Annotated in this window: 47 protein-coding genes, 3 tRNA genes and 1 pseudogene (2 of these 51 cut by a window edge); 38 read left to right on the top strand and 13 right to left on the bottom strand. The window is 63.1% G+C overall.

Features of this window, described 5'->3' with window-relative positions:
* The 16 genes from asd to G7009_RS10380 form a co-directional block, all read left to right on the top strand.
* Positions 1-769, top strand: partial view of an aspartate-semialdehyde dehydrogenase gene (asd, locus tag G7009_RS10455; RefSeq protein ID WP_181129923.1) — the 3' portion only. It extends 344 nt beyond the left edge of the window; 769 of the gene's 1,113 nt are visible here — the last part of the coding sequence; the start codon falls outside the window, past its left edge; its stop codon occupies positions 767-769.
* 184 nt (positions 770-953) lie between these two features.
* On the top strand, positions 954-1,964 hold the full coding sequence (locus G7009_RS10450) for an aspartate-semialdehyde dehydrogenase (RefSeq protein ID WP_181129921.1): 1,011 nt from the start codon (positions 954-956) through the stop codon (positions 1,962-1,964).
* 71 nt (positions 1,965-2,035) lie between these two features.
* Positions 2,036-4,744 carry a FimV/HubP family polar landmark protein gene (locus G7009_RS10445; RefSeq protein WP_181129919.1) on the top strand — a complete coding sequence of 903 codons (2,709 nt, stop codon included), beginning with the start codon at positions 2,036-2,038 and terminating at the stop codon, positions 4,742-4,744.
* Positions 4,745-5,135: 391 nt separating this feature from the next.
* Positions 5,136-6,011 (top strand): tRNA pseudouridine(38-40) synthase TruA, encoded by an 876-nt coding sequence (truA, locus tag G7009_RS10440; protein ID WP_181129918.1) that lies wholly within the window; start codon positions 5,136-5,138, stop codon positions 6,009-6,011.
* A gap of 38 nt (positions 6,012-6,049) precedes the next feature.
* Positions 6,050-6,670, top strand: a complete 621-nt coding sequence (locus G7009_RS10435; protein ID WP_181129917.1) for a phosphoribosylanthranilate isomerase — start codon at positions 6,050-6,052, stop codon at positions 6,668-6,670.
* Positions 6,671-6,936: 266 nt separating this feature from the next.
* Entirely contained in the window at positions 6,937-7,833 is an 897-nt protein-coding gene (accD, locus tag G7009_RS10430) for an acetyl-CoA carboxylase, carboxyltransferase subunit beta (RefSeq protein WP_181129915.1), read from the top strand.
* Entirely contained in the window at positions 7,830-9,137 is a 1,308-nt protein-coding gene (gene folC, locus G7009_RS10425; RefSeq protein ID WP_181129913.1) for a bifunctional tetrahydrofolate synthase/dihydrofolate synthase, read from the top strand. Before accD ends, folC begins: the two co-directional genes overlap by 4 nt.
* Positions 9,121-9,786: an SPOR domain-containing protein gene (locus tag G7009_RS10420; RefSeq protein ID WP_181129911.1), complete on the top strand. Its 666-nt coding sequence runs from the start codon at positions 9,121-9,123 to the stop codon at positions 9,784-9,786. The genes folC and G7009_RS10420 overlap by 17 nt, the downstream gene beginning before the upstream one ends.
* Before the next feature lie 168 nt (positions 9,787-9,954).
* The gene (locus G7009_RS10415) at positions 9,955-10,509 is read left to right on the top strand and encodes a CvpA family protein (RefSeq protein WP_181129909.1); all 555 of its coding nucleotides are present in this window, start codon (positions 9,955-9,957) and stop codon (positions 10,507-10,509) included.
* A 42-nt stretch (positions 10,510-10,551) separates the two neighbouring features.
* The gene (gene purF, locus G7009_RS10410; RefSeq protein ID WP_181129907.1) at positions 10,552-12,057 is read left to right on the top strand and encodes an amidophosphoribosyltransferase; all 1,506 of its coding nucleotides are present in this window, start codon (positions 10,552-10,554) and stop codon (positions 12,055-12,057) included.
* Between the two features lie 15 nt (positions 12,058-12,072).
* Positions 12,073-13,284, top strand: a complete 1,212-nt coding sequence (locus tag G7009_RS10405; protein ID WP_181129906.1) for an O-succinylhomoserine sulfhydrylase — start codon at positions 12,073-12,075, stop codon at positions 13,282-13,284.
* The gene (locus G7009_RS10400) at positions 13,281-14,054 is read left to right on the top strand and encodes an SDR family oxidoreductase (RefSeq protein WP_181129905.1); all 774 of its coding nucleotides are present in this window, start codon (positions 13,281-13,283) and stop codon (positions 14,052-14,054) included. The genes G7009_RS10405 and G7009_RS10400 overlap by 4 nt, the downstream gene beginning before the upstream one ends.
* A 190-nt stretch (positions 14,055-14,244) precedes the next feature.
* Positions 14,245-14,320 (top strand) — tRNA-Val (locus G7009_RS10395).
* A gap of 79 nt (positions 14,321-14,399) precedes the next feature.
* Positions 14,400-14,476 (top strand) — tRNA-Asp (locus G7009_RS10390).
* 100 nt (positions 14,477-14,576) lie between these two features.
* A tRNA-Asp gene (locus tag G7009_RS10385) sits at positions 14,577-14,653 on the top strand.
* A gap of 204 nt (positions 14,654-14,857) precedes the next feature.
* Positions 14,858-15,760, top strand: coding sequence for a DUF2242 domain-containing protein (locus G7009_RS10380; RefSeq protein WP_181129904.1), 903 nt, complete (start codon positions 14,858-14,860; stop codon positions 15,758-15,760).
* A 187-nt stretch (positions 15,761-15,947) separates the two neighbouring features.
* Here G7009_RS10380 and G7009_RS10375 read toward each other — a convergent pair whose 3' ends face one another.
* Positions 15,948-17,033, bottom strand: a complete 1,086-nt coding sequence (locus G7009_RS10375; protein ID WP_181129903.1) for an AraC family transcriptional regulator — start codon at positions 17,031-17,033, stop codon at positions 15,948-15,950.
* A 4-nt stretch (positions 17,034-17,037) separates the two neighbouring features.
* A complete protein-coding gene (locus G7009_RS10370; protein WP_181129902.1) occupies positions 17,038-18,156 on the bottom strand; it encodes a carbon-nitrogen hydrolase family protein in 1,119 nt (372 codons plus the stop codon).
* 188 nt (positions 18,157-18,344) lie between these two features.
* On the opposite strand from G7009_RS10370, the gene G7009_RS10365 reads away from it, so the two are divergent.
* The 5 genes and pseudogenes from G7009_RS10365 (at position 18,345) to G7009_RS10340 (ending at position 23,879) form a co-directional block, all read left to right on the top strand.
* On the top strand, positions 18,345-20,381 hold the full coding sequence (locus G7009_RS10365; protein WP_181129901.1) for an NADPH-dependent 2,4-dienoyl-CoA reductase: 2,037 nt from the start codon (positions 18,345-18,347) through the stop codon (positions 20,379-20,381).
* Between the two features lie 693 nt (positions 20,382-21,074).
* Positions 21,075-21,620 (top strand): hypothetical protein, encoded by a 546-nt coding sequence (locus G7009_RS28205; protein WP_375139547.1) that lies wholly within the window; start codon positions 21,075-21,077, stop codon positions 21,618-21,620.
* Positions 21,593-22,589 (top strand): annotated as a pseudogene (locus tag G7009_RS28200) (S-type pyocin domain-containing protein). The gene G7009_RS28205 and the pseudogene G7009_RS28200 overlap by 28 nt, the downstream one beginning before the upstream one ends.
* Positions 22,582-22,845, top strand: coding sequence for a bacteriocin immunity protein (locus tag G7009_RS10345; protein ID WP_181129897.1), 264 nt, complete (start codon positions 22,582-22,584; stop codon positions 22,843-22,845). Before G7009_RS28200 ends, G7009_RS10345 begins: the two are co-directional and overlap by 8 nt.
* Before the next feature lie 83 nt (positions 22,846-22,928).
* On the top strand, positions 22,929-23,879 hold the full coding sequence (locus G7009_RS10340; RefSeq protein ID WP_375139546.1) for a 1-aminocyclopropane-1-carboxylate deaminase/D-cysteine desulfhydrase: 951 nt from the start codon (positions 22,929-22,931) through the stop codon (positions 23,877-23,879).
* A gap of 264 nt (positions 23,880-24,143) precedes the next feature.
* On the opposite strand, the gene G7009_RS10335 is transcribed toward G7009_RS10340, so the two are convergent.
* On the bottom strand, positions 24,144-25,088 hold the full coding sequence (locus G7009_RS10335) for a DUF1853 family protein (protein WP_181129945.1): 945 nt from the start codon (positions 25,086-25,088) through the stop codon (positions 24,144-24,146).
* A gap of 237 nt (positions 25,089-25,325) precedes the next feature.
* Here G7009_RS10335 and G7009_RS10330 point away from each other — a divergent pair, with 237 nt between their 5' ends.
* The 6 genes from G7009_RS10330 to pepN are packed head-to-tail and all read left to right on the top strand — an operon-like array spanning position 25,326 to position 31,828.
* A complete protein-coding gene (locus G7009_RS10330) occupies positions 25,326-26,216 on the top strand; it encodes an NAD(+) kinase (RefSeq protein ID WP_181129896.1) in 891 nt (296 codons plus the stop codon).
* Positions 26,216-27,187 (top strand): metallophosphoesterase, encoded by a 972-nt coding sequence (locus tag G7009_RS10325; RefSeq protein WP_181129895.1) that lies wholly within the window; start codon positions 26,216-26,218, stop codon positions 27,185-27,187. The genes G7009_RS10330 and G7009_RS10325 overlap by 1 nt, the downstream gene beginning before the upstream one ends.
* On the top strand, positions 27,184-28,056 hold the full coding sequence (locus tag G7009_RS10320; RefSeq protein WP_181129894.1) for a rhomboid family intramembrane serine protease: 873 nt from the start codon (positions 27,184-27,186) through the stop codon (positions 28,054-28,056). Before G7009_RS10325 ends, G7009_RS10320 begins: the two co-directional genes overlap by 4 nt.
* Before the next feature lie 14 nt (positions 28,057-28,070).
* On the top strand, positions 28,071-28,331 hold the full coding sequence (locus G7009_RS10315) for a YeaC family protein (RefSeq protein WP_181129893.1): 261 nt from the start codon (positions 28,071-28,073) through the stop codon (positions 28,329-28,331).
* Positions 28,328-29,158 carry a DUF2797 domain-containing protein gene (locus G7009_RS10310; RefSeq protein ID WP_181129892.1) on the top strand — a complete coding sequence of 277 codons (831 nt, stop codon included), beginning with the start codon at positions 28,328-28,330 and terminating at the stop codon, positions 29,156-29,158. Before G7009_RS10315 ends, G7009_RS10310 begins: the two co-directional genes overlap by 4 nt.
* A 12-nt stretch (positions 29,159-29,170) precedes the next feature.
* Complete coding sequence (gene pepN / locus G7009_RS10305; RefSeq protein WP_181129891.1) at positions 29,171-31,828, top strand: aminopeptidase N; 2,658 nt, start codon at positions 29,171-29,173, stop codon at positions 31,826-31,828.
* A 294-nt stretch (positions 31,829-32,122) separates the two neighbouring features.
* Here the strand turns inward: pepN and G7009_RS10300 are convergent, their stop codons facing one another.
* Complete coding sequence (locus G7009_RS10300; RefSeq protein ID WP_181129890.1) at positions 32,123-32,428, bottom strand: NIPSNAP family protein; 306 nt, start codon at positions 32,426-32,428, stop codon at positions 32,123-32,125.
* A gap of 278 nt (positions 32,429-32,706) precedes the next feature.
* On the opposite strand from G7009_RS10300, the gene G7009_RS10295 reads away from it, so the two are divergent.
* The 9 genes from G7009_RS10295 to G7009_RS10255 all read left to right on the top strand — a co-directional run bounded on the left by G7009_RS10295 (position 32,707) and on the right by G7009_RS10255 (position 41,292).
* A complete protein-coding gene (locus G7009_RS10295) occupies positions 32,707-33,135 on the top strand; it encodes a DUF2231 domain-containing protein (RefSeq protein WP_181129889.1) in 429 nt (142 codons plus the stop codon).
* Positions 33,132-34,424, top strand: a complete 1,293-nt coding sequence (locus tag G7009_RS10290; RefSeq protein ID WP_181129888.1) for a PQQ-dependent sugar dehydrogenase — start codon at positions 33,132-33,134, stop codon at positions 34,422-34,424. Before G7009_RS10295 ends, G7009_RS10290 begins: the two co-directional genes overlap by 4 nt.
* A gap of 219 nt (positions 34,425-34,643) precedes the next feature.
* Positions 34,644-35,579 carry a cation diffusion facilitator family transporter gene (locus tag G7009_RS10285; RefSeq protein ID WP_181129887.1) on the top strand — a complete coding sequence of 312 codons (936 nt, stop codon included), beginning with the start codon at positions 34,644-34,646 and terminating at the stop codon, positions 35,577-35,579.
* A gap of 69 nt (positions 35,580-35,648) precedes the next feature.
* Positions 35,649-36,020, top strand: a complete 372-nt coding sequence (locus G7009_RS10280) for a hypothetical protein (RefSeq protein WP_181129886.1) — start codon at positions 35,649-35,651, stop codon at positions 36,018-36,020.
* A gap of 3 nt (positions 36,021-36,023) precedes the next feature.
* Complete coding sequence (locus tag G7009_RS10275) at positions 36,024-36,221, top strand: DUF1289 domain-containing protein (RefSeq protein WP_181129885.1); 198 nt, start codon at positions 36,024-36,026, stop codon at positions 36,219-36,221.
* A gap of 133 nt (positions 36,222-36,354) precedes the next feature.
* Entirely contained in the window at positions 36,355-37,389 is a 1,035-nt protein-coding gene (locus G7009_RS10270) for a YCF48-related protein (RefSeq protein WP_181129884.1), read from the top strand.
* Positions 37,386-39,779, top strand: coding sequence for an efflux RND transporter permease subunit (locus tag G7009_RS10265; protein WP_181129883.1), 2,394 nt, complete (start codon positions 37,386-37,388; stop codon positions 39,777-39,779). Before G7009_RS10270 ends, G7009_RS10265 begins: the two co-directional genes overlap by 4 nt.
* Before the next feature lie 120 nt (positions 39,780-39,899).
* Positions 39,900-40,163, top strand: a complete 264-nt coding sequence (locus tag G7009_RS10260; RefSeq protein ID WP_181129882.1) for a DUF5629 family protein — start codon at positions 39,900-39,902, stop codon at positions 40,161-40,163.
* Positions 40,156-41,292, top strand: coding sequence for a lactonase family protein (locus G7009_RS10255; RefSeq protein ID WP_445677110.1), 1,137 nt, complete (start codon positions 40,156-40,158; stop codon positions 41,290-41,292). The genes G7009_RS10260 and G7009_RS10255 overlap by 8 nt, the downstream gene beginning before the upstream one ends.
* 249 nt (positions 41,293-41,541) lie before the next feature.
* Here the strand turns inward: G7009_RS10255 and G7009_RS10250 are convergent, their stop codons facing one another.
* From G7009_RS10250 to G7009_RS10215, 8 genes are read right to left on the bottom strand one after another with little or no spacing between them, the layout of a single operon-like run.
* A complete protein-coding gene (locus tag G7009_RS10250; RefSeq protein ID WP_181129881.1) occupies positions 41,542-45,189 on the bottom strand; it encodes an AAA family ATPase in 3,648 nt (1,215 codons plus the stop codon).
* On the bottom strand, positions 45,186-46,424 hold the full coding sequence (locus G7009_RS10245; protein ID WP_181129880.1) for an exonuclease SbcCD subunit D C-terminal domain-containing protein: 1,239 nt from the start codon (positions 46,422-46,424) through the stop codon (positions 45,186-45,188). The genes G7009_RS10250 and G7009_RS10245 overlap by 4 nt, the downstream gene beginning before the upstream one ends.
* A 50-nt stretch (positions 46,425-46,474) precedes the next feature.
* Positions 46,475-48,112 carry a BatD family protein gene (locus tag G7009_RS10240; RefSeq protein WP_181129879.1) on the bottom strand — a complete coding sequence of 546 codons (1,638 nt, stop codon included), beginning with the start codon at positions 48,110-48,112 and terminating at the stop codon, positions 46,475-46,477.
* Complete coding sequence (locus tag G7009_RS10235) at positions 48,109-49,818, bottom strand: vWA domain-containing protein (RefSeq protein WP_181129878.1); 1,710 nt, start codon at positions 49,816-49,818, stop codon at positions 48,109-48,111. The genes G7009_RS10240 and G7009_RS10235 overlap by 4 nt, the downstream gene beginning before the upstream one ends.
* Complete coding sequence (locus G7009_RS10230; RefSeq protein ID WP_181129877.1) at positions 49,815-50,891, bottom strand: vWA domain-containing protein; 1,077 nt, start codon at positions 50,889-50,891, stop codon at positions 49,815-49,817. Before G7009_RS10230 ends, G7009_RS10235 begins: the two co-directional genes overlap by 4 nt.
* Positions 50,884-51,378 carry a DUF4381 domain-containing protein gene (locus tag G7009_RS10225; protein WP_181129876.1) on the bottom strand — a complete coding sequence of 165 codons (495 nt, stop codon included), beginning with the start codon at positions 51,376-51,378 and terminating at the stop codon, positions 50,884-50,886. Before G7009_RS10225 ends, G7009_RS10230 begins: the two co-directional genes overlap by 8 nt.
* Positions 51,375-52,319, bottom strand: coding sequence for a DUF58 domain-containing protein (locus G7009_RS10220; RefSeq protein WP_181129875.1), 945 nt, complete (start codon positions 52,317-52,319; stop codon positions 51,375-51,377). Before G7009_RS10220 ends, G7009_RS10225 begins: the two co-directional genes overlap by 4 nt.
* A gap of 3 nt (positions 52,320-52,322) precedes the next feature.
* Positions 52,323-53,282, bottom strand: a complete 960-nt coding sequence (locus G7009_RS10215; protein WP_181129874.1) for an AAA family ATPase — start codon at positions 53,280-53,282, stop codon at positions 52,323-52,325.
* Between the two features lie 340 nt (positions 53,283-53,622).
* On the opposite strand from G7009_RS10215, the gene G7009_RS10210 reads away from it, so the two are divergent.
* On the top strand, positions 53,623-55,002 hold the full coding sequence (locus G7009_RS10210) for a T6SS phospholipase effector Tle1-like catalytic domain-containing protein (protein ID WP_181129873.1): 1,380 nt from the start codon (positions 53,623-53,625) through the stop codon (positions 55,000-55,002).
* 83 nt (positions 55,003-55,085) lie between these two features.
* On the opposite strand, the gene G7009_RS10205 is transcribed toward G7009_RS10210, so the two are convergent.
* Entirely contained in the window at positions 55,086-55,439 is a 354-nt protein-coding gene (locus G7009_RS10205) for a hypothetical protein (RefSeq protein WP_181129872.1), read from the bottom strand.
* 334 nt (positions 55,440-55,773) lie between these two features.
* On the opposite strand from G7009_RS10205, the gene G7009_RS10200 reads away from it, so the two are divergent.
* Positions 55,774-57,671 carry the 5' end (the start) of an NAD-glutamate dehydrogenase gene (locus tag G7009_RS10200; RefSeq protein WP_181129871.1) on the top strand. Its footprint extends 2,968 nt past the window's final position, so the window shows 1,898 of its 4,866 coding nt (coding positions 1-1,898); its start codon is at positions 55,774-55,776; its stop codon lies beyond the right edge, outside the window.

The raw sequence follows: 57,671 nt of genomic DNA, 5'->3' as shown, positions 1-57,671 counted from the left end.
CCGCAGGGTGATCGACCAGCAACTCGATGCCGGCACCAAGAACTACATCGGTGGCAACTGCACGGTCAGCCTGATGCTGATGGGCCTGGGTGGTCTGTTCGAAGCCGGCCTGGTCGAGTGGATGAGCGCCATGACCTACCAGGCCGCCTCCGGCGCCGGCGCCCAGAACATGCGCGAACTGATTCGGCAGATGGGCGCGACCCAGGCCGCGGTCGCCGACGAACTGGCGAACCCGGCCAGCGCCATCCTCGATATCGACCGCAAGGTTGCCGAGGCCATGCGCGGTGAAGCCTTCCCGACCGACAACTTCGGTGTTCCACTGGCTGGCAGCCTGATTCCGTGGATCGACAAGGAGCTGCCCAACGGTCAGAGCCGCGAGGAATGGAAAGCCCAGGCGGAAACCAACAAGATCCTCGGCCGCTTCAAGAGCCCTATCCCGGTCGACGGTATCTGCGTGCGCATCGGCGCCATGCGTTGCCACAGCCAGGCGCTGACCATCAAGCTCAACAAGGATGTGCCGCTGGCCGATATCGAAGGCATGATCAGCCAGCACAACCCTTGGGTGAAGCTGGTGCCGAACCAGCGCGAGATCAGCATGCAGGAACTGACCCCGACCAAGGTCACAGGCACCTTGAATGTTCCGGTCGGTCGTCTGCGCAAGATGAACATGGGTTCCCAGTACCTGGGCGCCTTCACCGTTGGCGATCAATTGCTGTGGGGCGCGGCCGAGCCGCTGCGGCGCATGCTGCGGATCCTGCTGGAGCGGTGATCGACGCTGCCTGACCCGAAAACCCGCGCTGTTACCAGCGCGGGTTTTTTTATTCTCCACGGATGCCGGAAAACCGATGGATCCAGGACGACATGCGCCTGCTCCAATTCCGAACCGCCAGCGTTGGCCTGGTCCGGCAATCCGAGTAAAGTGCGTTCCCCCTGTTCTGCCCGAGGCATCGTTCATGACCCAGACTTTCGATATCGCCGTCATTGGCGCCACCGGCACCGTGGGTGAGACCCTGGTACAGATCCTCGAGGAAGTCGCTTTCCCCATCGGCACCTTGCACCTGCTCGCCAGCCAGGCATCGGCAGGCAGTTCGGTGACCTTCAAGGGCAAGAACCTGCGCGTGCGTGCGGTCGAGGACTTCGATTTCAGCCTGGTCAGGCTGGCCTTCTTCAGTGCCGGGCCCGCCGCGACCCGCAGTTTTGCGCCAAGAGCGCAGGCCGCAGGGTGCGCGGTGATCGACCTGTCCGGTGACCTGTCGGCGCAACAGGCGCCCGCTATCGTGCCGGAAGCCAACGCACAGAGAATGGAGACGCTGGTGCCGCCGCTACAGGTGGTCAGCCCCAGCGCGGGCGCCGTGGCATTGGCTGTGGCACTTGCGCCGATCAAGCACCTTCTCGATCTGGAGCGCGTGCAGGTAACGGCATGCCTGGCCATTTCCGCGCGAGGGCGCGAAGCGGTGGGCGAACTGGCGCGACAGACCGCCGAACTGCTCAATGCGCGCCCCCTGGAGCCCCGTTTCTTTGATCGTCAGGTCGCTTTCAATGTGCTGCCGCAGGTGGGCGATTGCGACGCCCAGGGACACGGTGCGCTTGAGCGGCGCCTGGTCAGCGAGCTGCGCGAGGTGCTTGGAATGCCGACATTGAAGATTTCCGTAACCTGCATTCAAGTCCCGGTATTTTTCGGCGATAGCTACAGTGTCGCGCTGCAGAGCCGTCGGCCGGTCGATCTGGCTGCGGTGAACGCTGCCCTGGAGGCGGCCGAGAGCATCGAGTTGGTCGAGCCGGACGACTATCCGACCCCGGTCGGCGACGCAGTCGGGCAGGACGTGGTCTATGTTGGTCGTGTACGTCGTGGTATTGATGAGGACGAGCAGCTGAACCTGTGGCTGACTACCGACAACGTGCGTAAGGGCGCGGCGCTCAACGCCGTGCAAGTGGCGCAGTTGTTGATAAAACACAAGGTGTAAAAGATACTGGCCAGCAATTTTGTCCTATAGCAGTGCCTGGGTTTTGGGACGGTTCATACAAGGGAAGGGTCATGCTTCGAATTCGCAAACTGGTTCTGGCGATAGCCACGGCCTCGGCGCTGTCATCCGGCATGGCGAACGCTCTCGGGTTGGGTGAGTTGACCCTGAGGTCCGCGCAGGGCGAGCCGCTGGATGCCGAGATCGAGTTGCTCGACGTGCGTGACCTCACGGCTGCCGAAGTGGCGCCAAGCCTTGCGCCGCCCGAGGAGTTCGTCAGAGCCGGAGTGGCGCTGCCGCCCTATCTCGAGGACCTGACCTTCACGCCGGTGATCATTCCCAATGGCAAGAGCGTGCTGCGCGTGACCTCCAGCGCGCCGCTGCCAGGGCCCGTGGTCAAGTTCCTGGTCCAGGTCATGTGGCCCCAGGGTCGCCTGCTGCGCGACTATAGCGTGCCGCTCGACCAGGCCAAGGCCCAGGGCGCGCAGCCGGGCACGGGTATCGCGCCTGCCGTGAGCAACGCCGGCACCTATACCACCCAGCGCCGCGATACCTTGTGGCAGATCGCGGCACGCCACAGCCAGGGCGGATCGGTCCAGCAGACCATGGTGGCGATCCAGGCCTTGAACCCCGACGCTTTCATCGGCAACAACATCAATCAGCTCAAGGTCGGAGAGGTCCTGCGCCTGCCCGACCAGCAGCAGATCCAAAGCATTCCCCAGGGCGAGGCCGTCACCGAGGTAGCCGAGCAGTACGCCGCCTGGCGCGCGGGCCGACGTCTCGGGCCGCGGGCCAGACAGCTCGATGCTACCCGGCGCAGCACGGCCGATTCCGCGCCTGCGCAGATCGCCCAGCCCGATAACTTGCGACTGGTCGCGCCAAGCACCCAGGCAGAGGCCGGCAATGCCAAGGCCGTCAGCGACCAGTTGGCCGTGGCCCAGGAAAGCCTCGACACCACTCGGCGCGACAACGAAGAATTGAAAAGCCGCCTGGCCGACCTGCAGAGTCAGCTGGACAAGCTGCAGCGCCTGATCGAACTGAAAAACGACCAGCTCGCCCGGCTCCAGGCGCAAGACCCCGACGCGGCAGTGGCCGCCACCTTGCCCGGCGAACCGGCTATTGGCCAGCCGCTGCCCGCGGCGCCGTTGGCGACCGCCGAGCCGGTCATCGATCCGGCCCCGGCCGCTGTCGATACCGCACCGCAAGACGCAGCGCAGACTCCACCCGTAATCGTGCCCGACGCGGCGCCAGCCGATGTCGGCGCCGCGCAGGAGAAAAGTGTGCTGGACGAGCTGCTGGGCAGCCCGTTGCTGCTTTGGCTGATCGCCGGCTCGACCTTCCTGGTACTGCTGCTCCTGCTGTTGATCCTGGCCCGCAAGCGCAAGGCCCAGCAGGAAGCCGAGAAGCATCTGCGCATGGCCCGTGCCCTTGCCGAGGAGGGCGAGCCGGACTTGTCCCTGGACGTGCCGCTTGGCGGCTTCGACGAGCTCGATACGCCCTCCACCAGCGTCAAGCTGTCGCCCGCCGTGGTAGCCGCTTCCGCAGCGGCGGCGGTGGCTGCCGAAAGAGCGCAAGCGCCCGCGCCCGTGGTGGCGCCACCCGTCGTACAGGATGACAGCGAAAAGGTGCTGCTCGAGGCCGAAATCGCTATCGCTCAAGGCCGTTACAACCATGCCGCCGAATTGCTGGAGCCGGCCGTCGCGGCCGAGCCGCAGCGCAGCGACCTGCGTTTGAAGCTGATGGAGGTCAATGCCCTTCAGGGTGATCGAGATAGCTTCACGGCTCAGGAGCGCCAGTTGCAGGCCAACGGCGCCAATGCCACCGAGGTCGCGGCGCTCAAGGAGCGCTTCCCGGCGATGCTTGGTGTTGCTGCGGCCGGCGTGGGGGCCGCGGCCCTGGCTGCGGAGCTGGATGAGCAGTATGTCCAGAAACTGTTGGACGAACAGCAAGAGCAACTGGCGGCAGACGAGTCGTCCGCCGAACCGGTCGATGATCCTTTCGACGCGCTGGATTTCCCTTCCGACTTCGCCAGCCCGCAAGATGACGAGCTGGAAGGCGCATTCGACCTGAGCCTCGCAGACAACGCGCAGGTAGAGCCTGCGCCTGCGGTGGCCCCGCAGCCAGCCCCTGTGCCTGACGCGACCACGCCGATCGATCCGCCAGTGATTGCAGCTGCCGAGCCTGTGGTTGCCGAAGACGATGCCGATGCCGATTTCGAGGCCTTGCTGGCTCAGGCCCAGGCCGAAGCGCAGGCGCCGGATGGCCTGGACGACTTCGATCTGGATGTCGGCGAGCCCTCGGCCCAGGAGTCTGTTCGCGAGACGCCGGTGGATGTCGAAGAGGAACTGGCGGCGTTCGATGCCGAGCCTGATTTCGCGCCGATCAGCGATGATCCACTGTCCGAGGACTTCGACCTGTCCTTGTCCCTGGACGATGAAACACCCGCCGACAAGCGTTTCGCATCGGAACTCGACGAGGTCAACAGCGAACTGGATACGCTGTCGCAGAACTTCGGTTCCGCACCAGCGGAGCCGCGATTCGATGAGCTGGACGCTGTCAAGGCTGCCGAGTCGGAGCCGGTACCCGAACCGGAGCCCCAGGACGACCTGGACTTCGATTTCTTCTCGGGTGCCGATGAGGTCACCACCAAGCTCGACCTGGCGCGTGCCTACATCGACATGGGCGATCATCAGGGCGCCCGTGACATCCTCGACGAGGTGGTCAAGGACGGCGACGACACCCAGCGCGAGGAAGCGCAGGACATGCTCTCGCGACTGGTCTGATAGCGGTCGGCATCGATCGGGCGCGTGTAGCGACGCGCCATCGTCCATCCGACAACGGTGGCCCAATGCCAGTCAGTCAGGGAATGTTATTCGATTGGAATGCTGGAGCTTGGCCTTCGCCTTCTAGGTCTTTCGTGATGCTGATGGCCTCGTCGCGGGGCAAGCCCGCACGCCACCGGTAGCGTGCTTTAGTCACACCACGTACCGGTGGCGAGCGGGCTTGCCCCGCGACGAGGCCATCAGCATCCACAAAAAATTCAAGAACTGCCAAATGAGCTCCAGCCTGTGAAAAAACGAATGTTTTTTCTTGGCTGATCGGGATTGGCACTCGCAGCCGCTGTTGTCTTTATAATGGCCGCCTCCGATCTTCATTCGACAGGCTTGGTTTTACTTGGACATCATCGATAACGACGCGGCCGAATCGGCGGCCGAGGGCTATACCCGCATCGCCTTGGGCGTTGAATACAAAGGCGCCCGGTACCGCGGCTGGCAGCGTCAGTCCAGTGGCGTGCCCAGTGTCCAGCAGAAGCTCGAGGAGGCCCTGTCGCGGGTCGCCGACTCACCCATCACCGTGCTCTGCGCGGGACGTACCGACGCCGGCGTGCATGCCAGCGGGCAGGTCGTGCATTTCGATACACAGGCGATCCGTGACGAGCGGGCCTGGACCATGGGTACCAATTTCAACCTGCCTCACGACATCAGTGTCGCCTGGGCCCAGGCAGTACCGCAGCATTTCCATGCGCGCTTCAAGGCAATGGCCCGGCGTTACCGCTATGTGATCTACAACGACCCGGTGCGTCCGGCGCACCTGGGCGAAGAAGTGACCTGGAATCACCGTCCGCTGGATATCGAGCGCATGGCCGAAGCGGCCGAAGTGCTGCTCGGAACCCATGACTTCAGCGCGTTCCGCGCCAGCCAGTGCCAGGCCAAGTCGCCTGTCAAGCACATCTATCACCTGCGCGTCACCCGCCATGGCCGGATGATCGTGCTGGACATTCGCGCCACGGCGTTCCTGCACCACATGGTGCGCAACATCGCCGGGGTCCTGATGGCCATCGGCAGTGGCGAGCGCCCGGTCGCCTGGATACGCGAAGTGCTTGAAGGACGCGACCGACGCCATGGCGGAGTGACCGCTCATCCGTATGGCCTGTACCTGGTGCAGGTGGAATATCCCGAAGAATTCGTCCTGCCGAGTCGTTATATCGGTCCACATTTTCTCACCGGCTACGAAGCCTTGTCGGCTGACGCCCCGCACGTCATTTGCTAACATCCGGGACTTTGCCGATCACTTGAGGTTCGCCGACCGTGAGCATCGTTCGCAGCAAGATCTGTGGGATTACCCGACTCGAGGATGCCCTGGTCGCCGTCGAGGCGGGCGCCGATGCGCTGGGCTTCGTGTTCTATGCCAGGAGCCCACGGGCCGTCGAGGCACGGCAGGTTCGGGACATCATCGCCGCGTTGCCACCCTTCGTGACCACCGTGGGCCTGTTCGTCAACGCCAGCCGCTGCGAGCTCAACGAAATCCTCGAGGTGGTCCCGCTCGATCTGCTGCAGTTCCACGGTGATGAAGCGCCCGCCGACTGCGAAGGCTATCATCGTCCCTGGATCAAGGCGCTGAGAGTGCGTCCCGGCGACGACCTCGAAGCGGCTTGTCGTCTCTATGCCGGCGCCAGCGGGATTCTCCTTGACACCTATGTGGCAGGCGTACCCGGCGGTACCGGCGAGGCGTTCGACTGGTCGCTGGTGCCGGCGCGCCTGTCCAAGCCGATCATTCTCGCTGGCGGGCTGACGGCCGGCAACGTCGGTGACGCCATTCGTCAGGTGCGCCCCTTTGCCGTGGATGTGAGCGGTGGAGTCGAACAGGCCAAGGGCATCAAGGATCCCGCCAAGGTCGAGGCATTCGTGCATGCGGTGAGGCAGGCGTGACGGCAGATGTGACGGCTGGCGGCGCGCCATCGTCCATAACGTTCGCAGCCCGTGGCTGCCAGGCCATGCCGAGGGGTGGCCGATAGAAGCCGGTGGCGCCCAGGGCGCCACCCTACAGTTGACGATGGCACGGTAGCCAGCAGTATCGCCGCGTGCGGGCTCTCTGGGCCGGTCCATCATCGTTTCATAGAAGAATGTGAGCTCAAGGGCAGAGGCGAGGTCTGGCAGACCGGATCCGCCGCCTGCCGATACTGGAGAAAGAAAGCATGAGCAACTGGTTGGTAGACAAACTGATCCCATCGATCATGCGTTCCGAGGTCAAGAAGAGCTCGGTGCCCGAGGGCCTGTGGCACAAATGCCCGTCCTGCGAGGCCGTGCTGTATCGTCCGGAGCTTGAAAAGACCCTCGACGTCTGTCCCAAGTGCAACCACCACATGCGTATCGGTGCTCGTGCCCGTATCGACATCTTCCTCGACGCCGAAGGGCGCGCCGAGCTGGGTGCCGACCTGGAGCCGGTCGATCGCCTCAAATTCCGTGACGGCAAGAAGTACAAGGATCGCATCGTCGGTGCACAGAAGCAGACGGGCGAGAAGGACGCGCTGGTATCGGTCAGCGGTACCCTGATGGGCATGCCGATCGTCGTCAGCGCCTTCGAGTTCTCCTTCATGGGCGGGTCCATGGGTGCCATCGTCGGCGAGCGCTTCGTACGTGCCGCCAACTACGCCCTGGAAAACCGTTGTCCGATGGTGTGCTTCTCCGCGTCCGGTGGCGCACGCATGCAGGAAGCATTGATTTCCCTGATGCAGATGGCCAAGACCTCCGCCGTGCTGGCCCGCCTGCGCGAAGAAGGCATTCCGTTCATCTCCGTGCTGACCGATCCGGTCTATGGTGGCGTGTCCGCGAGTCTGGCGATGCTCGGTGACGTGATCGTCGGCGAGCCGAAGGCGCTGATCGGCTTTGCCGGTCCACGCGTCATCGAACAGACCGTGCGCGAAAAACTTCCGGAAGGTTTCCAGCGCAGCGAATTCCTGCTGGAGCACGGCGCAATCGACCTGATCATCTCGCGCGAAGAGCTGCGTCCTCGTCTGGCGCGCCTGCTGGCGCAGATGACCGGTCAGCCGACCCCTCGGATGGACCTGGAGGCGGCAGACGTCGCGCCATGAGCCAACGGACCCTGGGCGAGTGGCTCGCCTACCTCGAGCAACTGCATCCGTCGGCCATCGACATGGGGCTGGCTCGTTCGCAGCAGGTGTTCGAGCGCCTTGGGCCGGGCAGGCTGGCGCCTCGCGTGGTGACGGTTACCGGCACCAACGGCAAGGGGTCGACCTGTGCGTTCATGGCGTCCCTGCTGCGCGCCCAGGGACTGAAAGTCGGCGTGTACAGCTCGCCGCACCTGCTGCGCTACAACGAACGGGTCAGCATCGATGGTCGCGAAGCCAGCGATGCCCAGCTGTGCGAGGCCTTTGCCGCCGTGGAGGCCGCGCGCGGCGAGGTCTCCCTGACCTATTTCGAGATGGGTACCCTCGCGGCCTTCTGGCTGTTCAGGCAGTCGGCGCTGGATGCGGTGGTGCTCGAAGTCGGCCTGGGCGGGCGTCTGGATACGGTCAACCTGGTAGATGCCGACCTGGCGCTGGTGACCAGTATCGGTGTCGACCATGCCGATTACCTGGGCGATACCCGCGAGTCGGTTGCCTTCGAGAAAGCCGGTATCTTCCGCGCAGGCGCGCCGGCCCTGTGTGGCGATCTCGATCCGCCACAGCCCTTGCTGGACAAGGTCGAGCAACTGGCATGTCCGTTCTTCCTGCGCGGCCATGCCTTCGACCTGGTCATCGCCGATGATCGCTGGCAGTGGCGGGGCGTCGATGCGACCGGTCAGGCCGTCGAGTTGCGTGACCTGCCGCTGCTGGACCTGCCGATGGAAAACGCCGCGCTGGCGTTGCAGGCCTTCCTGCTTACCGATGTACCCTGGGAAGCGGACCGGGTCCGCCAGGCATTGCTCGACACGCGCGTCACCGGCCGCCTGGATCGCCGCACCCTGATCTTCCGGGGCACCCCGTTGTCATTGCTGCTCGATGTGGGCCACAACCCCCACGCCGCCGTGTATCTGGCGCGCCGCCTGGCTGCGCGTCCCATCGCGGGCCGTCGCCTGGCTGTCTTCGGTCTGCTGGCCGACAAGGACCTGGAGGGCGTTATCGAACCCTTGCAGGCGTTGGTCGATGAGTGGGCCGTGGCGCCCCTTGATACTCCGCGTTCCCGTCCTGCCACGGAACTGCACGATGCCTTGGCGAACCTCGGCGCTGTGGTGAAGTCCTATGCCAGCGTCGAGGCTGCCCTTGAGGGGCAGTGCGCGCAGGCGACGGCGGATGATCAGATCCTGCTGTTCGGTTCGTTTTTCTGTGTCGGCCAGGCATTGCAGTGGCTCGAACGGCAAGCCGCGGAGGGTGGGGCAGATGGCAGTGCTGGATAAGGTAATGAAACAGCGCATGGTCGGGGCGTTGGTGCTGGTGGCGCTGGCGGTGATCTTCCTGCCGATGCTCTTCACTCGTCAGGACGAAATGCGCCAGGTACAGGTGGACGCGCCTCAGGCGCCGGCCATGCCTAGCCCGCCCCAGGTGCAGGTCGAGCCCGTCCAGGTGCCCGAGCCGCAAGTGCTGGCAGAGGCCGAGGCGCAGCCCGAGCAAGCTCCCGTGGTGATCGACGAATCCACGGCCCCGGTCGCGCCGCCAAGTCAGCCGATCTCTCCGGCGCCCCAGGCGCAGGCCTCGGCCGGCAAGTCGACGGGGCCCGCGGCCAAGGCGCCGGCGCCGGCGTCTCCGCCTGCTGCCACGGCGAGCGCGTCGAAGCCCGCGCAGTCGTCCAAGGTCGATGGCAATGGCCTGCCGGTGAGCTGGTCCATCCAGTTGGCCAGCCTGTCCAATCGCACGGGCGCCGACAATCTGCAAAAAGCGTTGCGCAGTCAGGGCTACAATGCCTACATCCGCTCGGCCGGCGGCATGAACAGAGTTTTCGTCGGGCCTGTGATCGAGCGCGCCGAGGCCGAGCGCCTGCGGGACGTGATCAATCGCCAGCAGAAGCTCAAGGGGTTTGTCGTACGCTTCCAGCCGGAGCGCGGCTGACGCACGCCTGGGCTCATGCCCGGGCTTGTAGACGTGGAACAGGGACAGACGCACGAAGTCATGCAGGGCAGGGCGCGGCCATACGGTCTCCACAGACTGGTATTACGGCTTACCCCCGGCCTGCCGCTCTGGTAAAATGCGCCGCCTTATCCGTTCGCAGGCAGCAACGTGGCATTTACCTGGGTCGATTGGGCGATCATCGCGATCATCGCCGTTTCATCGTTGATCAGTCTCAAGCGCGGCTTCGTCAAGGAGGCCCTGTCCTTGCTCACCTGGATCATTGCCGGTGCGGTTGCCTGGATGTTCGGCGGATCGCTGTCGCAGTACCTGGAAAGCTATATCCAGACGCCTTCGGCGCGCATTATCGCGGGTTGTGCCATTCTGTTCGTCGCCACCCTGCTGGTGGGAGCCATGGTCAATTTTCTCATCGGCGAGCTGATCCGGGTGACCGGGCTGTCCGGCACCGACCGTTTCCTCGGCATGGCCTTCGGTGCCGCGCGCGGGGGGTTGCTGGTCGTGGTAGCCGTCGGCCTGTTGAGCCTGGGGCCGGTGCAGCAGGATCCCTGGTGGCAGGAATCACGCCTGTTGCCACAATTTCTATTGGTCGCCGACTGGTCGAAGAACCTTATCCTGGGTATGACCGGCCAGTGGATGTCCAGTGGGGTCGGCGTACCCGCTGATCTTCCGTTCAAGGAACAGTTGCTCGGGCCTTCCACGCCTTGAGTACTCTTCACTCAAGTTTCATCAAAGTAGGGGTTGCGTCGCATGTGTGGCATCGTCGGTATCGTCGGTAAGTCGAACGTCAATCAGGCGCTGTATGACGCGCTTACGGTCCTCCAGCACCGCGGCCAGGACGCTGCCGGTATCGTGACCAGCCATGACGGCCGGTTATTCCTGCGCAAGGACAATGGTCTGGTGCGCGATGTTTTCCAGCAGCGGCACATGCAGCGGCTGGTCGGGCACATGGGTATCGGTCATGTGCGCTACCCGACCGCGGGCAGCTCGACCTCGGCCGAGGCGCAGCCGTTCTACGTCAACTCGCCTTATGGCATCACCCTGGCGCACAACGGCAACCTGACCAACGTCGAGCAGTTGGCCAAGGAAATCTTCGAGTCGGACCTGCGCCACGTCAATACCAACTCCGACTCCGAAGTCCTGCTCAACGTGTTCGCCCACGAGCTGGCGGTGCGCGGCAAGCTGCAACCGACCGAGGAAGACGTGTTCGCCGCGGTTTCCCATGTCCATGACCGCTGCGTCGGTGGTTATGCGGTAGTGGCCATGGTGACCGGCTACGGTATCGTCGGCTTCCGCGATCCCCACGGCATCCGTCCGATCGTCTTCGGCCAGCGTCATACCGACGAAGGCGTCGAGTACATGATCGCGTCCGAAAGCGTGGCCCTGGACGTGCTCGGCTTCACCCTGATCCGTGACCTGGCCCCGGGCGAAGCGGTCTACATCACCGAAGAAGGCCAGCTGCACACTCGTCAGTGCGCCAAGGCGCCAGAGCTCAAGCCGTGCATCTTCGAGCACGTCTACCTGGCCCGTCCGGACTCGATCATGGACGGTGTGTCGGTGTACAAGGCGCGCCTGCGCATGGGCGAGAAGCTGGCCGAGAAGATCCAGCGCGAGCGTCCCGAGCACGACATCGACGTGGTCATCCCGATCCCGGACACCAGCCGTACGGCCGCGCTGGAGCTGGCCAACCACCTGGGCGTGAAATTCCGCGAAGGTTTCGTCAAGAACCGTTATATCGGCCGGACCTTCATCATGCCGGGCCAGGCCGCGCGCAAGAAGTCGGTGCGCCAGAAGCTCAATGCCATCGAGCTCGAGTTCCGTGGCAAGAACGTGATGCTGGTGGACGATTCCATCGTCCGTGGTACCACCTGCAAGCAGATCATCCAGATGGCTCGCGAAGCGGGGGCGAAGAATGTCTACTTCTGCTCCGCGGCGCCTGCCGTGCGTTACCCCAACGTCTACGGCATCGACATGCCGAGTGTCCACGAACTGATCGCCCACAACCGTACCACCGAACAGGTGGCCGAGTTGATCGGTGCCGACTGGCTGATCTATCAGGACCTGCCGGACCTGATCGAGTCGGTCGGTGGTGGCAAGATCAAGATCGAGCAATTCGATTGCGCGGTATTCGACGGCCAATACGTGACCGGCGATATCGACGAGGCCTACCTCGAGCGCATTGAGCAATCGCGCAACGATTTGGCCAAGGTCAAGAACCAGGCCGTCAGCGCGATCATCGACCTCTACAACAATTGATCTGGGAGCGACGGCATGACTGATAAATGGGATGCCGGTCGACTGGACAGCGACCTCGAGGGTGTCGGCTTCGACACCCTGGCGGTACGCGCCGGTCAATACCGCACACCGGAGGCCGAACACAGCGATGCGCTGTTCTTCACCTCCAGCTATGTTTTCCGCACGGCTGCCGATGCTGCCGCGCGTTTTGCCGGGGAGACGCCCGGCAATGTCTATTCGCGCTACACCAACCCGACCGTGCGGGCGTTCGAAGAGCGCCTGGCGGCGCTGGAAGGCGCGGAGCAGGCCGTGGGTACCTCCACTGGCATGTCGGCCATCCTGTCCACGGTGATGGCGCTGTGCAGTGCCGGCGACCACGTGCTGGTATCGCAGAGCGTGTTCGGCTCGACCATCAGCCTGTTCGAAAAGTACTTCAAGCGGTTCGGCGTCGAAGTGGACTACGTGCCATTGGCCGACCTGCAAGGCTGGGAGCGGGCGATCAAGGCCAATACCAAGCTGCTGTTCGTCGAGTCGCCCTCCAACCCGCTGGCCGAACTGGTGGATATCGCCGCCCTTGCCGAGATCGCCCATGGCCGCGGCGCGATGCTGGTCGTGGACAACTGCTTCAGTACGCCGGCGCTGCAGCAACCGCTCAAGCTCGGTGCCGACATCGTCGTGCACTCGGCGACCAAGTTCATCGACGGCCAAGGCCGTTGCATGGGCGGCGCGGTTGTCGGGCGTAGCGAGCAGATGAAGGAAGTGGTGGGGTTCCTGCGCACCGCAGGCCCCACCCTGAGTCCGTTCAATGCCTGGGTGTTCCTCAAGGGCCTGGAGACGCTCAAGCTGCGCATGCGCGCCCACTGCGAGAGTGCCCAGGTGCTGGCCGAATGGCTGGAGCAGCAGGAGGGCATCGACAAGGTGCACTACGCTGGCTTGCCGAGCCATCCGCAGCACGAACTGGCCAAGCGCCAGATGAGCGGGTTCGGTGCCGTGGTGAGCTTTGAGGTCAAGGGTGGCAAGGAAGGGGCCTGGCGTTTCATCGACGCCACCCGGTTGATGTCCATTACCGCCAACCTCGGTGACAGCAAGACCACCATCACGCATCCGGGCACGACTTCGCACGGGCGGCTGTCGCCGCAGGAGCGCGAGGCGGCGGGTATCCGTGACAGCCTGATCCGTGTCGCTGTCGGCCTGGAAGACGTGGCTGACCTGCAAGCCGACCTGATGCGCGGGCTGGCGGCGCTGTGATCGACTGGAAGGGCGGCGATCCGACCCATAACGGTCGGGTTGCACTGGTCACCGGTGCCGCGCGCGGCATCGGTCTTGGTATCGCGGCCTGGCTGATCTGCGAGGGTTGGCAGGTGGTGCTGGGCGACCTGGACCGCAAGCGCGGCGCCAAGGTCGCCAAGGCGCTGGGGAGCAATGCCTGGTTCGTCGGCATGGACGTGTCCGATGAGGGGCAGGTAATCACCGGAGTCGCCGAAGTGCTGGGCCAGTTCGGGCGCCTGGATGCCCTGGTGTGCAATGCGGCGATCACCGACCCGCACAACGGTACCCTGGAAAGTCTCGTTCTGGCGCAGTGGAACCGTGTACTGGCGGTCAACCTGAGCGGTCCCATGCTGCTTGCCAAGCATTGCGCGCCCTATCTGCGGGCCCATGGTGGAGCCATCGTCAACCTGGGTTCGACGCGAGCCTGGCAGTCGGAGCCCGATACCGAGGCCTATGCCGCGAGCAAGGGAGGCCTGATCGCCCTGACTCATGCCTTGGCCATCAGCCTCGCGCCGGAAATCCGCGTCAACGTCGTCAGTCCTGGCTGGATCGATGCGCGTGACCCATCGCAACGCCGGGCCGAGCCCCTGACCGATACGGACCATGCCCAGCACCCGAGCGGCCGCGTCGGTACGGTGGAGGATGTGGCAGCCATGGTGGCGTGGTTGCTGTCACGGCATTCGGGGTTCGTCACGGGGCAGGAGTTTCTGGTCGATGGTGGCATGACTCGCAAGATGATCTATGCGTAGGCAGGATAAAATACAGCCATACCTTCATTTCGCTCCTCTGCAGCCACGAATCGTGACCTCCCCGAAAAGTGCCTTTTTCAAGGTTTTTAAAAAAAACTTCAACAGGGGTATTGACTTAGGTTCGGTACCTGCGTAAATTTCGCGGCCTCAGCGAAGCAAACGCAACACGCAACAAGCAACACGATGTAAAGGGTGATTAGCTCAGCCGGGAGAGCATCTGCCTTACAAGCAGAGGGTCGGCGGTTCGATCCCGTCATCACCCACCACTTCCTGAGATGTTCCTGACCCAGGAGACTTCGCAAGAAGCTTCCTAATTGAGAGGAACAGGACGCAAGTCCACTATGCGCAGCGGTAGTTCAGTCGGTTAGAATACCGGCCTGTCACGCCGGGGGTCGCGGGTTCGAGTCCCGTCCGCTGCGCCACTTTTCTCCAGATGGGTGCTTGTCACCGATCTGAGGTCCTAAGGCACCGAAGCCTTCTGACCAGGTCCCAGTTTCAATCAGGCGAAAGCTTGTGCGATACGCAGCGGTAGTTCAGTCGGTTAGAATACCGGCCTGTCACGCCGGGGGTCGCGGGTTCGAGTCCCGTCCGCTGCGCCATATTCGCTTCAAGGTTACTGAACGCCTTGAAGCACAAGAAAAGCGACCTTCGGGTCGCTTTTTTTGTTTTCGCGGTTCTCTCGTATTTACTGGCGAAACCGATACATGCGCCAATCCGAACCTTCAAGGCCACAGGCGGCGGTTCCAGTCCCTTCCCTTGTGTTGCACAATAGGCATCGATCGTTCGTCTTCCCGGGATTCCCAATGTCCAAATCAACCGTCTTCGGCGCACTCGGGCTGGCCCTTGTGCTGGCGGGTGCCTCCGGCTGTTCCTCGAAGAAAGCCGCCATCTACGAGCACGAGAATTTCGATGACTCGGGGACCTTTTCCCGCAGCTTTCCCGTGAGCGACACGGGTTCGTGCGAAGCCGCTCGACGAGCGTTGCTCAGCCAGGGCTATATCATCACCAGCAATGATGGCAGCCAGATCAACGGCAACAAGAGTTTCCAGCAGAACAGCGACAACCACCTGCAGATCAGCTTCTCCGTGACATGCGCACCCGACAGGGGCGACCAGCAGCGGTCGACGATGTTTGCCAATGCCTTGCAGGATCGCTATGCGCTGAAGAAATCCAACACTTCGGCCAGTCTGGGTGTTGGCGTACTGGGATCGCTGTCGATGCCGATCGGCTCCTCCGATGACTCGATGGTCAAGGTCGCGAGCGAGACCGTCACTTCGCCGCAGTTCTACGAGCGATACTTCGCCTTGGTCCAGAGCTATTTGCCGAACGAGAAGAAGGCGACTCCGGCCCCGGAGCCCGAAACACCAAAAGACGCGTCTCCAGCCGCCGATCTCGGCCTGCCGGGACCTGCTCCTGCCGCGATGGTCCCGTCCGCTACGCAAATCGGCGTTGAAACGCCTGCTGCCGTCGCGGCGAACGGGCCGTCGCCTGCCGGCGAGACGTCGAAAGCGGCTGAGCTTGCCCCAGCTGCACCTGCTGACCCGGCACCTGCCAGCGAGATACCTGCTGCACCGATAGTCGACGATAGCCGGGGTTCACAGCCTATCGTACCCCCGGCGGAGCCAGCGCCAATCGAAGTACAGCAAACAGCGCCCGTACCCGAGCAGGTGCCTGTGGCGACCTCCCAGGAAGAAACCCAGGGCTGACCCGGCCGAAACAGATTGCTACAGCCCTGGCGGATAATTTCCAGAACCCCTGCTACGTTTAATTCTCAAAGACATGTCATCACTCCTTCATCATCGCGATTTAGGTTGATGACATGAACCTTGGGCAATAGGCGTAGAGGAGCCGGACGATGGATGATTATCAGGAAGAACTGCTGGAATTTCACGCCTACGAACTGGACCCACCTGAGCCGGTAGACGACGCTACCGAGCTTTGACCTGTCTGGCGGTGACTGCGACGAAACTCCCCGGGTGTGCGGCCGGTCCAGCGCTTGAACGCGCGCTGAAAGGCCTCCGCCGATGCGAACCCTAACAGATAGGCAATCTCTCCTAAGGCCAGTTCCGTATCGCGGATATAGGTCTCGGCAAGATCGCGTCGTGTGTCATTGAGCAGGCTGCGAAATTGCGTGCCTTCCTCCGCCAGCTTACGGCGCAGAGTCCAGGTCGGCAGTTGCAGACGCCGGGCGACTTCTTCGAGGTCGGGTTCGCGGCCTCCGCTGAGCAAAGGACCCAACAGGTGCGTGATGCGCTCGCCCAGACTCCGTACGCGGGTGCGCTGTGCCAGTTCTGCCTCGCACAGCTGCAGCAGGTGATGCCAGGTGCTTGGGCAGTGCTGTGGGTTGGTCAAGGCCAGGGTCGCATTGCTCAGGCGCAACTGATTGGTCTGCGCTGCAAATTGGACCGGGTTGTTGCATAGCACCTGATAGTGCCCTGCGTAGTCCGGTGCCTCGAACTCGATTTCCAGGCGCTCGGCCCGCACTGCGATGCCTACCAGATCCGACAACTGGGCCAACCAGCCAGCCAGCAGTGAGTCGACCACGAAGCGGTTATAGGTGTTGTACGGGCTGATCGAGTAGAAACGCAGCCACGCCCCTCGACCGTCAGCCAGAAAGCTCGACTGGCCACGATAATTGGCGGCATAGAGCGGTTCGAAGCGCAACAGCGTGCGGGCGGCTTCACCCAGAGTCGGCGCCTGGGCGGCGGTAACGCCAGCCAGGCCAGCCTGTGCCAGTCGGCTGCGGCGTCCCATCTGTAACCCCAGCGCCGGTTCGCCGCTCAATTCGATGGCCGCATGGCCCAGGTGCATGTAGCGGGGGATCGACAAGCGCGCGCCGACCTCGGCCAGGCGTGCCGGATCCAGCCCGTATCGGCGCAAGAGGGTCGTAGGATCGTGCCCTAGCTGGCTCAACGTCTCCGTCAGAGGCTGCACGAACCCTACTGAAAGGTCACCCAAACGGACACGGGGCCGAGGCATGGCCTCACAACCACAGGTTGAGCAGACGAGCACCTTCGCGGGGCTCACCGCTCAACTGCACGCCGTCATGATTGGCGAAGCCTTGGCCGTCAGCACCCAGCTCCCAGAACTGTCCACGCAGGAACACGCTCATGCTCGTCGCCCCCGGACTGGCCGCCTTGCTCAGGCGTTGCCATGCCTCCTGCTCGCTGACCTCACCCTGGCGCACCGACAATCCCGCCGTCGCTGGCTGGTGACGGTTACCGCGCCAAGCTGAATGCCAGCTGCCTTTGCCACCCAGGAACACCGGGTTGGCGATCAACTGCACTGACTGCGCCGCCAACTGGCGGTAGTTCTCCGGATACCAGCTGTCACTGCCGACCAGTACCCCGAGACGCCCGGCGGGTGTCGGCAGGACTTGCAGCGGCTGGCGCTGACCCGCATCGATGTAGCGTCGGGTCTCGCTATCTGGGTAGCGCTGGCGCTGTGGACGGCCCAGCACCGTACCATCAGTGGCGAATACCAGGCTGCTGTTGAACAGCGGGCCATCGCCGGCGCGCAGTACACCGTTTTCCATGTAAGGGGCAGGCAAAATGATGGAGCCCGCTACCAGCGTCACCCCGAACTCGCGAGCGAGCCCACCGAACAGTTGCTGATAGTCGGCGGCCATCTGGTCGGCCTTCATGCGCAGGTGGGCGTCGGCGCGGCGGTCGTCGCCAGTCGCCGCCAGCATCGCCAAGCCGTAGCGCAAGGGATTGCTCAGCTCCAGCCATTGCCAGGCTTCACGGCGCTGGGTGACCTGATAGAGCTCGTTCTTCTCGCCCCTGGCCCACAGCCAAGTGCCGATATGTTCCGGCAGAATCACCACGGTGCGTTCATTGACCAGCCCTCGGTTGCGGGCCTGTTCCAGGTAAGCCGAGAGTTTGCGGTGCAAGCGGCGCAGGTTCTGGTAGTCACCAGGAAACAACAGAGGCTCGATACCTAGCAGGTTGCCCCTGCCGCTCGGCACACCCTGGTCGATGGCCAGCTCGATGCGCAGGTCCGAAAGGTAATGGCCTTGGGGCCGCTGCTGGGTCCAGAAGCCATAGCCGCACACTGCAGCGATTACCATCAGCGCGAAAGCGCCTGCAAGGAATTTACGCATGAAGCCAGGTTGCCTCGAAAAATGAGCTTCCAAGGGTAGACCTGCTGTGCACTCGGATCAATAAGTTGTCACTTTCGGTCATTGAGTGCGTTCAAACGGGCGTTTAATGTCAGGGCCAGACAAATGATGGGCCCCGCCTTCCAGCGAGGTGCCCACGATCCGTGATCACGCCAGCCGTGGAGTCCCCGATGGCCGCCGAACAGTACCCGCACCTGCTTGCTCCGCTCAACCTGGGTTTCATCACCTTGCGCAACCGTACCCTCATGGGCTCCATGCACACCGGGCTGGAGGAACGCCCCGGCGGCTTCGAGCGCATGGCGGCCTATTTCGCCGAGCGCGCGCGAGGTGGGGTGGGGCTGATCGTCACCGGGGGGATCGCACCGAACGATGAAGGCGGGGTGTATTCCGGGGCGGCCAAACTCAGCACACGCGAGGAGGCCGACAAGCACCGCATTGTCACCGAAGCAGTGCATGCCGCGGGCGGCAAGATCTGCTTGCAGATCCTGCATGCCGGACGCTACGCCTACAGTCCCCGGCAGGTTGCGCCCAGCGCGATCCAGGCACCGATCAATCCGTTCAAGCCGCGAGAATTGGACGAGGCAGGCATCGAGAAACAGATTCAGGATTTCGTCACCTGCGCGGGCCTGGCCCAGGACGCTGGCTACGATGGCGTCGAAATCATGGGTTCCGAGGGGTACTTCATCAATCAGTTTCTGGCGGCGCACACCAACCAGCGCACCGATCGCTGGGGCGGCAGTTATGAAAACCGCATGCGCCTGGCCGTGGAGATTGTCCGACGCGTGCGCGAAGCCGTGGGAGCGCATTTCATTATTATCTTCCGCCTTTCCATGCTCGATCTGGTGGAGGGCGGCAGCAGCTGGGAAGAAATCGTCCAGCTGGCCAAGGCGGTCGAAGCCTCTGGCGCCACCCTGATCAACACCGGTATCGGCTGGCACGAGGCGCGTATCCCGACCATCGCCACCAAGGTGCCTCGAGCGGCCTTCAGCAAGGTCACCGCCAAGCTGCGCGGTTCGGTGGCGATTCCGCTGATCACCACCAACCGCATCAACACGCCCGAAGTGGCCGAGGCGGTACTGGCCGAGGGCGATGCCGACATGGTCTCCATGGCCCGGCCTTTCCTCGCCGATCCCGAGTTCGTCAACAAGGCCGCTGCCGGACGCGCCGATCACATCAATACCTGTATCGGCTGCAACCAGGCGTGCCTGGACCATACATTCGCAGGCAAGCTGACCAGTTGCCTGGTCAACCCGCGAGCCTGCCATGAAACCGAGCTCAATTATCTGCCAGTGACGCAGCCCAAGCGAATCGCCGTGGTCGGTGCCGGGCCGGCAGGCTTGGCTGCCGCCAGCGTGGCGGCCGAGCGTGGCCATCGGGTGACGCTGTTCGATGCCAGCAGCGAAATCGGCGGGCAATTCAATGTCGCGAAACAAGTACCTGGAAAGGAAGAGTTCTACGAGACCCTGCGTTATTTCGATCGCAAATTGCAGAGCACCGGGGTCGACTTGCGCCTGAACGTCCGCACCGACGTGGCAACCCTCGTGGCGGGCGGCTATGACGAGATCATCCTCGCCACAGGCGTCACCCCCCGCCTGCCGGCAATCGATGGCATCGACCACCCCAAGGTGCTTGGCTACCTCGACGTGCTGCGTGAGCATGAACCGGTGGGCGCGAGTGTCGCCGTCATCGGTGCAGGTGGCATCGGGTTCGATGTCAGCGAATACCTGGTTCACCAAGGCGTGACCACCAGCCTGAATCGCGACGCTTTCTGGAAAGAGTGGGGCATCGATACCGCGCTGCAGGCCCGCGGGGGCGTAGCGGACATCAAATCCGAACCGCAGTCCCCGGCGCGGCAGGTCTACCTGTTGCAACGCAAGGCCAGCAAGGTCGGCGACGGCCTGGGCAAGACCACCGGCTGGATCCACCGCACCGGCCTGAAAAACAAGCATGTGCAGATGCTCAACGGCGTCGAGTACCTGAAAATCGACGACCAGGGGCTGCATATCCGCATCGGCGATAACTCGCCCCAGCTGCTGCCGGTGGACAATGTGATCATCTGTGCGGGTCAGGACCCCTTGCGCGAGCTGCAGGAAGGTTTGCTCGCGGCGGGGCAGACCGTGCACCTGATTGGCGGTGCGGACGTGGCGGCGGAGCTGGATGCGAAGAGGGCGATCAATCAAGGCTCGCGGTTGGCGGCCGTTTTGTAAATCAGTGCGAATGGGTGAATAAAGGGCGATTGTCGCCCTTTTTTAACATCTATTTCTTACTTGTATTTGATGTGTTTCCTATAAAAAATAATTAATGCTTAGTGTGTTACATGATTTACTTTCTTTGAAATTTATCGTTACTTTTATAGATTGTTATTTGTTTTCGTGTCTAGAGCTTTTTCGTGGCTTATGTCCATATTGTCGCTGGTCATGAATTGGATCTTTTTGGCTTTTCGTGATGGCATGCGTTAGCGATAACTCCAGTTTCTAGTTCGGCAAGAGCCACTGTGAAGCCGCAGGTTAGACTCGTCTGTGCGAAGGATACGATGTGGCGAAGAAACAGATAGAACTTTCTCCTACCTATATAGGAGCGCAACCGCCTATAGGTGATTTCAATATCAGTTGGGCAGATGGAAAAGGCCGCCTGTTTCCGAGGTGTTTCAGTTTGGCCCACTCATGGTTAGTGCGCTGACCCATTGGGACAAAATGTTTCAGGCGAGCCTTTTGCTCGTTGATGCCAATCTGGCTCAAGAGTTATCACTCGCTCGCTCAGGTGTGCTGAGGACAATGACACAGCAGAAGGGATTCAGAGAGAACTCGCTTTGCGGGAAACGCTCGCCGCCAGCAAACGGGCGCAGATAAACGAATTATCGGCTACCGCAGATCAATTTTACGGGGTAGCCCCCCTTATCGATGTCGCTTAAACAGCGGATAAGCATAATTGCCCAGCGGATGAGTGGACATAGCGATCTGGGTGATTTACGTAAATTTTCTCAGCTTTCCCATGAAGCAGCCTACAGGCGGCGCTTTGCAAGTGAGGCGCTAACAAGATTGAACGAGCAATCGGCCGCGCTTCGAGAAAAACTCACTCGAATTCAAGCCCAAGAAGCAGCGGCACAAGCAGCCGCAGCGCAGGTACAAGCAGCGGCGACTGCGCAAGCACAGGCAGAAGCAGCAGCTCAAGCACAGGCGGCAGCAGAGGCAGCGGCAATTGCGCAAGCACAGGCAGAAGCAGTGGCAATTGCACAGGCGCAGGCTGCAGCAAAGGCGGCGGCGCGCCTGGCTCAAAACAGAGCTGAGAGGTTAAGGAGCAGCGCAAGAGGGAAAGCATTGCCAATACGCTTCGCGCCGATGGGAAGACCAGCGCGTCACAAGCGCAAATCCTTGCGGCAGCAGGAACGATTTCGGCTGCGAAAGGTGTCACGCTCACGTTGCAGGCAGCGATACGGACATCCATAGCCGGTTTGGCTGAACTCGTTGCGGGCACCGCCTCGGGTCTATTGGTCGGCGTCAGCGCGTTAATCTATTCAACGAAATTGGGCAATGGCGAGTTGCCGGGCCGATTTGCTCTTACATTGCCGCTGGCAGACCTGGGTGCATTGCCATCCATCGATTTCCACTCAATCTCAGCTAGTAATGGTACGACTCAGCTCCCCGTACGCATCGGTTTCAAGGCTGGGGATGAAGGGCAGACACAGGCAATCGTCATTCCAGCAGACGCGAGTGTGGTGTCGGGAGGCGTTCCAGTGATTGCTGCGCAATATCATGCAGCACAGAATGTCTACAGCGTCTCGATGCCGGAGATGCCTGACAGAACCTTGATCTGGACCCCAATTGTTACTCCAGGCAACCACTCGACCGCGACCCTCCCGAAGCAACTTACCTGTTTACGAAGGCGCAGCCTTCAGGCCAGTCGAAGGCCGCATAGACACCTATCCTGAGGTTGCCGAAGCTGTATTCGATGACTACATTTTTGTTTTTCCAGCGGACTCCGGCATTCCGCCGTTGTATGCAGTGTTTGCAACACCCAGGGATTATCCGGTCGTTGCAAGCGGGAAGGGGCAACTGGTTTCGAGTCGGTGGTTAGTGGCGTCCTCAAGGGGAAAGGGGGCGGCTATTCCGATGCAGATAGCGCAGCAGCTTCGTGGGAAAGAATTTAGAAACTTTCGTCATTTAGGGAGGCGTTTTGGAAGCTAGTCGCAGCTGATGTGAAATTGGCAAGGCAGTTTAGTCCGCAAAATCCAGGGTTGATGAAGAGGGCTATGCTCCTAAGGTAAGTAAGGTACATGCTGCTGGGGGAAATAAAAAATTTGAAATACATCACGTGAATTTATCTCGAGGGGAGGGGATGTGTACGATATGGATAATGTGCGAATAGTGACTCCCAAGCGGCACGTTGAAATTCATGCGGAGGTGAAAAATGGTTAAGTTGTGGGGTAAGTTTGAAAAGTATACAGAGGATGAGTTTGCAGAGCTTGTGCAGGATATCTGGTTTGTAAATGTAGAAAGTAAGGCCAGGCATGACGAGTTACTCTCTCACTTCGAAAAGGTGAGCGAGCACCCTCAAGGCAGTGACCTTATTTATTACCCTTTGAAAGGAGAAGACTCTTCCCCTGCTGGAATCGTTCAGTCAGTGAAGGCTTGGCGCGCTGCCAATGGCAAACCGGGCTTCAGAGCTGGTTGAACAACGCGCTGGAACTACACCGCATCAGATCTCGGGAGGCAGCTGTAAACTATCGCTATCCGAACACTCCATCAGGCTCAACGATGCTGGCTTTACCCGAGTTACCCCCGGCTCCCTTGCACCCCCTGCACCTGCCTTGGCTCGATCAGGCAGGTGTAGAGGTGGCAGTCTTGCGCCTCGACCTTATCGATCCGCTGATCAGCGGCAACAAGTGGTTCAAGCTGCGCGATCATCTTCAGCAGGCCGCTGCCAGGGGCGCGCCAGGCCTGATCAGCCTGGGCGGCAACCATTCCAATCATCTGCATGCCCTGGCGGCGGCTGGCCAGCGCTTCGGCTTCGCTACCGTCGGCCTGCTGCGCGGAGAACCTCGAGACACACCGACGGTGCGCGACCTGCAAGCCCTGGGCATGCGTCTGCATTGGTTGGGATACGCTGGCTACCGGGCGCGCCACCATCCCGACTTCTGGCTGACGTGGCAGCATTCGTACCCAGGTTGGCATTGCATCCCCGAAGGCGGCGGTGGGGCGGCAGGGGTGTCGGGCTGTGCATTGATCGTGGAGCAGGCGAGGGCGCAATTGGCGACCGTGGGGTGGGATGACCATGACGCCTGGTGGCTGCCTGCCGGTACCGGAACCACCTTGGCCGGCATCGTTCTGGCGGAGGCGAGTGGTCGCATTGTTCATGGTGCGTTGGCGGTTCCACGTGATCACGGCGTGCCGGAGACCGTGCACGCCTTGGCCGGGACGGATGGCTATGTCCTGCATGACGCTTGCCGAGGCGGTTTTGCCAAGGTCGATGACAGGCTGCTGGCGTTCATGGATACGACCGAACGGCAATGCGGCATGCCGCTGGAGCCGGTCTATACCGGCAAGGCCATGCTGGCATTGCGCGAGCAGGTCGAAAGCGGTGCGTTTGCGCCTGGCATGCGGGTGATCTTCGTGCATACAGGTGGTTTGCAGGGGCGGCGTGGCTATGCGCAGGCGCCGGAGTCGGATGAAGCGCAATGCCAGTCAGGAAGGCATTCGATCCTCTAGCGTTGAGGCTTGTCTTTTGGCTTCAGGATTTCCTGCGCAGCTTATGGCCTCGTCGCGGGGCAAGCCCGCTCGCCACCGGTACGCGGTGCAGCAGGAACGCATTCCTGGTGGCGAGCGGGCTTGTCCCGCGACGAGGCCATAAGCTGCACGAAGATGCCAGGAATCAAGAGAGAACCACGGTACTGCACATCAATCGCTTTTCCTGACCGTCTGGCGTTGGGGCAAGCGCTGGCCGAGGCCGTTTGGCGTCTATAGCGAGCATTCTCAGGCATGCAGAAGCGGCCAACTGTCCGCAACCAGAAACAACCGTTCCGCCTCCTGCCAGGCATCCGTCGCGTCACGCTCTAGCCGCACCAGCAGTTTCGCTGGCGCCAGCGGGGGCAGGCTCAGCAGCCATTCGTCCAGGCACCCTTGTGTCCAGCACTGGTCTGCCTCGAATCGGGCCGGTGCAAGCCAGGCATGACGCGGCAGGTGCTGCCAGACGCCTGGCGGGCACTCGGCGCGGTAGCGTGGCCAGTCACGCCGATGCAGCCAGCGTCCGCGCAGGTGTCCGGGATGAGCGTCAGCAGGGGTTTCGGCGTCGCCTGGCCAGGGGTAAAACAGAAAGCCACCCAGCCACAGCGATGCCTGGACCTTATCTATCCCCAGCCCGGCCAGCGCCTCGCGAGCCTGTGCATGCGATGACATCGGCAACTGATGGGTCATCAGGTGCCCCAACTTCAGGTCCAGCCGGTCATGGCAGCCGGGCCCCAGCCAGCGGGCCGGATTCCTGCCACCACCATGGGGTGGGCCCAAGTACAGCTTGATCGCCAGTTCCAGATGGTGCACACCGTCCCGGTCACGCACCAGCAGGTCGAGTTCGCCCAGCGTGTGCCCGCCGTTGCGGATCGCCAGGTTGGCTGCCAGCAGCTCGACGTCCGGCGCCTGGCTCAGTGCAAATTGCCACAACCCTTCGTAATACAACCCAAGGCGATGGCTGGTGATACGTGCCAGCCAGGTCAGCAGCGGTTCGCTCTGTCGGTCGAGTTCCAGCAACCAGCGGCTCAGACGTTCAGGATCGTCAGCCCAGGCGCTGCCGGCCAAGGGATGACGCTGAGAGCAGGAGGGGTGCCGAAGCAGCGGCGCGCTGATGATGACCCACGCCAGATCACGGACCGCCGACTGGCGCAGACGGCGAGGCAGGTCGCCGAGTTTTAAGAAAGGATTCATCCTGCGAGCATAGCCGGTTTGCTGCTGGCAGGCGGTTTCGTCCGTGATCACTGCGTCTGCGGCCACGGATGATCTGCACCCCGCGTTGCATTGCGCCGGCGAGGCAGGTCGCCGAGTTAGAGGAAAGGATTCATCCTGCGAGCATAGCCGGTTTGCCGCTGGCCGGCGCTTTCGCCCATAATCCCTGCATCGGGCGCCACGCGCCATCTACACGCCGCAGAGCCTTGCAGGAGTCCCATGGAGCAATTTCGTAATATCGGTATCATCGGACGCCTTGGCAGCTCGCAGGTGCTCGACACCATTCGCCGACTGAAAAAATTCCTCCTCGATCGCCATCTGCATGTGATCCTCGAAGACACCATCGCCGAGGTACTGCCCGGCCATGGCCTGCAGACCTCCACGCGCAAGCTGCTTGGCGAGGTCTGCGACCTGGTGATCGTGGTCGGTGGCGACGGCAGCCTGCTTGGCGCCGCTCGCGCCCTGGCGCGGCACAATATCCCGGTGTTGGGCATCAACCGAGGCAACCTGGGCTTTCTCACCGACATCCGCCCCGACGAGCTCGAGATCAAGGTCGCCGAGGTGCTCGACGGCCACTACCTGGTGGAAAACCGCTTCCTGCTGCAGGCCGAGGTACGCCGTCACGCCGAGGCCATCGGTCAGGGCGATGCGCTGAACGACGTCGTCCTGCACCCTGGCAAGTCCACCCGCATGATCGAGTTCGAGATCTACATCGACGGTCAGTTCGTCTGCAGCCAGAAGGCCGACGGCCTCATCGTCGCCACGCCGACCGGTTCCACCGCCTACGCGCTGTCCGCGGGCGGCCCGATCATGCATCCCAAGCTCGATGCCATCGTCATCGTGCCGATGTATCCGCATACCCTGTCGGGGCGACCGATCGTGGTCGATGGCAACAGCGAGCTGAAGATCGTGGTGTCCAACGACCTGCAGATCTACCCGCAAGTCTCGTGCGACGGGCAGAACCATTTCACCTGCGCCCCCGGCGATACCATCACGGTGAAAAAGAAACCGCAGAAACTGCGCCTGATCCACCCGCTGGACCATAACTACTACGAGGTCTGCCGCACCAAGCTCGGCTGGGGCAGTCGCCTGGGAGGTGGAGGCGACTGATGCTCGATCCGGCGCGAAGTTTCGACATCATCGGCGACGTGCACGGTTGTGCGCTGACCCTGGAACGCTTGCTCGACACCCTCGGCTACAAACGCGTGGGCGGCGTATGGCGGCATGCGTTCCGCCAGGCATTGTTCCTCGGCGACATCCTCGACCGCGGCCCGCGCATCCGCGAGGCGCTGCATATCGTCCACGACATGGTCGCGGCGGGCCAGGCCCATTGCATCATGGGCAACCACGAATACAACGCACTGGGCTGGGTGACCCCGGCGCTGCCAGGTAGCGGCAAGACCTATGTTCGCGAGCACACGCCACGGCATGCCCGGCTGATCGAAGAAACCCTTACCCAGTTCGCCCAGCACCCTGGCGACTGGCACGACTTCCTCGAGTGGTTCCATGAACTGCCGCTGTTCGTCGATGCCGGGCGCTTTCGTCTGGTCCATGCCTGCTGGGATCCGCGCCTGATCGAGCAACTGCGCCTGCAACACCCCGATGGGTGTGTCGACGAGCATTTCATCCAGGCCTCCTCGGTGCCCGGCAGTTTCGCCGCGACCGTCTGCAACCGCCTGTTGCGCGGCACCGACATGCGTCTTCCCGACGGGTTGACATTGACCGGCGGCGACGGCCTGACCCGCGCCTTCTTTCGCACCAAGTTCTGGGAAGACGATCCGCAGACTTACGGCGATATCGTCTTCCAGCCCGATGCCTTGCCCGAGACCGTGGCCAGCACGCCGCTGAGCCACAGCGAAAAGAGTGCCCTGTTGCGTTATCCCGAGGACGAGCCTTTGCTGTTCGTGGGCCATTACTGGCGTAGCGGGCGGCCCTCGCCGATCCGCGCCAACCTGGCGTGCCTGGACTACAGCGCCGTGTTGTACGGCAAGATGGTCGCCTACCGGCTGGATCACGAAACCCGCCTCGATTCCCACAAATTCGTCTGGGTCGATGTCGACCGTCCGCAGGCCAATCAATGAACGTGATAGAACTCATGCGCCTGCCGCTGGCCGTCGATCTCAGCGGCTTCGTTGGACTGCTTCGGCGCCTGCAGGTGCCGCACCGGGTCAGCGAAGAAGGCGAAGAGCAGGTGCTCTGGGTCGCCGAGGCGCTGGCCGAGGACGTCCGCCAGCTGTATCAGCGGTATCCGGACGGCAATGCCGAGCTGGATACCGTGCTCGAAGGGGATGCCCTCGAAGACCAGTCGCCTGGTCTGGTCCAGCGACTGCTGGCCAGCCGGATGACCGCCGCCGTACTGATCCTCACCTTCGTGGTCGCGGCCCTGACGGGACTGGGCGACAGCCTGCAGGGCCTGCGCTGGTTCACCTTCCTGGAGTTTCAGGTGCGCGGCGAGTACCTCTATTTCACACCGCTGGCCCAAGGCCTGGCCGACGGCCAGTGGTGGCGCCTGGTATCGCCGATGCTGATCCACTTCGGCCTGCTGCACCTGGCGATGAACAGCCTCTGGTACTGGGAGCTCGGACGCCGCATCGAAGCGCGCCAGGGCGCCTGGGTGCTGCTGGGGCTGACTCTTGTTTTCAGCCTGGTATCGAACCTCGCCCAGCACTGGATGAGCGGGCCAAGCCTGTTCGGCGGCTTGTCCGGCGTGCTTTACGGACTGCTGGGGCATGTCTGGCTGTACCAGCGGCTGGCACCCGATACGCACTACCAACTGCCCCGCGGGACCGTGGCGAGCATGCTCGTCTGGCTGCTGGTGTGCCTGTCCGGCGTCATCGGCCTGCTGGGCTTTGGCCAGATCGCCAATTCGGCGCATGTCGCAGGGTTGCTGGTCGGCTGCCTCAGCGGGCTCTTGGGCGGGGCGATGGCACGGCGTAAACTAACCGCTTGATCTTGGGAGACGCTATGTCCACTTTCGCGCAAATGATCGAAAACATCACCCCGGAAATCTACGAAAGCCTGAAAACGGCCGTGGAACTCGGCAAATGGTCCGACGGCCGCAAACTGACCACCGAGCAGAAAGAGCTCTCCCTGCAGGCGGTGATCGCCTGGGAGATGCAGAACCTGCCCGAAGATCAGCGCACAGGCTACATGGGCCCACAGGAATGCGCGTCCAAGTCGGCGCCGATTCCCAACATCCTGTTCAAATCGGATTCAGTGCATTGATCGAACTCGCTCGTGGCTCCTTAAGCAAGATGGCGGTGCGCCTCGAAGCACCGCTGGTGCAGTACAGCTTTCGCCTGGGCGAGGCGCTGGTGGCGGTCAACCCGCTGATCGGCAAGTCGCTGCGCCTGGAATACCTCGGCGCCATTCATTGCAGCCATTGCGGCCGCCGGACCAAGACCAGCTATAGCCAGGGTTATTGCTACCCCTGCATGACCAAGCTCGCCCAGTGCGACTTGTGCATCATGGCCCCTGAGCGCTGCCATTACGATCAGGGTACCTGTCGCGACCCCTCGTGGGGCGAGCAGTTCTGCATGACCGACCATATCGTGTATCTGGCCAACTCGTCCGGCATCAAAGTCGGCATCACCCGTGCCACCCAACTGCCGACCCGCTGGCTGGACCAGGGTGCCAGCCAGGCGCTGCCGATCCTGCGCGTGGCTACCCGTCAACAGTCGGGCCTGGTCGAGGACCTTCTGCGCGGTCAGGTGCCCGATCGGACCAACTGGCGTGCCTTGCTCAAGGGCGATGCCGAAGTGCTCGACCTGCCTGCCGCGCGTGATCGACTGCTCGACACCTGCGGCGAGGGCCTGCGCGCGTTGCAGGACCGTTTCGGCCTGCAGGCCATCCAGCCGCTGACCGATGCCGAGGTCGTGGAAATGCGCTATCCGGTCGAGGCCTACCCGAAGAAGATCGTCAGCTTCAACCTCGACAAGGAGCCGGTGGTGGAAGGGACGCTGCTGGGCATCAAGGGCCAGTACCTGATCTTCGACACCGGCGTGATCAATATTCGCAAGTACACGGCCTACCAGTTGGCCGTGCATCAGTAAAAGGACAGCCACATGCGCACCGAACAACCGCAAGTGATCTACCTCAAGGACTACCAGGCGCCCGAGTACCTGATCGACCAGACGCACCTGACCTTCGAGCTGTTCGAGGACCACAGCCTGGTCCATGCGCAACTGGTCATGCGCCGCAATCCGGCGCGCGGTGCCGGCCTGCCGCCACTGGTGCTCGACGGTCAGCACCTGGAACTGCTCAGTGTCCAGCTCGATGACCGCCCGTTGTCCGCCGACGACTACCGGCTCGATGACGACAGCCTGACCCTGCAGCCTCAGGGCGAATCGTTCACGCTCGACACCACGGTGCGCATCCACCCCGAAAGCAACACCGCGCTGGAAGGGCTGTACAAGTCCGGCGGCATGTTCTGCACCCAGTGCGAGGCCGAAGGTTTCCGCAAGATCACCTATTACCTCGACCGCCCGGACGTGATGAGTGTCTTCACCACCACGGTGATCGCCGAGCAGCATCGTTACCCGGTGCTGCTGTCCAACGGCAACCCGGTCGGTAGCGGCCCCCAGGAAGATGGCCGGCACTGGGCCACCTGGGAAGACCCGTTCATGAAGCCGGCTTACCTGTTCGCCCTGGTCGCGGGTGATCTCTGGTGTGTCGAGGACAGCTTCACACGCCAGTCCGGGCGCGACGTGACCTTGCGTATCTATGTCGAGCCGGAGAACATCGACAAGTGCCAGCACGCCATGGTCAGTCTGAAGAAGTCCATGCGTTGGGACGAGGAAGTCTATGGTCGCGAGTACGACCTGGACATCTTCATGATCGTTGCGGTCAACGACTTCAACATGGGCGCGATGGAAAACAAGGGCCTCAACATCTTCAACTCCAGTTGTGTGCTGGCCCGCGCCGAAACCGCCACCGACGCGGCGCACCAGCGGGTCGAGGGCGTGGTGGCCCACGAGTACTTCCACAACTGGACCGGTAACCGCGTGACCTGCCGCGACTGGTTCCAACTGTCGCTCAAGGAAGGCTTCACGGTGTTCCGCGATGCCGAGTTCAGTGCCGACATGCATTCGCGCACGGTCAAGCGAATCGAGGACGTGGCCTACCTGCGCACCCATCAGTTCGCCGAAGACGCCGGTCCCATGTCGCATCCGGTGCGCCCGGACAGCTTCATCGAGATCTCCAACTTCTACACCCTGACGGTGTACGAGAAGGGTGCCGAAGTGGTGCGCATGGTCCATACCCTGCTCGGCGCCGAAGGTTTCCGCAAGGGTAGCGACCTGTACTTCGAGCGTCATGACGGGCAGGCCGTGACCTGCGACGATTTCATCAAGGCCATGGAAGACGCCAACGGCGTCGACCTGACCCAGTTCAAGCGCTGGTACAGCCAGGCCGGCACCCCACGCCTGGAGGTTAGCGAACACTACGACAGCGCCTCGGCGACCTATGGTCTGACCTTCCGCCAGAGCTGCCCGCCGACCCCGGACAAGGCCGAGAAGCTGCCGTTCGTGATCCCGGTGGAGCTGGGCCTGCTCGACGCCGAGGGCAACGACCTGCCGCTGCGCCTGCAGGGCGAGTCGGCGGCCGTCGGGACCAGCCGTGTGCTGTCGGTCACAGAAGCCGAACAGACCTTCACCTTCATCGATGTTCCCGCCAAACCGTTGCCATCCTTGCTGCGCGGCTTCAGTGCCCCGATCAAGCTGAGTTTCCCCTATGATCGCGATCAGCTGATGTTCCTCATGCAGCACGACAGCGATGGCTTCAACCGTTGGGAAGCGGGGCAGCAGTTGTCGGTCCAGGTGCTTCAGGAGCTGATTGGCCAATACCGGCAGGGCGCCGAACTGGTACTCGATCCACGCCTGATCAGCGCCTTGGGCACGGTCATCGGCGATGCCACGCTGGACCCGGCCATGGTCGCCGAGATGCTGTCCCTGCCAGGCGAGGCCTACCTGACCGAGATCAGCCAGGTGGCGGATGTGGATGCCATCCACACAGCCCGCGAGTTCGCCCGCAAGCAGATCGCCGAGCAACTCTTCGACGGCCTGTGGCAGCGCTACCAGGCGAATCGGGAAGTTTCCCGGGCCACGCCTTATGTTGCCGAAGCCGCGCACTTTGCCCGTCGCAGCCTGCAGAACATTGCCTTGTCCTACCTGATGCTGGTCGGCACGCCGCAGGTGCTGGAAGCGACGCTCGAGCAGTTCGAGCACTGCGACAACATGACCGAACGCCTCACCGCGCTGGCTGTGCTGGTCAACTCGCCGTTCGAAGCCGAACGCGCCAAGGCCCTTGAAAGCTTTGCCGAGCACTTCAAGGACAACCCGCTGGTCATGGACCAATGGTTCAGCGTGCAGGCGGCCAGCTCGCTCCCCGGTGGCCTGGCGCGGGTCAAGGCATTGATGCAGCACCCGGCCTTCACCCTGAAGAACCCGAACAAGGTCCGCGCCCTGATCGGCGCCTTCGCCGGGCAGAACCTGGTCAACTTCCATGCGGCGGATGGCTCGGGCTATCGCTTCCTGGCCGACCTGGTGATCGAACTGAACGCCTTCAACCCGCAGATCGCATCGCGGCAACTGGCTCCGTTGACTCGCTGGCGCAAGTACGATGATGCGCGCCAGGGGCTGATGAAAGGCGAGCTGGAGCGGATTCTGGCGTCGGGAGCGCTGTCCAGTGACGTATATGAGGTGGTGAGCAAGAGCCTGGCGTAGGCGACCACACATGAGGGACACCAGGCGCAGGTCGTCTGGTGCCCTTCAAAGCGAGCGTCGCTTGCGGGCGATCCGGTGTCCTGCAAGCCCTGATGCTATTCAGCTAAGCGTTTGATTTCAAATGCTGAGACTTATTTCTCAGTTCTCGAGTCTTCTGGGTAGCCAATGGCCTATCGCGGGGCAAGCCCGCTCACCACCGGGAGCGCGTCTTTGCGCCACTGCGCACTGGTGGTGAGCGGGCTTGCCCCGCGATAGGCCACTCGCTACAGCGCAAATCTCGAAGGCTGCGCTCTGCTAATCAAGCACAGGTCGCAAAAAGCTGCGCTCGTAACTCACGATGAACCGCTGCTCCACAGCCTGAGCCACCAGCTGGATGCTCTCGGGGTCCGCTTCGGCGTGCTTGCGATACTGCTCATAGTCGGCCAGGCTGGGAAAGCTGAACAGGCAATAGGCGAGGTTGTTGGCGCCTTCGGCAGGCAGGAAATAACCGTGATGAAGGCCTCCCAGTCGGGTGACTATCCGTATCCAATGGCGGGAATAGTTTTCGAAAGCCAGGATCTGGTACGGGTCGATGACATATCTGACATGGCAAGTGATCACGGATCATTCCTTCGAGCGGGTTGAGTGTCCGATATCTTCACGCCGTCGGTGCTTGTTGTGAAGGGGCGATCAGGTACGGTGATCGCTCCCGGTCGCCCCCGCAGGCCTGAAAGCCGTCACTTTCCGTCCAGCCATTTCAAACTGTCAGGTTACGATACTCCGGTGAACTAACGCTTCATCGGCACGATCTTCCCTATGCGAAGTCAGTGCGAGCCTGATCGGACGGTGCACCCGCACCGAGTCTCGGTCCAGGGTCGCTGAACAATAAGGAGACCGCCGTGACCGCTACTGTCCATCCTACCTACCGAAGCATGCCTGGGCCGCTTCATGCGATCCTGCTCGCCGGAACCGTTCCGCTGTTTCTGGGTGCCTTGCTCAGTGATATCGCCTACTACCAGACCTATCAGATCCAATGGAGCAACTTCGCCTCCTGGCTGATCGCTGGAGGGCTGGTGTTCTGCGGGCTGGCGCTGTTGTTCGCGTTGGTCAACCTGATCCGCGCGAACCGCAAGGCAGGTCGACCTGTGATGTATTTCCTGCTCCTGCTGGTCACCTGGATGCTGGGGTTGATCAACGCCTTCGAACACGCCAAGGATGCCTGGGCGGCCATGCCGTCGAGCCTGATACTGTCGGTGATCGTGACCCTCCTGGCCTGCGTGGCGGCCTGCCTGGGGCTTACCAACCTGCGTTCGGGAGATGTCGAATGAAACAGTTGAGCGCATTGAGTGCCTTGAGCATGGCGTTGCTCTTGAGCGCCTGTGGCGGAGAAGGCGAGAGCACCCAGGCACGCGGGCCGGATCCGAAGCTGCCGGAGCCTCAAGGTGGTCTGTTGCCCAACATGAAGATTGCCGAGCCCGTAGAGTGGGGCGATCAGAAGCCCACGGTGCCGCAAGGGTACAACGTGACGGCAATCGCGACCGACCTGAAGATCCCGCGCCAGACTCTGGTCCTGCCCAATGGCGACATCCTCGTCGCGGAAGGGCGTGGCGGTAGCGCCGCCACGCTCAAGCCCAAGGATGTGATCACTGGCTACATCAAGGCTCAAGGCAACACCAAGGTCAAGGGCGGCAATCGTCTGACTTTGCTGCGAGATGCCGACGGTGACGGTACCTACGAGCTCAATACGGTCTTCGCCGAAAATCTCAACGCGCCGTACGGCCTGGCATTCGCCGATGGTCATCTGTACGTGGCCAACCAGGATGCGTTGGTTCGCTTCGACTACGAAGAAGGCCAGACCAAGGCCAGCGGCCCGCCCACCAAGCTCACCGATCTGCCGGCGGAGATAAACCATCACTGGACCAAGTCGCTGACCATCAGCCCGGATGGCCGTTTCCTGTATGTCGGTATCGGCTCCAACAGCAATGTCACCGAGCGTGGCATGGAGGTCGAGATCGATCGAGCCATGGTCTGGCAGATCGACGCCCAGACCGGTGCCCACAAGCCGTACGCGACCGGCCTGCGCAATCCGACGGCATTGGCCATCCAGCCCGAGTCCGGGCAGTTGTGGGCGGTGGTCAACGAACGCGATGAGTTGGGGCCGGACCTGGTGCCGGATTACCTGACTTCGGTGCGCGAAGGTTCGTTCTATGGCTGGCCCTACAGCTATTGGGGGCAGAACGTCGATCCACGCGCGCAGCCGCAGAATCCCGGCAAGGTCGCCGCCGCGGTCAAGCCCGATTACAGCCTCGGCTCGCACGTAGCCGCCCTCGGGGTCGACTTCTCCTTGCCGGCCATGGGCGAGAAATACGCCGACGGTGCTTTCGTCGGAGAGCACGGCAGCTGGAACCGTCTTGATCCGGTGGGCTACAAAGTGATTTTCGTGCCGTTCAGCAATGGACGCCCCTCGGGTGATCCGGTCGACTTCGCCACCGGCTTCCGCGACGCCGACGGAAAAACCCGGGGTCGGCCAGTGGGCGTGACTGTCGACCCGCGCGGCGCGCTCATCATCGCCGATGACCTCGCCAATACCGTGTGGCGAGTGACTCGCACTCAGTAAGACAAGCGCCACGGGGGCGAATTTCGGCCTCGTGGCCTAGCTGTGCAGCTATCGGTCAGTACAACGCCATTGCGCGCCGAGACAGGCGGGCAAGGCAATTGCGTGGATGCACGGTCAGGTTTCGGCGACCCAATGATGAGTTCCGCAGCCCCCGAGTTATGATGTCGGGCTCGCCGGTCGTTCTTCCTGCGACGTGAAAGTCAAACACGGGGACTGGAAATGTTGCGTCAACTGCATAGCGAGCAAGGCATTCTTCGGATCTCCATCGCTGGCACCTTGGTGGTTGCGGTATTCGGCATAATCGTCGGGCTGCAAGCGGGCTCGGACGCTATCGTATTCGACGCGTTCTACTCACTGATCGATGCAATCATGAGTGGGCTGGCCCTGACCGTAGCGATCCTGATCACGCGTCATACCAAGGAAGAGGGCGTTCGTCGCTTGGCGGAGCGCTTCAACATGGGCTTCTGGCACCTGGAACCCATGGTGCTGGCCTTGAACGGCACGCTGTTGTGCGTCGTGGCGCTCTATGCGCTCGTGAATTCGATCATAAGCGTGCTCGAAGGAGGAAAAACGCTCGAGTTCGGCATTGCCATCCTCTACGCGGCCGTCTCGGCGACCGTCTGTTTTACCCTGGCACTGCTCGAACATCATCGCAACAAGGAAATACGGTCTGACTTCGTCGCCCTGGATATCAAGGGCTGGATCATGGCGGGGAGCATTTCCTTCGCCCTGCTGATCGCCTTCGCCTTGGCAGTCCTGGCGCAAGGAACACGCTATGCCTGGGTAGCGCCGTATGTCGATCCAGTCGTCCTGGGGACGATCTGCCTGATCATCATTCCTGTTCCTTTGAGCACCGTGCGCAAGGCATGGTCCGAGATTCTCATGGTGACGCCGACGGAACTGAAGGTTCATGTCGATACCGTTGCCAGGCGAGTCGTCGAGGAGTCCGGTTTTTCGGGTTATCAGACCTACGTCGCCAAAGTGGGACGCGCGCGTCAGATCGAGTTGTATTTCATCGTGCCTTCTGGATGGCCAGCCATGACACTGGATGAATGGGACGCCATCAGGGACAGAGTAGGGCAGGAGATTGGCGATGAAGGCCCCGACCGGTGGCTGACGATCTCGTTCACCACCGACCCGGAGTGGTCGCGGTAGGGATTGGCAGCGTTTCAGCGAGGGGGCGGGTATGTCATGCTTTTCCTTCCCCAGCCCCCGGAGCTTTCAATGCCCTCCAGCAAGCGTGAAAACGCACGCATCGAGCGTCGTCTCGTTGCGACACTTACACAGGCCTGTGAAACCGCCAAGGCCGAGATCACCGGTTTCGATTGGCTGACCCATGAAGTGGACCAGGAAGCTTTCGAACGGAGCCTGCAGGTCATCTGGGTATTCGATACCCGCGCCAGCAAGGAGCGAGCGCTGTCACAGGGACAGGATGCGCGGATGCGCGAACTGACTGCCGCCGCCCTGGAGGACGCTGGGGTATCGCTGCCCTCTCTCGATCGCCACCTGCACTTTGACTCGGAAGAGGAATGCCACCTTCAGCATGGCGGTGACTGGCGCAGGCGCCTGGCCAGATTCCGGGTGACACGAGGGTAGATCATGGCCAAGGACATCGAGAACCCGTGCATCGCGATCTGCCAGCTCAGTGGTGACCTGTGCGTGAGCTGCGGACGTAGCAAGGAAGATATCCGCAAATGGAAGCGCATGAAGCGCCCCGAGAAGATGGCCGCGGTCCAGCGGGCGTCACTGCGGTTGAAGGCCCTGAAGCAAAGACCGCCCCTGCTTAACAAAAGATAACGTCCCTCTCGTTGTCATCCCGAAGCACTCCCCGATAGGATGGCGCAAAGCTATTGCAGGCCTCTGCAACGGGATTTTTTCGCGGTGCCTGCCAATAGGATGACCCATAAGAACAACAGCAAGCGGGGGCGGTATGAGCGCAGGTGGATCGGCAAGCAAGGGGCGTGGACGATGGCCAGCGCTCGCTGGCGCGGTAGCGGCACTGGCAATGACTCTGTCGGTCGCGCCGGCGCAGGCAGCCTTGACCGTGGCGGCGGGGGAGTACTCCGTCGAATCGGCCAAGGCCGGCCAGGCGCTGATGATCGGTGCCACCCAGGCCGGTTCGCGCCTGGTGACCGTGGGCGATCGCGGTCATATCCTCTTTTCTGACGACCAGGGCAAGACCTGGACCCAAGCGCGCGTACCCACCCGGCAACTGCTCACGGCGGTGTATTTCATCGATGACAAGCGCGGCTGGGCCGTCGGTCACGATGCGCAGATCCTTGCCAGCACCGACGGAGGGGCGACCTGGACCAAGCAGTTCCAAGACCTCGCCCGCGAAGCGCCCCTGCTCGATATCCGCTTCCTCGATGCCCGGCATGGGTTTGCCATCGGCGCCTACGGCGCGCTGCTGGAAACCCTCGACGGTGGCCAGCATTGGCAGGATGTCGCCGAGCGCCTGGAGAACGAAGAGCAGCTGCACCTCAATGGCCTCACGCAAGTAAAGGACGCCGGTCTGTTCATCGTCGGCGAGCAAGGGAGCATGTTCCGTTCCAGCGATGACGGCCAGACCTGGTCTCGCGTCCAGGGTCCCTACGAGGGGTCGTTGTTCGGCGTGATCGGTACGGGGCAATCGCGCGCGCTGCTGGCCTATGGCTTGCGAGGCAACCTGTTCCGATCCGCCGACTTCGGTGACAGCTGGGAGGCGATCGAGCTCGAGGCTGCCCGTGGGCCGCTGGAATTCGGCCTGGCCGGCGCCACGCGGCTCGAGGACGGCAACCTGGTCCTGGTAGGCAACGGCGGCAGCGTGCTGCGCAGCACCGACGACGGGCGCAGCTTCAGTGTCTTCAACCGGGCTGATCGGATCGCGCTGGCAGGGGTCAGCGGGCTGGCCGATGGCGGTCTGTTGCTGGTCGGACAGGGCGGGGTGCATCTTGCCTCCGCCAAGGGCAAGGAGGTGCAGCCATGAGCGGCCGGGAGAACGTCGACATGCATCACCAAGGCAAGGCCACGCTGCTCGAGCGCCTGATCTTCAACAACCGTCCGGTGGTGATCGCCCTCTGTGTGCTGGTCAGCATTTTCCTGTTCTGGCAGGCCACGCAGATCCGACCTTCGACCAGTTTCGAGAAGATGATTCCGCTGGAGCATCCCTTCATCGAGAAGATGCTCGAACACCGCAACGACCTGGCCAACCTGGGCAACACCGTGCGCATTTCGGTGGAGGCGGTCGATGGCGAGATCTTCGACAAGGACTACATGGAGACCCTTCGGCAGATCCACGACGAAGTGTTCTACATCTCCGGGGTCGATCGCGCCGGCCTCAAGTCGCTGTGGAGCCCTAGCGTGCGCTGGACCGAGGTCACCGAGGAAGGCTTCGCCGGGGGTGAGGTCATCCCCAATACCTACGATGGTTCGGCTCAGAGCCTGGACCAGCTGCGCGACAACGTGCTCAAGTCCGGTCAGGTCGGGCGCCTGGTGGCCAACAACTTCAAGTCCTCCATCGTCGATGTGCCGCTGCTGGAGTCCTATCCCGACCCCCAGGACCAGGGCAGGCAGATCAAGCTCGACTATCAGCAGTTCTCCCATCAGCTGGAAGAGAAGATCCGCGACAAGTACCAGGCGCAGAACCCCAATGTGAAGATCCACATCGTCGGGTTCGCCAAGAAGGTCGGCGACCTGATCGATGGCCTGGTGATGGTGGCGCTGTTCTTCGGGGTGGCCTTGGCAATCACCTGGATCCTCCTGTACTGGTTTACCTGGTGCATTCGCAGCACCATCGCCGTCCTCATCACGACCTTGGTGGCGGTGGTATGGCAGCTTGGCCTGATGCATGCAGTGGGCTTCGGGCTGGACCCGTATTCCATGCTGGTGCCGTTCCTGATCTTCGCCATCGGCATTTCCCACGGGGTACAGAAGATCAACGGTATCGCCTTGCAGTCCAGCGAGGCCGACAACGCCCTGACTGCCGCGCGGCGCACCTTCCGACAACTGTTCCTGCCGGGAATGATCGCCATCCTGGCGGACGCGGTGGGGTTCATCACCTTGCTGATCATCGATATCGGCGTCATCCGCGAGTTGGCGATCGGCGCCTCGATCGGGGTGGCGGTGATCGTCTTCACCAACCTCATCTTGCTGCCCGTGGCGATTTCCTACGTGGGTATCAGCAGGAAAGCGGTCGAGCGCAGCCGCAAGGACGCGACCCGCGAGCATCCGTTCTGGCGTCTGCTGGCCAACTTCGCCAGCCCCAGGGTGGCGCCGGTATCGATCGTCCTGGCATTGCTGGCCTTCGCCGGAGGGCTCTGGTACAGCCAGAACCTGAAGATCGGCGATCTCGACCAGGGCGCGCCGGAACTACGCCCGGACTCGCGCTACAACCAGGACAACAGCTTTATCATCAGCAATTATTCGACCAGCTCGGACGTGCTGGTCATCATGGTCAAGACGCCGTCGGAAAGCTGCTCGATCCATTCGACCATGGCGCCGATCGACGAGCTGATGTGGACCATGGAAAATACCCCTGGGGTGCAATCGGCCATCTCCCTGGTCACCGTCTCCAAGCAGGTGATCAAGGGCATGAACGAAGGCAGCCTGAAGTGGGAGACACTGTCGCGCAACCCGGACGTGCTCAACAACTCCATCGCCCGCGCCGACGGCCTGTACAACGCAGACTGCTCCCTGGCGCCGGTGCTGGTGTTCCTCAACGACCACAAGGCCGAGACCCTGGAACGCGTGGTGGCGGCAGCCCAGGCGTTTGCCGACAGCCACGACAAGGACGGCCTGGAGTTCCTCCTGGCGGCCGGTAATGCCGGGATCGAGGCGGCCACCAATGAGGTGATCAAGTCGGCCGAGCTGACGGTCCTGATCCTGGTATACCTCTGCGTGGCGGTGATGTGCATGATCACCTTCCGCTCGCTGGCCGCGACTCTGTGTATCGTCCTGCCGCTGGTGCTGACGTCGGTGCTGGGCAATGCCCTGATGGCTTTCATGGGGATCGGTGTCAAGGTCGCCACCTTGCCCGTGGTCGCCTTGGGCGTAGGGATAGGCGTGGACTACGGGATCTACATCTACAGTCGCCTGGAGAGTTTCCTGCGGGCGGGCCTGCCGCTGCAGGAAGCCTACTACCAGACGCTGCGCTCTACCGGCAAGGCAGTGCTGTTCACCGGTTTGTGCCTGGCTATCGGGGTATGTACCTGGATCTTCTCGGCGATCAAGTTCCAGGCCGACATGGGCCTGATGCTGACCTTCATGCTCCTCTGGAACATGTTCGGCGCCTTGTGGTTGCTGCCGGCGCTGGCGCGTTTCCTGATCAAGCCGCAGAAGCTGGCGGGCAAGGAGGGGGGCTCGATCTTCGCGCACTGAGGTCGTCGGGTCGTTGCATGCTTCAGGCCGCAGGAAGAGCGCATCGGCTTTTCCCGCGGCTTGAAGCTTGGCGCCCGAACCCGGAAGATGGCGGAACCCTTATCCCATGAGTCGAGTCCGATGTCTTCCCTGCCTACTGCGCTGCAATCCTGCGACATGCTTCTGATCGATGGCCTGCACGCCTTCGATTTCACCTTCGACGACGCGGGCCTGGTCATCGAATGCATGGATGGACGTTTGCTCAAGCGCTGGCACTTTGACCTGCGGCAGCTCGCCGCGGCAGTGGCGACAGGGGACGAATGGGTGCTCGGCGCTGAAGACGGCGAGCATCGACTAATCTGCATGAGTGCCTTGCGCGCCTCGGAAGATGAAGACGATGAATGACCTCCTCAAGACCATGGTGACCGCTGCCCTTATGAACCTGACCCTCGAAGCGAACGCCGCAGTACTGCTGGTAGGCAGTTATACCCAGGGCACCAGCCAGGGGATCTACCGCTACGAATTCGATCCGCGCAGCGGCCTCATCGGCAGCGAGCCGGTGCAGGTCGTCAAGAGCGAAAACCCGTCCTGGCTGGTGCTGTCGGCTGATCAGCGGCTGCTGTTCGCGGTCAATGAGCAGGGCGAAGGAAAAGGCATGGTGAGCAGTTTCTCACTGGGCGCCCATGGCGAGATCGCGCCGCTCAGCCAGACGGCCAGCCAGGGTGACGACCCTACCCATGCCAGCCTCAGTCACGACCAGCGTTACCTGTTCGTGGCCAGTTACGCGGCAAGCTCGCAACCGGGTGGCAGTCTGATTGCCGTGCCGGTCGCCCGCGACGGCACGCTGCAACCGGCGGTGCAGCAGGAGCGGCACAGCCCCAGTGGTGTCGACCCCGAGCGCCAGGCTACTGCCCACGTGCACAGTGCCGTGCCCTCGCCGGACGGCCGTTACCTGTATGCCAGCGACCTGGGGGCCGACAAGGTCTTCGTCTATCGCTATGACGGCGCCAACCCGACGCAGCCGCTGACTCCCGCGATCCCTGCATCGGTCGGCCTGCCGCCCGGCAGCGGCCCACGGCATCTGCTGTTCGACGCCCAGGGTCGGCATGCTTACCTGACGTTGGAAATGAGCGGCGAAGTGGTGATGTTCGACGTCCGGGACGGCGCGCTGCTGGAGCGTCAGCGCCTGCCGCTGACCGATAGCGACAAGGCCGATGCCAAGGCCGGTGGCGCCGTGCACCTGTCCGCCGATGGTCGCTTCCTCTACGTCAGCAACCGTGGCACGGCCAACGAGATCCTGGTGTTTGCCGTGGCCGAGGAAACGGGCCGCCTGACCTTCGTGCAGCGTCGCTCGGTGGAAGGCGACCATCCGCGCGAATTCAGCCTTGATCCCAGCGGTCACTTCCTGCTGGTGGCCAATCAGAAAAGCAACCAGATCGTCGTCATGCAACGCGACCCGCGCGAGGGGACGTTGGGCAAGACGGTGCAGTCCCTGCCGATCGATGCGCCCTCGGACCTCAAGTTCCTCGAGTGAACCCAGTGAGTGCCGACGTGCCAGCCAGTCAGGAAGCTATTTGATTTTCGGATGCTGAAACTCATCTGCAGGTTCTGAGATCTGTTGAGTCGCTACCGGCCCCATCGCGGCGCAAGCCCGCTGGCCACCGGTGTTTTAGGCGCCGCAGCCTTAAGTGGCGAGCGGGCTTGCCCCGCGATGGGGCCGGCAGCGACACAACAGATCCCCGGCATCGAACCCTGCACGTTTTCATCGCCGACCGGCATTGACCTAGCCGATGACCTCCACCTGGCTCAGACCATTGCCTTGGCGGATCACCTGGATCTGCACCGGAATACGCTCATGCATTTCCTGAACGTGGGAGATCACCGCCACCTTGCGTCCTTGTGCCTGCAAGCCGTCGAGCGCGTCCATGGCCAGTTGCAGAGATTCGGGGTCGAGGCTGCCGAAACCTTCGTCGATGAACAGCGATTCGATACGCAGGGTGCTCGAGGCCATCGACGCCAGGCCGAGGGCAAGGGCAAGGGAGACCAGGAAGGTTTCGCCACCGGACAGCGAATGCACCGAGCGCAGTTCGTCGCCCATTTCGGTGTCCAGCACCAGCAAGCCCAGTGAACTGCCGCCGCGCTTGAGACGATAGCGCCGGGCGAACTGGCGCAGTTGACTGTTGGCGTGGTGCAGCAGAAGGTCGAGATTGTAGCCCTGGGCGATCTTGCGGAAGGTGTCGCCCGACGCGGAGCCGATCAGCGCGCTCAGGCGTGCCCAGCGCTGCCACTCTTGATACGCCCGGGCGATATCCTCGGCCAGAGCCTGATGCGCCTGCTGGCGGCGCTGGTCGTCAGCCTGCTGCGCACGCAACTCGGCACACTGCTGTTCATGGAGGCTCAATTGCTGTTGCAGGTCGGCAAGCGCTTGTTCCAGATCATCGCTCGGCAGGTCGTCCGCGCTCAGCTCGGCATGCTGTCGCAGCCGCTCTACACGCTCCTGTAGGAGGACGTTGGCCTGTTCGATGGCTTTTTCGGCGATGTTCAGCCGCTGACGCAAGGCAGCCAGCTGCTCGTCATTGATGCTCAGCAGGCGCTGTAGCCCCGCATCGTCCAGTTCGGGATGCCGGGCTCGCCATTGGCCAAGCTGTGCCTGCAGCTGCTGGATTTCTTTTTCCAGCGCTTGCTGCTGGTCCTGATTGGCCTTGAGTTCACTCGCCAGTCGCACGACCTCGGTGCGAGTATCCTGAAGTGTCCGCGCGATGCCGGCCTCCTGGCTACGGGCGTTTTCCACCTGTTGAGCCAGGTGCTGCTGCCACTGCTCGGCTCCGGCGTGCTCTCCCAGCAACTCGGCCAGCGTCTCATGGCATTGCCGCCGCCGGGCCTGCGTCTCGGTACTCTGCTGGCGCAGTTCTTCCTGACGTTGCAGGCGCGCCTGCAATCGAGCCTCCAGCCTGTCCTGCGACAGCTGGCGTTGTTGCTGTTCCTCGCGTTCGTCCTTCTGCCGCTCCAGATGTTGCAGGCGCTGGGCGATCTGTTGGTCGAGCACCAGGAAGGCATTCGCCGGCTCGTTGCGCAGGGCCTGGAGACTTTCGGCGGGCAGCAGGCCGGCAAAATCGGCCAGGGCCTGCTCGAGTCGCTCTTGATCGGCATGCAGCGCCTGGTGTTGCTGGTCGACACGGTGCCTGGCCTGCTGCTGTGCCTCGCTGGCGGCCTGCAACTGCTGTTGCAGGGAGGCGGCGTCCTTCTGCAGGGTGAGCAGGATGGCCTGGCGCTGCTCGTCTCGGCTCACTTCCTGGTCGAGACGGCGTAGCTGAGCGTCGAGCCAGCCCTTGCGAACCTGTACCTCCTGCGCGGAAAACGCGGGCCAGAGCGCGTGGGCGGCGAGCAGTTCAGCCATGGGCTGCAGTTGCTCGGCCAGTTGCCTCTGCTGGTGCTGGTACTCCTTGATCTGCCCGTTGAGCACGCTGACCTGGGTGCGCAACTCGTCGAGGTGGACTTTGAGCTTGTCGACGCTGGCCTGGGCCGTGGCTTGCTCGGCCTGATCATGGCGGCCCAGCGACTCCAGCAGGACCTCGGGTTGATGATAGGGGTGTTCGGCACTGCCACAGACCGGGCAGGGCTCGCCCTCCTGCAACTGGGCGCGCAGCTCCTCGACGCTGGCGTTGCGCGCCAGACGCTGGCGCTCGAGCAATTGCAAGGTAAGGTTCAACGCCTGCTCGGCGGCTTCCAGTTCGACCTTGGCCTGCTGTCCCTCGCCGATCAGCGCCTGGCGCTGTCGCAAGGCCTGCTGCTGGCGATCGCGCAGGGACTGGTTCTGTTGTTCCAGTTCCTGTTCGCGGAGGTACAGGCGTGACAGATCTTCGACGGCGCGCAGCTGCTTGCGATTGTCGACCAGCAGGGTGCCAAGCAGGTCGAGCTGCTCCGCCACGGTGTGCGGTTCGGCATTGGCTTCCCCATATAACAGCTCCAGGGCATCGCGCTGCTCCTGGAACCGGGCGTTGGCCTGGCTGGCCTGGGCCTGCAGACCAGGCAGCTCCTCGCGACCGCGCTGCAGGCGGTTGCCGATCTGCAGCAATTGCTGCAGCTGGTTGCGATAGGCCTGCCAGGCATTGGCCACCTCCGCCAGGTGACTGCTTTCGTCCAGTGCGGCCTCGATCTGCGCCAACTGCTGCAAGCCGTGTTGCTGCTGCGCCACGAGTTGCTGCAACTGCTGCTGACTTTCGTTCACGTCCCGATCGGCTTGCTGGCCGAGCGCGTGCTGCTTGTCCAGCTCCAGGTCCAGGCGCGCGAGGGTATCCTGTTCGGCGAAAGCCTGACGTAGCCGCGGGGTGTTGTCGTTCTGGCGCGCCTGGGCCAGGGCCAGGGCCTGGCGAGCCGCTTCCAGATCCTGCTCCAGCTGGGCACGACGCTCCTGCAACGCGCCTGTGCGCTGGGCTTGCTCGGCCACGGCGGCAGCCAAGGGCGTGAGTTGGCTGGCCAGGGCCTGCTGGCGGTGGAACTGGTGGCGCTGTGGCGCGAGCTGTTCGAGGCGGTTCAGGTCCTGGCGTTCATGGGCCAGCGCCTCCCACGCTTGCCGCGCGGTGTGCGCGGCCTGTTCGGCGGCGACCTGCTGCGCTTGCAATCGCTGCTGCTCCTGCAGCCAGGTACGCTGCCGCTCGAGTTGACGCAGGCGCTGCTGATCCGACTTGAGCTGCTGTTGCGCCAACGCCAGGCGTTGATCGAGCTCGGCTCGGGCTTGATCGGGCAGGGGCAGCAGATAGCTGGCCCGTTCTTCCAAGGCGCGATGTTGATCGCCGGCTTCCTTGGTGCGAGTGAAGGCGCGCTGGCCGAGGCGGGTGTAGATCGAGGTATTGGTGAGTTTTTCCAGCAGTTCGCTGCGTTCGCGATCGTCCGACTTGAGGAAGGCGCTGAACTCGCTCTGGGCCAGCATCACGGCGCGGGTGAACTGCTCGAAGTTCAAGCCCAGGTGAGTTTCGATCAGTTGCCTGTACTCACCCTTGTTCTGGTTGCTCAGGAGCTGTTCGCTATCGAGATCGTGCAGGCTCTGGCGACTGTGCTGCAATTTGCCGTTGGCCCTGTCACGGGCGCGGTTGGCCTCCCAGCGCGCACGGTAGCGACGCCCATCCAGGCCCACGAAATCGACCTCGGCATAGCCGCTGCCGGTACCGCGACGCAGTAGGTTGCGCGGGTCATTGGTGGTGATTTCGCCGTCGGCGTCGGGCACCTTGGCTTCTCGGGCGACGTCATTGAGTCTGGGTACGGTGCCGAACAATGCCAGGCACAAGGCATCGAGCAGCGTGCTCTTGCCCGCGCCGGTGGGCCCGGTGATGGCGAACAGGCCAGCGCTGGCCAGGGGCTCGCTGGTGAAATCGATGTCGACCGGCCCTGCCAGCGAGGCGAGATTCTTCAGGCGGATGGCGAGAATCTTCATGGTTGCTCCTGCTCGAACTGGACTTCCTGCAACAGCAGGGCGAAGTCGGCCAGCGTCTGCTCATCGACAGGGCCGCCGTAGGCCTGTGCCCAAGCGCGGGTGAACAGGTCCTGGGGGGTCATCTGGCCCAGTTCGATCAGGTCATTGGCGTCATCGTCCAGGCCCCGGCGCCCCGCGTACTCGGCGCTGATGCGTACCAGGCGCACGGCTTTGCCGTGCAACGCCAGCTCGATCTGCTGACGCAGGTCGGGCTGCGGCTCGTCAAGCCGCACTCGCACTTCCAGCCAGGGTTGATGCTGCGGGTCCGCGAGCAGATCGACCGGCGGTAGCGCGGCCAGCATCTCGATCAGTTCGCCGAGCGGTAAAGGGCCGAGGCGCTGCAACGGCACCGCGCGCGGCACCAGGCGCGGCTCGACGCTGATCAGCTCGGTCCCTTCGAGCTCGACTTCCAGGATCTGGTGTCGATAACCGATCTCGGCGAACGACAGCGGAATAGGCGAGCCGCTGTAGCGGATGCGATCTTCGCGATTGACCCGTTGCGGCTTGTGCAGGTGGCCCAGGGCGACATAGCTGATGACAGGGTCGAACAGGCGCGCGGGCAGGGCTTCGGCATTGCCGATGATCAGGCTGCGCTCGGAATCCTCGGAGACGGTACCGCCGGCCATGTGTGCATGGCTGATGGCGATGAGCGCCTGGTCCTTCTTGCGCTTTTGCAGCGCTGCGTCGATCAGCTGCCGGTGCACCTGGGTGATGCCTTGCAGGTAGTCATCGCCCAGTTGCAGGCCGGTGACCTCGGCGGGACGCAGGAAGGGCAGGGCCAGGCACCAGGCGCAGACCTTGCCACGGGCATTGGTCAGCGGGATCAACAGGCGCTCGCTGTCCAGCTGACCTTCGTCCAGCCAGTGCACCCGCCCCAAGGCGTGCGTGCGCAGCCGACGCATGAGCGCGGCGGGCAGCTCGATGCGCGAGCCGGAGTCGTGGTTGCCGGCGATCATGACGATGTCCAGCTTGGGGTTCTGTTCGTGGGCCCGGACGATGAAGTCGTACAGCCGCTCCTGGGCTTTGACCGGTGGGTTGACCGTGTCGAAGATGTCGCCGGCGATCAACAGTGAGTCCGGCTGGCGCAGTTGCAACTGGCCGAGCAGCCATTCGAGAAAGCAGGCATGTTCGAAGTCGCGTTCCTGGCCGTGCAGGCTTTGGCCCAGGTGCCAGTCGGAGGTATGAAACAGACGCATTGAAGGTTCCGCGCAGTGCCGGCATGGCGCGGGGCGCCACGCCTCGAAGGTTATTTGGGGTACAGCGGCGGCAGGCTGCCTGTTTCGCCCGTGGGCGCCAGGATCTGCTCGGCCGGTGGGATGGTGTTGATGGCACGCCATAACTGATCGCCTTGCCAATACTGGCCGATCTCGCTGTACAAGGCACCATTGAGGCTATCGAGCGCATCGGACAAGGGTACGAAACGCGCGGCCATCTCGGTCAGGGTTTCCGGTTGTTGCCGTGCCCACGCATCGAGGGCCTGGCGGGTAGCTTGGGGATCGTTGGCCTGGCAGGCGCGCTTGAGGTCGTCGAGCAGGCTGCGCGGGCTTGGACCGCTCTGGATCACCCGCGGTACCGCGGGTTGCGAGCGGGCGCGCCACCACAGGGTGAAGCCGAGCAGGGTAGTCAGCGCCAAGACCAGGGTGGACAGCTGCCATGGCCAAAGCAGGCCGCTGCTGCCGCGGCTGTCACCCACCGGCATCTCGGCGCTCAACGCAGGGTTGTCGCGAACACTCAGCAGACGGGCCGGCAGGCTGCTGTGCTCAAGGTGATCCTCGCGCGTGTTCCACCAGGTGACCTCCTGCGCCGGCAGCTCGAGGTTGCCGCCCTGGATCGGCACCAGTGCCTCGCGTTCTTCGCGGTTGGCGATCATGCCCCGGTCATTGATTTCGTTGCGCAGCTGCGGCTGATCCGGATAGCGGCGCAGCCCCTTGACCTCGGTGGCTGGCAGCGGTGGCAACTGGGTGCTGGACAGGCCTTCGGCGCGCAGGGTGGTGCTGCGTGTCAAGGAGTCGCCGACTTGCGTCGGCTGGTTGGCTGGGTCGGGATTCCAGCGTTCCTCCAGGCTCAGGCTGCGCGCTGGTATCCAGGGCGCCGTGCTCGGATAGTTGGCCGGAATCGGCCGCACCTGCAGGCGCAGAGGCAGCGACCTGACCTGCACCTGACGACTGGCCGGGCCGTTGCCGGTGCTCTGCTGGTTGTCGTCGGCGGCGACGGTCGCGGTGGCGGTGAAGGTCAGTGGCGGAATGTCGAGGGTGCCGCTCTGCTGCGGATAGACCGCGTAGCGGGTTTCGATCACGCCATGGAGTACGCCGTCGATCTGCTTCTCGTAGGTTCGTGAGTCGCCCAAGGGCTCGACTTTGGCGTTCTCCAGCTGCAATTGGCTGAGGCTGCTGTCGTCGTACAGCGACACCGAATGATAGACGCGCAGCGTCAGGACGGCCTGGGCCTGGACGTAGACCGTATCGCTGTCCAGGCTGGCTTCCATGAATACCTGGGCGGCGCTGCCCGGACGGCTGCTGTCGGCCTGTTGCACCTGCAGTTCGATGACCTGACTGTGCGCCTGGCCGAGTTGCAGCGCGGGGATCTGCAGACTGCCGCTGCGGCGGGGCAGCAGGGTGATGATCCAGCGCGTGCTGGCGCGGGTCTCGCCGTCAAGGGTATGCAGGCTGTTGAGCTGGCGCGTGCTGCGCACTTCGAAGTCCGCGTCGAGGATGCTCAGGTCAGGTTTGCCGAACTGGGTGACATCCTGGCTTTCCAGGGTCAGCTCCAGGGTCTCGCCGGCCTGCAGGCGAGCGCGGTCGACACTGGCTTGCAGGGCCGGCTGCGCCTGAGCCTGCGTCACCAGCAGCAGGCTGAAGAAAAGGACGCCTGGGCGGGTTGTCATGGGTTTTCCTGATGCAATTGCTGTTCATACCAGAATTTGCGCCGAAGCAGTTCGGCCGGGTTGTCGGGGATTTCGCGCAGCCATTGTTCCAGCGCCTGGCGCTGTTCGCTATCGAGAGCGGCGGACGTGGGGCGCTTTGGCGGACGGATGATGTCATCGTCGTCGCTCCCGGAGCCGTTGGCCTGTGCCTGACTGTCGCCGTTCCCCTCACCCTGGCTTTCAGGCTGATGCACGCCTTCGGGCGCGTCCTCGGTCTGGCCGCCGGCCGAGCTGCTGTTGCCTTCGTTTTCGCTGCCGGGTGAAGCCTGGGCATCGCCCTTGTCGGGTTGGTCGTCTTCCCTGGCCTGGCGCTGTTGCAGCAACTGTTGCACCAGTACCTGGTTTTCCAAGGCCGCCGGTAGATCGGGCTGCAGCTCCAGCGCCTGGTCATAGGCATCCAGTGCGGCTTCCAGCTCGCCGCCGTGGGCCAGGGCATTGCCTCGATTGTAGTGGGCCTGAGCGCTGTTGCCGCGGGCGAAGGCGGCAGCGGCAGCGGTGTAATCACCGGCCTGGTACAGCGCCATGCCTTGCCACTGGGGATCGCGGAAATGCCGGGCAGCTTCGTCGGGGCGTTGTCGTTCGAGCAGACGCTGGCCCTGCTGGTCGGGCGTGAACCAGAGGTCGGTGAATTCCAATGCCTGGCTCGGCTGCGGCAGGACCAACAGCAACGGCAGGCAGAACAACCAGCCGCGACGTCCGGCACAAGCCGCCAGCAGGAGCAGCGGCAGCAGCAGCCAATGGCCCTGGTCGGCCCAGCTGTCGAGCTGCAAGGTCAGACCATCGTTGCGCAGCCCACGCGGGGCGTCGAACAGGCCGAGGCCACGCAGGTCCAGGTCATCGATGCGCGCGTGGCGGTAGCGGCCGCCGGTTCCGTTGATGAAGGCCTTGAGGCTGGCACTGTCGAGACGCGGCAGGAGGATACCGCCTTGGGCGTCCTTGAGGTATTCGCCGCTGGCCTGGCGCACGGGTACTCCGGCGCTGCTGCCGACACCCAGCATCAGCAGGCTGGGACCTTGTCGCCCCAGGGCCTGACGGATGCCTTCGCGCTCCTGATCGCTGAGCGAGGAGCCGATCAGCAACAGGCGACCCTGGCCCAGGCCGCTCTGGGCCAGCAGCGAAAGGCCCTTGCGCACGGCCAGGTCGGCGCGTTGACCGGGCCGCGGCATGATCGAAGGGTCCACGGCTTCGAGCAGGTTGCGCGTGGTTCCCAGATCGTCCGACAGCGGCACCAGCGTATGTGCGCTACCGGCATAGACGACCAGGGCCGTCTGGCTGTCACGGCGCCGCTCCAGCAGGTCGAGGATCTTGCGCCGCGCCTGCTGCAGACGATTGGGTTGGCTGTCCTCGGCAAGCATCTGCGGCGTCAGCTCGAGCAGGATCACCAGCGGGTCGGCTGGACGCTGGCGTGTTTCCTCCAGGCGTTGCCAGCTGGGCCCGAGCAATGCCAGCAATGCCAGCAGCCAGGCCAGGCCCAGGGCGATCCACGGCAGCTTGCTGTTGCTGCCGCTGCCGCCACCGAGCAGCACGCCATGGAACTGGGCCGGCAGGATCATCTGCCAGCGTCCGGCGCGCTTGCGCTTGTGCCATAGCTTCCAGAGCAGCCAAGCCAGGACGGGCAAAACCAGCAACCATAGCGGGCGCAACCATTGTGGCCAAAGGTCGATCATCGCCGTTTCCTCAGGCGCAGGCGCTTGAGGCGCTCCTGCCATTCGGGGTGGGGTTGCAGAAAGCGGGGGCGGCGCAGGAGCCGCTGCAGCAGATTGTCAGGCCATTGCGCGGCGATCACCAGCAGTACGCTGAGCATCAGGGCCAGCGCCAATGGCCAGCTGTACAGGGGCTTGGCGGTACGCGCGCGGGTAGGCTGCTGCGCCACCGGCTCGAGCTGATCGAGGGTGTCGCCGATGGAGGCGAGCTCGACACCATCGTGGGCCCGGAAGTAGGCACCATGGGTCAGTTCGCCGATTTCCCTGAGCGAGGCTTCGTCCAGGTCAAGGCTCGGGTTTAGACCGAGCAGGCCGGGCGTGCCACTGGCCTCGGGGTTGGCGCCGATGCCGATGGTATAGATGCGCACGCCTTCCTGGGCAGCCAGACGGGCAGCGGTCAGGGGATGGATCTGCCCGCCGTTGTTGGCGCCGTCGGTGATCAGGATCAGCACTCGGCTCTGTGCCGGCCGTTCGCGCAGGCGCTTGACCGCCAGGCCGATCGCGTCGCCGATGGCTGTGTTCTTGCCGGCGATGCCGATCAGCGCTTCGTCCAGGTAGGTGCGCACGGTCCGCCGGTCGAACGTCAAGGGCGCCTGCAGGTAGGCCTGGCTGCCGAACAGGATCAGGCCGACACGATCACCCTGGCGGTCCTGGAGGAAATCGCCGAGCAGCGCCTTGACCAACGTCAGGCGGCTGACGTCCTCGCCTTGCCAATGCATGTCGGGAAAGTCCATCGAGCCGGAAACGTCCACGGCCGCCAGCAGGTCTCGTCCACTGGCCGCCACCGGTACCGGGTCGCCCAGCCACTGCGGTCGAGCCGCCGCGAGCAACAACAGCAGCCAGATCGCCACCACGGGTGCCTGCTGGCGCCAGGTCGGCAGGTTGAGCCGCGCCCGACGCCCGGCAAGGCCCTCGAGCTCGCCGAGGAAGCCGACCTTGAGCACCGGCTCGCCACTGTCGGCGGGCGGCAGCAACAGACGCAACAGCCACGGCAGCGGCAGCAGCAGCAGGATCCAGGGCCAGGCCAGTTCAAACATGCTTGCGAATCCAGGTCTCGACCGCCTGGCTGAGGCCGGCGATCGCCTTGTCATCGAGCCTGCATTCAGGCTTGTAGGCGCCCTCGACGAGCACCATCCAGCGGGTCAGGCCCGCGGCAGGGCAGCGGTTGTCCAGGAAGGCCAGCCATTGGCGACCGTTGAGGGTGTGGCTGTTGGCGCCGGGGTAGTGATTCCGGCACAGGCGCTTGAGCAGCGCATTGATCTGTTGCAGCCAGGCGCCGGCCGGCGCGCCATCGTAGGGGCGGGGCAAACGCGCGAGCTCGGCCAGGGCCTCCTGGCGGACCGGATCGAGCGGTTGTTCGGCGCGCACCACGCGACGTGGGCCGGGCCGCCAGTGGCGCAGGCGCCACGCACTCCAGACCAGCAACGGCAAGAGCAAGGGCAGCAGCCACCAGCCGGGCGCGGGCGGCCACCAGCCGATGGCTGGCGGCGCCATCAGCGGGTGCAACTGGTCCAGGGGATTCATTTGGTCTTCCCCGGACGTTGAGCGTTGAGATACTCGCGCAACTGCTCGATCATCTCGCTCTGGGTACTCAACGGCATCAACAGGACTCGCAGCTTCTGCGCCAGCAGCTCCCAGCGCTCGATCCGCGCTTGCGCTTGCTGGTGGTAGTGCTGGCGCAAGCCCGCGTCGAGGGTGTCGAGCTCCAGTTGCGCCCCACGTTGGGCAAACCGTAGCAGGCCCGCTGCGGGCAGGGCATGGTCCAGCGGATCGGAAATCGGCAGCAGCAGCAGGTCGCAGTGCCGTGACAGCAGGGTCAGGTGCTGCTCGACCGAAGGTCCCAGAGCACGCTCGTCGCAGATGATGATCGCCAGGCTGCCGGGGCGCAGGACTTCGCGGGCACGGCGCAACGCCAGGCCAAGGCTGTCAGGCTGCGATATCGCCTCGGTGTGCAGCGACTGATTGACCTTGGCCATCCGGTTGAGCAGTTGCAGCAGGCTCTGCTTGCTGCGCCTGGGCTTGATTTCGTAATGCTCGTTGTCGCCGAACACCAGGCCGCCGATTCGATCGTTGTGGCCCAGGGCGGCCCAGCCGAACAATGCCGCGGCCTGGGCCGCCAGGACCGATTTGAACACCAGCCCCGAGCTGAAGAACAGTCGCTGACTCTGTTCGACCAGAATGAAGATCGGTCGCTCGCGTTCTTCGTGGAACAGCTTGGTGTGCGGTTCCTGGGTCCGTGCGGTGACGCGCCAATCGATGTTGCGTACATCGTCGCCGGCCTGGTACACCCGCACCTGATCGAAATCCACGCCACGCCCGCGCAGCTTGGAGTGGTGCAGCCCCACCAGCGGGCTGCGCTGGCCAGGCCTTGAGAACAGCTGGATCTCGCGCACGCGATGACGCATTTCGATCAGCTCGGTAAGACCGATGCGGATGCCGGGTTCGGCCTGCTGGGGCGTGGGCATAGGTCAGGCGACAGCGACGACGTCGAGAATGCGCTGGACCACGCGGTCCTGGTCGACGCCTGCCGCTTCGGCCTCGAACGAGAGGATGATGCGATGACGCAGCACGTCGAACAGCACCGCCTGGATGTCCTCGGGGCTCACGAAATCGCGTCCCGCGAGCCAGGCATGGGCGCGCGCGCAGCGATCCAGCGCGATCGAGCCCCGTGGGCTGGCGCCGTAGGCGATCCAGTCGGCGAGCTCGGCATCGAACTTGGCCGCGGTGCGCGTGGCCATCACCAACTGCACCAGGTACTCCTCCACGGCATCGGCCATGTACAGGCCGAGGATCTCCTTGCGCGCGGCGAAGATCGCCTGTTGGCTGACTCGCCGCTCCGGCTTGGTCTCGCCATTGAGCGCTTCGCCTCGCGCCTGCTGAAGAATCCGTCGCTCGACCGCGGCATCGGGAAAACCGATCTTCACATGCATCAGGAAGCGGTCGAGCTGGGCCTCGGGCAAGGGGTAGGTGCCTTCCTGCTCGATCGGGTTCTGGGTGGCCATGACCAGGAACAGCGGCGACAGGTCATAGGTGCTGCGCCCGACGCTGACCTGGCGCTCGGCCATGGCTTCGAGCAGCGCCGACTGTACCTTGGCCGGGGCGCGGTTGATTTCGTCCGCCAGCACCAGGTTATGGAAGATCGGGCCTTGCTGGAACACGAAGCTGCCGGTCTCCGGGCGATAGATCTCGGTACCGGTGATGTCGGCGGGCAGCAGGTCCGGGGTGAACTGGATACGATGGAACTGCGCCTCGACACCCTCGGCGAGTTCCTTGATGGCCTTTGTCTTGGCCAACCCCGGCGCTCCTTCGACCAGCATGTGGCCGTCGGCCAGGAGCACGATCAGCAGACGATCGACCAGCTTCTCCTGACCAAGGATCTGGGTGGAAAGAAAAGTGCGCAGCGCGTTCAGCGCTTCACGGTGTTCCATCGTCGACGGTTCCTGGAAAAAGGCCGGGGCAAGCTGGGACGCTGGTACCCGGGCGGGTCTGATACTTTAATGCATCCGGAGGGGCGGCGACCAATGGCGATACGGAAATTTCTCCTCCAGCCATGCGAGATGGACGCCACGGGACCGTAGCCGGGCGCCTGCCGCCCGTTCACGCCTGCATGAGACTTGTCGACGTCAGGCCGTAGGCGGCAGTGCCACGCGGCTGGTTTTTTCTTTACCTGCCTTGCATTGACTTTGCCTGCGACCTTTACCGAAGCGCCTGATTCATCCCTCGACCTCATTGGCCTTCCATTCGGCTTTTGTCGATGGGAGGTCGAAGATGGAGACGAAGGACAGGCAGCCGCCTCACGCCGTGAATCTGCGGTTCGGGGTGTTTTTCGATGGTACTGGCAACAACCGGGACAACGCGGTGAAGACCGGGGGCGGCGAGATCGACGACAGCGCTTCCTTTGATATCTCCGCAGTCACGCCAGCCTTGCATGGCAGTTATGGCAGCGCGCCAACCAATGTGGCATTGCTCTACGAGCTCTACAGAGAAGAAATTGGGGAGCCAGGCCGGGATCTTTTCCTCAAGACCTACATAGAGGGTATCGGCACCACCAGCGGTGGGGATGATTCAAGGTATGTGCAGGCGACGGGGCGCTGGCGGGGCGGTATCAGGCACCGTGTAGCGCAAGCGGTCGCGACAGTTTGCGAGCAGGTCGTTCGCGCCGCTTTCGCGCAACCGGCCAGGCGAATCGCCTCGATCCGCTTCGACTTGTTCGGGTTCAGCCGTGGCGCCGCGGCGGCAAGGCATTTTGCCAACGAGTTGCGTACAGGACCGCAGAGTGGCCTGGCGAAGGCGCTGCAAGGACATCCCGGCCTGTTCGTCAGCGAATTTTCCTGGAGTGCCGACCTGGATATCGCCTTTATCGGACTGTTCGATACGGTCGCCGCCGTCGTCTCGCCTCTGGCGGGCAACTTCAGCCCAGGCAACGAACGTTTTGCCGGATTGCGCCTGGGCTTGGGTGCGGACGTGGCAGGCAAGGTGGTGCAGTTGGTGGCTGCCGACGAGCACCGGGCCAATTTCGCGCTGGTGCGCACCGACAACGACATTCGGCTGCCAGGCGCCCATTCGGATATCGGTGGAGGCTATCTGCCGCGTATGCGTGAACGAGTGATGCTGTGCAAGCCATGCTCCAACCGGGTCTCGCGCTCCACACCCATTGAAAAAACCGCGGCCTATGCAAGCGTCGCCGCCAGGTTGGCCTCGATGAAGGGTGACCCGACGGTACGTATCGAAACCTGGGAGAAATGTGTGCGGGGAGATCGGCGCAAAGGGGAGGCGCCGGAGAAGCAGGTGTTTGCGGCCATTGTCCGCGAGCGGGAAGTGTTCGGACATCTGTCACGCATCTACCTGCGGATCATGTACGAGATGGCGCGCCAGCAGAACGTTCCGCTGATGGCGCTAGGTGAGGAACGGGAGCAGCTGCGTCTACCGCAGGAGCTGAAAGAGGTCTGTCGCAAGCTTCGCGAGCATGCGATGGGGCGGCGTGGCGATCAAGGCCTGGACGCGGCCGAGCTCGCGATGCTGAGCGCCCGGTACGTTCATACCTCCGCGCACTGGAATCCGCCTCTCGACCAGGGCAACACCGCATTGGACGTTTTCTATGTCAATCGACCGGCAGCGGGAGGACGGGTCTGTCTCGACAATGTCTGAGGGCAATGGCGTTGGCGTGGGTGCCGAGTCGTCGGAAGACTCGGCACCCGCCGTGCCGGCGAGCGACCCGGCAGGCACCCGCTTCAGCGTTCGCTGACGTATGTGCCCGTACCCTCGAGAATGTTCCGCAAGGTCAACTCCACTTCGTCGAGGTCGCCGGCGGGGGTGGCGTGGAGAATTTCCAGATGGTCATCGCCTCGCAGCGCGTCGCTATCGCCGGCGGCCACCTCGATCAGCAGGCGGGACGGGCCGAAGGTGACCTTCAAGCCATCGAGCGTCGAAGGCTCATCATCCAGCGTCAGGTCGACGGTGTCTTCGTCCGGATAGCGAGTGAGCAGGAACATCCGGCCCTGGTCGCTGTGGCAGCACAGGGTGGCCATGTTGTCTTCCTCATCGTCGCAGGGCGTAGCGAAGAGCAGGGCGGTTTTCAATTGCATGGGCGACTCGATCGGAGGAATGAAATGGAATTCTGCCACCCTTCGGCCGCTCCATGAATAGGTGGCTACCGGGCATTGACCGAATATGTCGCAGCGCTGCAAGCCCTGACGACCGGTCAGTCGTTAAGCTGCCCAGTCGATGGACATTCGTAAAGACACAGCCTGCGCGCAGTCGTCTTTGCACATGCCCATCCGCGAAATGGATGAGCGTGCCAGTCACGTTCAACGCCTGGTTTCATCGTCCTGCCACCACGGATTGACTATGGTTGATTCCGTACACGGCGGACGCACGCGACGCTTCACTCAGACAAAAAGCCCAAGCGGAGTACCACAGATGGCGTTCTTCACTGCAGCCAGCAAAGCCGACTTCCAGCAGCAGTTGCAAGCGGCCCTGGCGCAACACATCAGCGAACAGTCACTGCCACAGGTGGCACTGTTCGCCGAACAGTTCTTTGGCATCATTTCCATGGCCGAGCTTACCCAGCGCCGGCTCTCCGACCTTGTCGGCTGCACTCTTTCTGCCTGGCGCATCATCGAGCGCTTCGATCCCGAACACCCTCAGGTCCGGGTCTACAACCCCGATTACGAACGTCATGGCTGGCAATCGACCCATACCGTGGTCGAAGTGCTGCACCATGACCTGCCATTTTTGGTCGACTCCGTGCGCACCGAGCTGAACCGCCGCGGCTACAGCATCCACACCCTGCAGACCACGGTACTGAGCGTGCGTCGCGACGACAGGGGCGACCTGCTCGAGCTGCTGCCCAAGGGCACCCAGGGCGAAGGCGTCGGCCATGAGTCGCTGATGTACCTGGAGATCGACCGCTGCGCCAATGCCACCGAGCTGGCGACTCTTGCCCGTGAGCTGGAGCAGGTGCTGGCCGAAGTGCGGGTGGCCGTCGCCGACTTCGAGCCGATGAAAGCCAAGCTGCGTGAAGTCGCCGCGTTGGTCGAACAGACACCCTATGGCCCGGCGCATCACGAGAAAGGCGAGGTCACCGCATTCTTCGAGTGGCTGCTGGACAACCACTTCACCTTCCTCGGCTATGAAGAATTCACCGTGCAGGCCGATGCGCAGGGTGGCCGCATGGTCTACGACGAGCAGTCGTTCCTGGGGCTGACCCGTCGCCTGCGCGCGGGGCTGAGCGCCGAAGACCTGCGTATCGAAGACTACGCCGTCGCCTACCTCAATGAACCGTTGCTGCTGTCCTTCGCCAAGGCCGCGCTGCCGAGCCGCGTGCACCGTCCGGCCTACCCGGACTACGTGTCGATCCGCCAGCTGGACGCCGAAGGCAAGGTCATCAAGGAATGCCGCTTCATGGGCCTCTACACCTCGTCGGTGTATGGCGAGAGCGTGCATTCGATTCCGTATATCCGTGGCAAGGTCGCCGAAGTCGAGCGCCGCTCCGGGTTCGACGCCAAGGCCCACCTGGGCAAGGAGCTGACCCAGGTCCTCGAGGTACTGCCGCGCGACGACCTGTTCCAGACTCCGGTCGACGAGCTGTTCGGCACGGTCATGTCGATCGTGCAGATCCAGGAGCGCAACAAGATCCGTGTGTTCCTGCGCAAGGACCCGTATGGTCGATTCTGCTACTGCCTGGCCTATGTGCCGCGGGAAATCTATTCCACGGAAGTGCGGCAGAAGATCCAGCAGGTCCTGATGGACCGCTTGAAGGCCAGCGACTGCGAGTTCTGGACCTTCTTCTCCGAATCGGTACTGGCGCGGGTTCAATTGATCCTGCGGGTCGATCCGAAGAACCGCATCGATATCGATCCCCAGCAGCTTGAAAACGAAGTGATCCAGGCCTGCCGCTCCTGGCAGGATGACTATTCGACGCTGGTGGTGGAGAACTTTGGGGAGGCTCAGGGCACCAATATCCTCGCCGAATTCCCGAAGGGCTTCCCGGCCGGCTACCGGGAGCGCTTCGCCGCCCACTTGGCGGTGGTCGACATGCAGCATGTGCTGGCCCTGTCCGAGAGCAAGCCGCTGGTCATGAGCTTCTACCAGCCGCTGACCCAGCTCGGCGAGCGCTTGCTGCACTGCAAGCTGTACCACGCCGATACGCCGCTCGCGCTGTCCGACGTGCTGCCGATCCTGGAAAACCTCGGCCTGCGAGTCCTCGGCGAATTCCCTTATCGCCTGCGTCATGCCAGTGGCCGGGAGTACTGGATCCATGACTTCGCGTTCACTTACAGCGAGGGCCTGGACCTGGATATCCAGCAGCTCAACGA

The organism is Pseudomonas capeferrum, from assembly GCF_013523055.1.
In the GTDB taxonomy this organism is placed as follows: Bacteria; Pseudomonadota; Gammaproteobacteria; order Pseudomonadales; family Pseudomonadaceae; genus Aquipseudomonas; species Aquipseudomonas capeferrum_A.
This window is presented reverse-complemented; position numbering and strand designations above follow the sequence as displayed.

Coding starts and splice junctions, on each gene's coding strand:
- G7009_RS10330 (WP_181129896.1), top strand. CDS start 25,326: ATGGAGCAATTTCGTAATATCGGTATCATCGGACGCCTTGGCAGCTCG.
- G7009_RS10290 (WP_181129888.1), top strand. CDS start 33,132: ATGAAACAGTTGAGCGCATTGAGTGCCTTGAGCATGGCGTTGCTCTTG.
- folC (WP_181129913.1), top strand. CDS start 7,830: ATGAGCCAACGGACCCTGGGCGAGTGGCTCGCCTACCTCGAGCAACTG.
- G7009_RS10335 (WP_181129945.1), bottom strand. CDS start 25,088: ATGAATCCTTTCTTAAAACTCGGCGACCTGCCTCGCCGTCTGCGCCAG.
- accD (WP_181129915.1), top strand. CDS start 6,937: ATGAGCAACTGGTTGGTAGACAAACTGATCCCATCGATCATGCGTTCC.
- G7009_RS10230 (WP_181129877.1), bottom strand. CDS start 50,891: ATGTTTGAACTGGCCTGGCCCTGGATCCTGCTGCTGCTGCCGCTGCCG.
- G7009_RS10225 (WP_181129876.1), bottom strand. CDS start 51,378: ATGAATCCCCTGGACCAGTTGCACCCGCTGATGGCGCCGCCAGCCATC.
- G7009_RS10235 (WP_181129878.1), bottom strand. CDS start 49,818: ATGATCGACCTTTGGCCACAATGGTTGCGCCCGCTATGGTTGCTGGTT.
- G7009_RS10220 (WP_181129875.1), bottom strand. CDS start 52,319: ATGCCCACGCCCCAGCAGGCCGAACCCGGCATCCGCATCGGTCTTACC.
- G7009_RS10370 (WP_181129902.1), bottom strand. CDS start 18,156: ATGCGTAAATTCCTTGCAGGCGCTTTCGCGCTGATGGTAATCGCTGCA.
- pepN (WP_181129891.1), top strand. CDS start 29,171: ATGCGCACCGAACAACCGCAAGTGATCTACCTCAAGGACTACCAGGCG.
- G7009_RS10375 (WP_181129903.1), bottom strand. CDS start 17,033: ATGCCTCGGCCCCGTGTCCGTTTGGGTGACCTTTCAGTAGGGTTCGTG.
- G7009_RS10285 (WP_181129887.1), top strand. CDS start 34,644: ATGTTGCGTCAACTGCATAGCGAGCAAGGCATTCTTCGGATCTCCATC.
- G7009_RS10255 (WP_445677110.1), top strand. CDS start 40,156: ATGAATGACCTCCTCAAGACCATGGTGACCGCTGCCCTTATGAACCTG.
- G7009_RS10340 (WP_375139546.1), top strand. CDS start 22,929: ATGCTGGCTTTACCCGAGTTACCCCCGGCTCCCTTGCACCCCCTGCAC.
- G7009_RS10450 (WP_181129921.1), top strand. CDS start 954: ATGACCCAGACTTTCGATATCGCCGTCATTGGCGCCACCGGCACCGTG.
- G7009_RS10275 (WP_181129885.1), top strand. CDS start 36,024: ATGGCCAAGGACATCGAGAACCCGTGCATCGCGATCTGCCAGCTCAGT.
- G7009_RS10240 (WP_181129879.1), bottom strand. CDS start 48,112: ATGACAACCCGCCCAGGCGTCCTTTTCTTCAGCCTGCTGCTGGTGACG.
- G7009_RS10325 (WP_181129895.1), top strand. CDS start 26,216: ATGCTCGATCCGGCGCGAAGTTTCGACATCATCGGCGACGTGCACGGT.
- G7009_RS10380 (WP_181129904.1), top strand. CDS start 14,858: ATGTCCAAATCAACCGTCTTCGGCGCACTCGGGCTGGCCCTTGTGCTG.
- G7009_RS10270 (WP_181129884.1), top strand. CDS start 36,355: ATGAGCGCAGGTGGATCGGCAAGCAAGGGGCGTGGACGATGGCCAGCG.
- G7009_RS28205 (WP_375139547.1), top strand. CDS start 21,075: ATGTCGCTTAAACAGCGGATAAGCATAATTGCCCAGCGGATGAGTGGA.
- purF (WP_181129907.1), top strand. CDS start 10,552: ATGTGTGGCATCGTCGGTATCGTCGGTAAGTCGAACGTCAATCAGGCG.
- G7009_RS10345 (WP_181129897.1), top strand. CDS start 22,582: ATGGTTAAGTTGTGGGGTAAGTTTGAAAAGTATACAGAGGATGAGTTT.
- G7009_RS10260 (WP_181129882.1), top strand. CDS start 39,900: ATGTCTTCCCTGCCTACTGCGCTGCAATCCTGCGACATGCTTCTGATC.
- G7009_RS10420 (WP_181129911.1), top strand. CDS start 9,121: ATGGCAGTGCTGGATAAGGTAATGAAACAGCGCATGGTCGGGGCGTTG.
- G7009_RS10315 (WP_181129893.1), top strand. CDS start 28,071: ATGTCCACTTTCGCGCAAATGATCGAAAACATCACCCCGGAAATCTAC.
- G7009_RS10245 (WP_181129880.1), bottom strand. CDS start 46,424: ATGCGTCTGTTTCATACCTCCGACTGGCACCTGGGCCAAAGCCTGCAC.
- G7009_RS10445 (WP_181129919.1), top strand. CDS start 2,036: ATGCTTCGAATTCGCAAACTGGTTCTGGCGATAGCCACGGCCTCGGCG.
- G7009_RS10265 (WP_181129883.1), top strand. CDS start 37,386: ATGAGCGGCCGGGAGAACGTCGACATGCATCACCAAGGCAAGGCCACG.
- G7009_RS10280 (WP_181129886.1), top strand. CDS start 35,649: ATGCCCTCCAGCAAGCGTGAAAACGCACGCATCGAGCGTCGTCTCGTT.
- G7009_RS10365 (WP_181129901.1), top strand. CDS start 18,345: ATGGCCGCCGAACAGTACCCGCACCTGCTTGCTCCGCTCAACCTGGGT.
- G7009_RS10210 (WP_181129873.1), top strand. CDS start 53,623: ATGGAGACGAAGGACAGGCAGCCGCCTCACGCCGTGAATCTGCGGTTC.
- G7009_RS10405 (WP_181129906.1), top strand. CDS start 12,073: ATGACTGATAAATGGGATGCCGGTCGACTGGACAGCGACCTCGAGGGT.
- G7009_RS10215 (WP_181129874.1), bottom strand. CDS start 53,282: ATGGAACACCGTGAAGCGCTGAACGCGCTGCGCACTTTTCTTTCCACC.
- G7009_RS10205 (WP_181129872.1), bottom strand. CDS start 55,439: ATGCAATTGAAAACCGCCCTGCTCTTCGCTACGCCCTGCGACGATGAG.
- G7009_RS10320 (WP_181129894.1), top strand. CDS start 27,184: ATGAACGTGATAGAACTCATGCGCCTGCCGCTGGCCGTCGATCTCAGC.
- G7009_RS10250 (WP_181129881.1), bottom strand. CDS start 45,189: ATGAAGATTCTCGCCATCCGCCTGAAGAATCTCGCCTCGCTGGCAGGG.